We start from the raw sequence: 57,671 nt of genomic DNA on the forward strand, positions 1-57,671 counted from the left end.
AAGCTTATAGGCATCCTTCAGATACATCCCCCCCTGTAAAGTAACATGCCCATACAAAGAAGGACGGTTCCAGGATGCATATTCAAAACTAACCCCTTTAAATGAAATATAAGAAACGGTTCTTTCTAAAGAACCATCCACTTCCAACAGTGTTTCCAATACAGGTGCTACTACTTCTGCCGTTGAAAGATCCACATTTTCTTTCGGCCAATAATAGATTTTTCCGGAAAGATACTCCTGATACCACTCCCCCGGCCGGTCCAGCAAACGAATCGCATTACCCAACGTAAAGGAAGAATTTCCCTTCTCACCTCCGATAACCGGCTGTGGCCAAGGATGCTGAAACTCAAGGCGGCTTTCTGGCTGATGAAACGTGACACGGGTACGTTCCCCCTGCACCTCCCAATCTTTCACGCGCAAGATAGCAATCGCCCAGCGCTGATGCACCGTCATTTCCAACCGGGATTCATTTTCCAACCCTTTTATAGCCGGAGTAGGCACCCATATCTCTCTTTTTTCCGTATCGAAATCAAGTATCCGTTTCATCTCACCCGGCGCAAGCCAAGTCGTACGAATAGCTTTCTCTCCGTTTACCCATAATTGGCGGAACTCCAATATCCGGTTACCTATCTCGGGAGCATCCGCCACCCACACTTTTCCGCGTGCAACTTCCGGAAGCCCGGCAGGAAAATCTGTAACCGGTTTCCATCCGGTTACGCGGATTCCCCCACTAAGCACCGCCTTTCCCGGTTCCACAGCCTCTATGACTGTAGGCGAGTCCTCCGTTCCACTATCCTCCGGACGTAGAAACAGTATCTCGTCCTGCGGGTATATACCTCGTTCCAATCGAATATTAATTCCTCCTTCGACCGCCGGATCGGATAAGCGACGCCATTCCCTTGCCTGCTTCAGTGCTTGTGCTACTGTACGTAAAGGCATCTCCCGAGTCCCCGCATGCTTGTCATTTCCTGTTACGGAAACCCATATTTCACCTGCAAAAGCGAAATTTACAGTACACAATAAAGCTATAATAGAAATAGACAAACGATATTCCATATGCAATCGAATCTTTGAATAATTCAGACAATCTGCTACTTCTTAATAAACTTAATGGTTTCACTTAAGCCTTCCTGCTGAATCTTCAAGAAATAAATGCCCATCGGCAAAAACGAAACATCCAATTTACATGCTACATTCGGAGATACATTACAGGTTTCCGTCAACACGCTGTTTCCGTAAGCATTCATGACCTGAATCTTCGCATCACCGGTACTCTCGGTAGAGACGTATAAATAATCAGTCACAGGATTGGGATATGCATTAACCGCAAATTGCCTGGTATCGGATACCGGTTCAACGCCTACCGCCCGGTCTCCTACTTTCACCCCAATATTTCTTGTACAGGCAGAGCCTTCGGCATCCGTAACTGTAAAATCAACGTAAAAAATTCCGCCAAAGCTCTCTTCCGGAGTTATCTTCAGGATGTTGCCATCCACAGTCGCTGTCCCGTTATCTATCTTCGTTACTGTATAAACCGGATTCTTTTCAAATCCACGGGTATATTTCGTCAAATCGATTTCAACGGTTTCTCCGGTTTTTACTTCGTAATGCGGTGTAGCCATCCAATGCAAATATTCTTCCAGATTAGTATACCCATCCCTGTCATCATCATCATTTGAATCGGAGAAATCACCTTCCGGTGAATTCGGATTCAATCCGAACATCTCTTCCCACCAATTAGGCAATCCATCCCGATCCGTATCAAATTCATCCAGATCAATTGTTATTTCCGGATAATTCTCATAACCACCGGCATCCGCTTCATTATCTATCAAGCCTTTTTTCCCTGTTTCGCTTCCGACATATGTATAAGACCCTTCCAATGTTTCACGCACGATTCGTTGATCGTGTTCATCCAAAAGGGGAAGATTGCAACCAACATCAGACAAGACTGATTTATAAGCATCTTTGGCAGTATGTATAGTGGCATAAGAGGGGAAAAACGGTTCATCGGGAAATACCTCATAAGTCGGTTCGGAAGAACCGCTATCCAAAGTATATATACGTCCAAACTGATTGTCCGTACCGTCATTCAGCAGATCTCCATTTTTATCTTCAATGATATTTCCAGAATAATAAGCCTGCTCCGTTCCCGCTCCAAATCCTTTAATTTCCAGTTTCAAGATGTGGCCGACAGTCGTTGCCGCTCCTTTTTTATAATAGTTGTTCACAAAGTTCAATTTATGCACTTCACCATCGGTAGCACGACTTCCATAATTATAAACCACATTATTAAATACGTCGAGTTTGCTTACCCACGTTCCGCTTCCGTCAATCGCATCTCCCACACTCCAATTACGCCCATTGCAATGAGCCAATAAATTATGATGAAAAGATCCGGTTTGTCCGCTAATGGTTCCGGCATATCCGTGTTCCGTTCCCGCAGGATAATTCTGATGTCCTGCACAATTCAACGCTTCGGATATCAATGTTCTCTGCAATGTAAGATTTTTCGCTCCACGAGAGCTGAATGCTTCATCGATTGTCCAACTAACCGAACAATGGTCTACAATACTATGATTTGTACCGGCCATTCCCAGCCCGTCATAAGTAGTTCCTCCTCCCAAGCGGATCCTCAGAAAACGACATACTGATTCACTGTTAATCCCTATCGGAGCCGCCCGAAAACAAACTCCTTTGCCCGGAGCGGTTTGCCCGGCTATGGTTATTTGTTCATTCGACATTATTCTGGATTCCAAACGAACGATGCCGGAAACAGCAAACAATACGGTACGAGGCCCGCTCCCATTCGTTACCGCCTCACGAAAGCTACCGGGACCGGCATCATTCAGATTAGTAACATAGACCACCTTACCGCCACGGCCACCACGCGCATAACGGCCATACCCTTCTGCACCGGGGAAGGCCAATTGACACGGCATAAAACTCCATACTTCTCCTTTCGTCACAGTTCCGTCTTCTTCCACTTCATCCACACGCCAATAGTAAGTATTCATACTATAAAGATTCGTGCAGTCAAAAGTAGTATTCGTCTGAGAAGCTTTGTAGCAAGACGAAGTCTTATCCGCATTCGTAACCAGATTCAAATCCGTCCCCAAATACACATCATGTAACACCGCACTCTGAGCTGCTGTCCACTTCAATGTACAGTTACCATTTTCTACTTCAGCATGCAAATCCCGATCTGCGGGAAAAGGAGACTTTGCTTGTTTACCGGCATCGGGAACATCGAGACAGAAACCGTTTATCACTATATTCCATGATGCATCGCTCGGACTATCCTCGTTCGACCGGAAAGTAACCACAACCGGTTCATTCTCTTTCACATCGAATGTGACATAGGCAGTAGCAGCGTCATACGTACTCAACACCCGGTTCGACTGCATCAACCCTTCTACTTTCAACTCACCATTTACAAAGACATCAATCATACCGAACGTCTTGTCATCCGGACTATCCAGCGTATTGTGATAAGTCAATAAAGAGTGGGAGCCGGGCGCAAGACCTTCTATCGTCATATCTATTTCCGCATACATATCTCCTCCATTCACCGTCAATCCATCGCTAACCAACCGTGCATAATAAGGAGCCTGAATACCTACTTTATGCCAATGAGATTTTAAACTGGCCCCGTCAGATTCTTTTCCATTAGCCATTGTAATTTTTATGCCATTAATTACTTTAGTAGTATCTACACAGTTTGTGATAACCCAAGATTCATAACCCGGTTCGTGAACTTCATCCAAAGCCCGTTCGTCTTTATCAAAATCAACTTTAACAGGTGATTGTGCCAAAATACCAGTTGAGATCAGCAACATGGCAAAAAGAGTAAATCTGTTTTTCATAATAACCATTTATTGTAGTATATACACTTATAAACGAACAAAGCAATTCAGTGTACTCATTATTATTAGAAATAATTTGCCAATATGCTAATTGACTGTGCGTATACCGCATGGCATTGGCACATTAGCAAATTAACTCATTATTAATTATATCATGAAGCCCCTCACTACCGATTAACTGAAAAGTATGGAAGTAAATGGGCTTTTATAAACTTCAACATTGTATATGCAGCACGTACACACTTAGAAAAAAGCAATTAACAATTTAAATATATCACATAATTACGTTCTACTTATTTCTCTGAAAATCAAGGTATATAAAAATATATATTTTCACCTTGTAAAAGAGTATACTATTACCATATAAGAGTATATACCTTTATGTGGCAAAAGTATATACTCTCACAAAAGTCAAGATAACTACCGGATTTTTATTCTGTTTTCTTCTCTTTGGATGCTTTACGCTGATTCACATAGCTACTAAACAATTGACGCCAATTACGACCGTTATTGTTCAAATACTGTTCACATTGAGTTTTATAGATCTCAAAAATGGCAGAAATCTGCTTCATACTTTTGTAATCAATGGCTTGTTCCCGCGCCTGTTTCAATAAAGAGAGAATATGCATTTCTTCTTCACGGGTCAGATCGGAGACAATGGCATGGTAACCTTTCAAGGTAAAGGCAACTTTCCCGACGGTGTACCTATCGAGCACCGCTTCCACCTGTTCATCCGTCAATGCTTTGTGCAATCCTTTCATCAGACGGTCATGTACCTCTGCAGGCATGGCCGAATCGGCTATCATCTGACGATCCAGTTCAGATAACTTCTTTCCTGTTTGCGGATTAATACCCTCGGGAATAATGGTATAAGGATGAGTATCGTGCCAGTCACGCACCTGGCGAAGATGGTTGTAAATAAGGGTAGTCACGTATCCGGCCTTTTTCTCGTCTTCCAGATTCAAAGAAGCGACCCAATCGGCTGCTTTCTTCTCCAAAGCCAGATCGGAACGAAGACGTTCGAACAATGGCTTATCAAAATAGACTGCTACCTGGTCGAACGAACGGACAGCCGTCTCCGGCAACAATTCTCCTTTAGCGCCAAAGCTATACAGGGCTTGCTCCGGTTCAATGGTTATCTTACTTTCATCAAGCCGAGTTTTATCCAAATTGAATACCCTTGCAAAAAAATCATATACGGCATTCCGTTTATTCAGGCCGAAATCATGACGCTCTTTAGGGAGATGAACGTTTTCAATCTTCCCAACGGCATCATAAAAGCCATAGACACGTTGCAGATAGGGATATTCCAAACGAGGCACACTACTTGTCCAATCACCACCGTCCGAAACTATGAGTTGAGGCATCGGAGCAAACATAGCGGCCATTTCGGCATTACAAGTCCCACCACAAGCCAATTGAATGGGTGTTCCGCTCTCACAAGGACAACCACCATCAAAGTGAGATGCCAAACTGACAACAGGAGCAGCGGCCGTAAAACGCTCATCGAGGACGGTGAGAAGAACAGTCTGAGTTCCGCCACCCGAACCTCCGTTCACTCCGATACGGGATGTATCGATATCCTTGCGGACAGAAAGCAGATAATCTAAAATTGACAACCCGTTCATGGCCTGAATGACATGAGCGGCACTGGACCAATGGGCGGCTGCCCCTACCTGCAAAGTGGATTCTCCCCATCCGAATAAATCATAATCCACACATATCGCTCCCATACGGGCCAGCGTACCCATACGCTGCTGCTGGTCTTCACGGTAACGTCCCCCGCCGAAGTGCCCGTTCGGACAAATAATCAAGGCATGCTTTCCTTTCGTCCGAGGCGCATAGACAGATCCACAGACATACAATCCCGGTAAAGTTTCCAAAGCAAAATTCTGTACGGTATATCCTTCGAACTTACGAATCTTAGAGAAGATGGTTTTCGGGTCCCGTACTCTTTTGTTCAGAATAGAATCGATTCCCATTTTTTCCCGAATCTCTTTACGCAAGCAGGCTTTACGCTGTTCCCATGCAGTCCGGTCGGTATAGAGGGTATCGAGATACCCAAGTAATTTCTTCCCATCGGCTTCTGTACGACGGGGATACTCGTATTTTTTCAATTTGTACAAATTGCCGCCTTGCGCTACAAACTTAAAATCGAAAGGAGCCAGCACATTGGTCAACGACTCTTCCACCGAATAAGGCCGAATCCGGAAATCGGCATAGGACAATACCTTGCCCACCGTATCGATATCGTACTTCAGACGAACCTGAAAACGGCTTTGGATATCATTCAACACATCCCCCAATGGACGGGAGAATTGATTTTCATAAGTCTGCGCCTGCACCGATAAAGATAATCCAAGCATAGAAAATGCCATTAAACACGATCTTTTCATCTCTTTTTTACTCTTCAAGTCTTACTTCTTTTCCATTCACAATAACATCGGTCAAACGAATGCGTTCGCAATTCTCAAAGATGCACTTCTCACGGGCATTTTTCACGTTGATGTCGCGCAGAATAATGTCAGTGACAGGAGCCTCTTCCAAACCCACAATTTTGACCGGCGTCTTCACGCCGACAGCAGTCAAACCGGAAATGGAAATATCGCGGAACAAGGGAGTCCGTTCGCTCATAGGTTCAACAGGCATCTTACTATATTTCAAATTCAATACGACGGCTTCCCGTTTGATGTTACTCATTATAATATTACTGACACGGATGTCTTCTACCACTCCACCGCGTCCGCGAGTCGATTTGATACGTATCCCGCGATCAGTGCCATCGAACACACAATTGCTGATCGTCACCTTTCGAACACTACCGCTCATCTCACTACCAATGACCACGCCGCCATGACCGGAAAGCATGGTACAATTGGTTATGGTAATATTTTCACAAGGCACTCCCAGACGACGGGCTTGGGCATCGCGTCCCGATTTGAGGGTGATGCAATCGTCCCCCACCGAGATGTGACAGTCGCTGATATGCACGTTCCGGCAAGATTCCGGATTGATGCCGTCCGTATTGGGCGAAGGCACATTATGAATCGTCACTCCTGTAACCACCACATTATCACAAAACTCCGGATTGACTGTCCAGAAAGGAGAATTGATAATCTTCACTCCTTCAATACGTACTCTTCGGCAACGCACAGGCTGAATAAACGGGGGACGAAAAAAACGACGTTTCAAGGTGCCGTGCCAATCCTCATTCGTTTCGGCGTAAAGTGCTTCCACATCATTTTCCCTTTCCCAAAGTGGCTGATATTTATTCAACTCACGCATACCGTTTTTCTCCAGATCGACATAAATACGGAAAAATTCCGTCCACCATGCCTTTCCCTGACCGTCGAGTGTCCCTTCCCCTTTGATTGTGATGTTCTCGGCATCCATAGCGGATATCAACGGGGAAAAACTTTTCATCATCACACCCTCGTGCCGCACTTCCATAAAGGGTAGATAATCATCGAAGTTGTCGGAAAAGAGTAAAGTGGCTCCGGCTTCCAACTCTAAAGTGATATTACTTTTCAAGCGGATCGCTCCCGTCAGGTAAGTGCCTGCCGGAAAAAAAAGAGTACCACCGCCTGCTTGGCTCAAGCGGTCGACGGTATGATTGATTAACGTTGTATTCAAGGTCTTTCCGTCCGCTTTCGCACCGGACTTTAACATGTCGACACGTTCGGCTTTCAGCGTAATCGCCATACCGAAACAGAAAACAGAGAAAAGAATTGTACGTAGTGATTCCATAATCCGATGATGTATTGGTAGTTTTATACTGATAAATAGGATTCTATATTAATGTATGTATTTTATATTAATGGGATATATCCCCGTTTATACCGACAAAAGCTTCTTCGTCTACAATAAATCGATAACTACCGCTTTGTACTTCCTGCGGTGCTTTTCCATCCGGCAGATACACTTTCGCAACGGTATTGACCGGTACGGACAAATTTAGTATAAATTTACCGCCTTTTCGGGTCCAGTCTACCGTTATCTTGCCATACAAGGTTTCGTATGTCGCTTTCACAAAACTCAAATCGCCTACGGGCTTCGGAGCGATCACAAAATGCCGGTATCCGGGACGGGCGCCTGTCAGATAATCATGTCCGTCGAGCCCGGCAGCATCCGGACGAATACCTGCTAAAGAATGGAAAAACCATTCGTCAATCTGCCCCATCATAAAATGATTCCACGAGGAACCTTGCCGGGGATCCCATTGTTCGGTCAGCGTCGTAGCACCGAACTTAAGCTGAAATCCGTATCCCGGCGCCTCTTCGTGATTGAACATACGATATACTACTTCATCCCTGCCGGAACGTGCCAAAGCCTGGATAAGATAGCGGTTACCGACATCACCGGTAGTCAACCGATTGCCATGAGCGGCAATATCCTCTAATAAATGACCGAGCACACGCATCCTCGACGGTACACCGGTTTCAGACTCTCTATTCCCATCGTCCCCTCTCGCCATACCCAGAAAAAGCGGTAAAGCATTGCTGCATTGACTGCCGGAACCGTATTGTCCGGTTTCCGGATCGACAAAACGACGGTTAAAAGAACGTAGGATATCATCAGCCAAACGGGTATAATAACATTCGTCATATTGATTTCCCACCATTGAAGCGGCAAGAACCAGATAACGGACAGTCATATAATAATGAGCCGTCGCTACCAATGGTACCGGTGTGTTCCGGGAAAAACCGGCACGAAAATCCCCATAATCGTACCAATCGCCCAAACCGAAAGAAAGGATGTTTCCGTCGGCCCGGGTAGCCAGATAGTCGACATAACGTCTCATATTGGGATAATATTCTTTAATCAGAGTATCATCTCCATAGGTTTCGTAATACATAAACGGGAAAATGACCAATGCTCCCCCCCATTCGGGAGACTGGGCAAAGGGTTCAAGCCCCGGTCCTTCAAAAAATACGTATTCGGGGGCAGTAGTCGGCATAGCTCCGTCGGGATGCTGGGCATCCGCCATATTCTGCATTATCTGAGGACCATAAGCTGCCAAGTCGTAATTGTATAACAATCCCGGCCCGTTCAAATGAACCTGCTCCAGCCAACCTAACTTCTCGCGGTGCGGACAATCGGTAAACACGGATTGCATATTGCTGCGTACCGCTTTCTCTATCAATCGGTGAGCTGCATTGAAAATGGGATTGGAACATTCGAATGACGATATCCTAACTGCGGAATTGTAAACAAAACAAGATTGTATACTCTTGATCACCGGCAATTTCCGAGGATTCTTCTGCCCTTTCAATACAGCCCCCTCCACCTGGATATAACGGAAGCCATAGTACGAAAAACGAGGATGCCACCTCTCCTCACCTTCTCCTTTCAAGGTATACTCATAGTAATGTTGCCGCCCCGTCTGGCGTTGGTTGCAAGCCCCTTCTTCCGTCAATGCTTCGGCTACAACAAGAGTCACTTTCTGTCCTTTTTTCCCACGTACCACTATTTCCGGAAAACCGGCCAGATTCTGCCCCATATCCAATACAATGGCAGAAGGATCGACCGTCCTTTTGGTGGAAATACAGGCAGTGGCTACCTGTTCCGGAGTCAGCTTATTCACCGTCTTTACGTCATAACGTTCCATAATTTTGACCGGTGCTGCCTTTTGCGGACGAAGCACCCCTTTGGGTGCCTCCTGTATCACTACCGGCCGCCATTTGTCATCATTGAATCCCGGGCAGTTCCATCCTTGCTGTTCCAAACGGGCGTCATAGTCTTCCCCCCCATAAATACAATTGAATACAACAGGACTCAGATCATATTTCCATGTCGGATCGGAAGATATCGTTTGTTGCGAACCGTCAGTATAACGGATAAGCAGTTTAAACAAAAGGGTCGGCGCACCGAAACTAATCTGTAATTTACGATAGCGACCGCCCTGCACATTATAAAAACCATTACCCAACAAGACGCCTATTGCATTTTCACCGGAACGCATCCGGTGTGTCACATCGTAAGTATTGTAATAAACGCTTTTATCATAATCACTCCAAAGCGGGGCAAATTCGCTATCACCTACTTTCTCCCCATTCAAAGAGAACTCATAAAAACCGAGTCCGCATACATAGGCGATGGCTTCGGCCACTTCTTTATCGGACCGGTCCGTACGAAACGACTTTCGCAGGCAGATACTTCTCTTTGCCAAGGTATCTACTGCTTCCCAGGCGGATTTGACTTCCGGATTCTTCAATTCGCTCCCATGAAAGTTTCTGCCTTGGGGCAAACGGGCTTCCTGCCGGGTAATAGCACCGATCCATTGCCCGGCAGCCAAATCATCGGGAACGATGTGAAAAACTGCTTCCCAGCTCCATTGCGAAGGGGTATCCGTCTCGTCCCAAACACGAACACGCCACAGATAGGTATATGTAGGTTCGACAGAGAAACCGGTTTCGGGCACAGAAACTAACTGGCTTTGGGTGGAAATAATCTTTCCACTATTCCATACCGAATGCCCTGTACAAGAGTTTTTGATTTCGATTTCATAAGCCGTCTGCCTACTACCGTTATCGGAAGAGTTCAATTGCCAGCCCAAACGGGGAAGCCGCCCTACAGCAACAAATCCTTCCTGCATTTCACTGGTCAGCTTACCTACCGAAAGAGCGGCCGGTTTACTCGTCGCAAGGTTTTCGGCTGTTAACAGAAGCGGCCAGCAAAACAGCATAAGCCATAGATATCCTTTTAATTTTATCATCTGCCTGATTACTTATTTTATTCTAACACATCTTTACATACTATTCTTTCGAGCGTATCAGACTGTCCGACTATCTTTCCATCCACCAACACCAGCAACCCTTTACCGCGATGATACCGGTCACCATACTTGTCCCAAAGAATCGTCAGATAATGACCGTGATAGAGAAGATTATCCAAACAGAACCAATCCCACCGGCCATCGGGAAGCAACGGATTCACTTCAACCGTATGATCCGCACGGGGACGCAAACCTACCAGACCGGTAATTATCAAATCATTGAAAGTGGAATGATTGTAATAACGGCTCCGTTCCTGATCGCCTTTCAACCAATATCCGGTCACTTCATCCAAATACTCGCCGATGTAGGGACGCCCCCGGTGATATTGCGATTCTACATACCGTTCCATCTGATGAAAATAGATACTGTCGGTCAGGACAGACTGTGCAGAACGATTCATAAAATTGGCCATCGCCGTTAAAGTTTGTGCTGAAGCAAACGGCCAGATAGCCCCGTCCCACTCACATTTTCCCACTCCATGCGTACGGAACTCCGGATGGCGGCGCTCGGCGGTAGTAAGACCGTAAGGAGCAGAAAAGCCGCCTTCATCCATTACCTCTTTCCACGCCACATCGTATTTGCCGGTATCGGGCAGATTAAAATACCAGGGAATATACCCGATAGCCTCACGGACATTGGCAAAAGAATCCTTACGCAAGGTTTCGAAAAACGAGTGACGCTCATTCCAAAGTTTCTCCTGTACCAACTGCTTCAAGGTGTCGGCTTTAAGACGATAGCAAGTTGCACGGTCGTCATTACCGGCCAGCTTATTTAAAGCTGAAAGTGCTTTAGCATTGCCATACATATAGCTATTGATGGTGGGACGCGCATATTGTTTCCTACGCCCTCCACTGATGGATTCTTCCATTCCATCCTGCACATCACCCTGCCAGTAAAGGCCTCCGGGCAGACGGTGAGTACTCTCCCAACGCCAGTATTCCGCTTCCAGATCGGGTAACAGATCCATCGTAAACGCACGGTCGCCACTGACAAGATAGCGATTGAACACTGCATCTGCATTCCAGGAACTGAAGTTCATCATCTTCTTCATGGGATTCCCCCCGTTGCCACGATACCAGGTACGGATGATCTGGTCGAGATATTCCGGACGGCGCAACCAGCGACTTTCATAAATATGATGTCCCACGGCACAAGCTATCAGGTTATATTGGTCGGCATAAGAGCGGTTGACCAGAAATTCCGTCATACCATATCCCACCGGAGTATCCTTAATATGTTTTCTTAAATTCCACCAACGGAAATAATACATCTCTTCAAAATTCTTTTGGGGGCATTCGAACAAAGGAATGTTCTCTTCCATCCACTCCGAAGCTTTGGCATTCGGTATGGCCTGCACGATATTCTCGTCTTCCATTGCATTGAAAGCATCGGCATAATGACGGAAACCGGCGTACTTCAAAACCGCCGCAGTGGCATCGGCATCAGTCGAAGCTGTGGAAAAATTGGCAATCCGGAATTCGGACAATGCTTCCTGTTTTCCAGCGCCGGGCAAGTCATATTCCTGATCGGCAGGCGTTTCGGGAGTGGGAAACATACGGACATTTCCCGTACGAAACAAGATACGTTCGACAGAAGCTACCGGAGCATAGAACATACGTTGCCCCACCGGCCGGCCGTCTACCGATATCCGGATATTCCGGTCCTTGACAGAGAGTTCAGCCTGTATATGATAAGTCTTTCCGGGCTCATACTTCATCATATTAGAGAAACGTGAACCGCCTTTTGCCCGTAAGATTCCTTCCGAAGTGAGTTCGATACGCGAACAGGCAATACCATCGGCATCCAGAAATTCGATCTGCAATGTACCACGATCGTTCTGGCCTGCCATGAGATCAAAAGAGACAGTCAGTTGCCGGGAAGCCGGAATCTTGCGTTCCACTTTGGCGTAATCGAACGGATCTTTATCCCGCAGGGTCAACCAAGTATTTCCCGCTTCAGTCTCTAAAGAGACAGGTGCCCACAGGGGTGAATAGATGTTCCATTCCGTCAGATCGGCCAACCGGGCGTAGCGTGAAAAATCTTCTTTAGCATGGCTGCCTGCTTCTGTACGTACCGGAACGGGAATACGGGAAATCCATATATCTTCTTTATTCATGCTATACGTCACCCACAGGTTTCCGTCCTCCGGTTTTCCATTGCCTTCTTGAATGCCGCGTGCATATTGAGGACCATACGATTTATAATTGCCTCCATAACGCATGGGAGGAATTTCTCCGTTTACCAGATTCAAAGTGGTATACTCGAGCCCGTCCTTGCTCAAGGAGATGGCCAGTGGCCAACGAAATTCGGAAGGATTGTATACAGTGGCATACATGCCGTCGCTCAATCGCTGTCCCCAGATTTTGGCATTACTGTTCACAAAACCCTCGGCACGTAACACGGGTTCGGCCCAACTGTGGCCTCCGTCTTCACTGACGGATGTCAAAGCATGCTTCCACAGACAAGCCAGACGGCCGTCGGGCAGTGTATAGGCATTGAAAGCCTTATAGCGTTTTTTCAACGGAAGATTCGGATCTTCCCTGTCGGCTTCTTCCACCCACTGCATCCAATAGAGAGGGTTATCCAATATCTCCCGGCAAGCGGCTACAAATGCCTTATCCTTACTCTTCCGGAAGGGAGGATAAGCAGTGTTCTTTTCATTAAAACCATGATTGTAATAAATGAAGTATATCGGCCCGTAACTGCCGTCTTTTTTTATTTCACGCACGACGCGTCCTATGCCGTTTCCATCGTTCGGATCATCTTTTTTGTCGAAAGCAACTCCATAATTGGCCATCGCTATCAAGCGCCCCGACTTAGAGACATAAAAACCTACCCGTTGGTGCATAATGGCAAAAAGGTCTTTGGCAACCATGCCCGGACGGGATTCCTTCGTATATCCGTCCGGAACGCGGTATGGAGGAAAAAGTACATCCGGATCCGTCCAGTGATACCCGTCCTCGGAAGTCATCAGAAAGGTTTGTGAAGGAGGTACATGTTCATCGGAAGGATCGGAAAGATAGTGCATATAGAACCGCCCGTTCCAATAAGCTAACATCGGTTGGTGGTTGTATGTCCATCCGTTTCCGTTAGAAACGTCGGGGTGTTCACGATTGGCGCGCATCACTTGCAGGTTGTGCACACCTACCACCGGAGAGAGTTGCCCGTCATGAGCAGCCGGATTGGAAAGTTCCTTTCCCGTATAGTGTATCCTGTCCTGCCCGTCAATGGCAGTGACAGGGAGAAACAGGGCTAAAAGTAAAATCGACAGTTTGTTCATATTAAAAAAGCCTCTCCCCCGGCCCCTCCCCCAAAGGGAGGGTGGAAGGGGAATGTATTGTTAAATATTTATTAATTCGTAAGACAATCTATCTTCCTTTTCATTAAGGAGAGGATATATATATTGTCAATAATTTATTAATTTGCAAGACGTTCTCTTTTCCCTCCCTTCGGGGAGGAGCCGGAGAAGAGGCCCCTCACTACCGAAGCCGGGGCTCTGAAGATCGTTCCATGCTTGTGTCCCTCGGGCATAGATACATTTGCAGTCTCATCCGTAAAATGAATGAAATCTTTGGTTTTCACAGCGCCGAATATTTTCCGGTTGTAATCGTCGAAATAGATATAATACCAATCACCCACCCTGACCACCGTAGGCCCTTCACAAAACCCGGGGGTAATCGGCGCGGAAGTAGCTCCGAAAGGACCGGTGGGTGACGGCCCGAAAGCCACTTTTATATTCCGGTTATTCCGGGTGTTATCTTTGACAACCAGTACATAATCTTTCGAAGTACGTTTCACCAAAGTAGCGTCGATGGCACTGTATCCCGGATCGTAATAAAGCCGGGTGTCAGAAATCCGGTCGAAATCTTTCGTGGTAATGTAATACAGGCGATGGTTATTGAATTCATCCTCTATCCCTTTTTCAAATTTATAAGGAATGCAGGAGGCCCAGACCACCATAAATTCATCTTTCTCATCATCGTAAAACAATTCCGGCGCCCATACATTCACCGTAGTCGAATCATGGGCCATCACCGGGATGAATTTCTCTTCCGACCAATGGATCAAGTCTTTTGAATGTGCATATCCGAAACCGAGATCTCCCTTCCAACTCGAAGTCCATACCAAATGGAAAGTACCGTCGCCCGAACGTACAATAGAAGGATCGCGCATGATCTTTTGCTTGCCGACTTCCGGCTTGAGCCACACACCTGCTATGCTGTCCCAATGGATACCGTCTTCACTATAAATAAACCGAAGGCCCTCTGTGGCCGGCTCATGAAAAGAGGTAGAGAGATACACCTCTTTTTCTGTACGACAGGAGAGTAAAAGCACTACCATACAAACTCCCATCCATAGACTTTTCAACTTTATCATTTCTTTAATTCGACTGCCTGATATAATATATGTTTACCTATCAAATACTATAAAGATAGACGAAAAGAAAATCGTTTTGTACCCATCTTTACGCAAAAGAGTACCTCCTTATGCAAGGAAGTACTCTTCTATTTTGACCATTTGCAAAATGATATTCTTAATCCTACAGAATCACTTCATCAGGAGAAGGGAGAAACGTCACCTCCAAAAACTCTCTCCATTTCCCGGTTCGTTTATTCAGATAGTCCGTATAAAAATCAATTACGCAACAAATATCTGTCACTTTCTGATTTTACCATACGATCTGTTTCCTGAGTTCAAACTAACCGTTCTTTTTAACATTAAAGATCAATCCGTATATTATTATCAGTTAGCTTCAAAAATCATTCTTTAAAGAGGATTTTATTTTTCCCGTAGAGCTTCTTGGAGTTTCCCGTAGAGTTTCGGACCGTTTCTCGTAGAGAAACCAAACCTAACATACCGGGATAATCAAGTTTACATGCCGGGATAAATCACATATGCATCCATCTAAAGCAGGAATATACAGAGAAAAGTGCATATTATCCACTTTATTATGCAATTTATCTTTTAGTTGCCGTTATATTTTCAAAGCACATGTTACAGAAAACAACCATAATGAATCAAAAAGACAGACATTTATCGTTTTCACAAACATTTATCCAACTCTATTATTCCGCACGGAAATTGGCACATTGGCATATTGGCACATTAAATCATTATTAAAGCGTTCCTCCCCGTGCCTTTACACGTTTGGCCCACTCTTCCCGTTCTTTAGTCAGATTATAACCACGCTTCGAGAGATAATTATTGATACGGCCTTTGTACTTGCCAAAGGCCTCGTGCTTTTTCTTAGAACTTTCGGCATCCATAGCATATTCGCGGGCTTCGACCAACCAGGCATATATCTGTGCTTTCTCTTCTTCCTTCAATGTCGGAATCATATCCAGTTGTGCACTGTACGTGACGTGCAATACATTATAAGTCATCCCGTCTTTCACACCTTCAATCTGCCGGTCATTCAAAAACAATGACAAGGCAGCCGGAAAAGCAAAATGAGAACGATAAAGTGCTGCATCCGCTTTGTCACGGGCAGCCTGTATGGCAGCTTCCTTCGCTTCACCGGTCAGCTTGCTTTTAGCAGCATCGATGGCCGTATCTCTCGCGGTGTAAATATCATTCAGTTCAAAGTAACGATTGGCAATAATCCGGGTCACTTCACTACGGACATTCCGGTCGGACAGATTCAATCCGTCTACAATTTTTTCCGAACGCATCTTGATAGATGCCACATATTCAGGATCCCGATTCAACGAATCCAACTCCACCGCGGCAACGGAAGAGATGGACAGTATGAACAAAAATACTGTCCAAACCATCCGGTTTCTCTTTATTTTATCCATTGATTCCAATCTCTATCACATTAATTTGCCTTTCCCGGCCAATGTATCATAATTATTTTTCAAGTCTGTCCAGTCTACTTTATTTTTCGTACTGATTCCGTTGATATATTTTTCGATATTGGTATATCCGTCTCCGGTACAGTCTTCATTGGCATCGTTAGGGTCATTCGGATTCAAGCCGTTTGCTACCTCCCATTCGTCCGGCATACCGTCACCGTCAGTGTCCACATAAGGAGTTCCTTTATATTCGGGATAACCGCCCACCTGACGAATATCGGTAATAATGCCTTGCTTATAAGAGTCTTTTGGCAAGCGGCGGTATTTGAAAAAGCCTTCCGTATCCTGTGATTTCGGAGCCAGCCCCCAACGGTCGCCATAAGCGTCTTTAGGCAATTTCTTTTCATAATAAGGAATACCGGTCTTCACTTCCTCGATCACACGTTCGTCAACAATGTCCCGACGGGGAATATTGGCTCCTGCATTGGCCAATACATAGTCATATGCCTCGGTTGCAGACATGATATTGATATACGGCATCACAAAAGGCACATTGGTACGCATCTGCTCGGTATACCCTTTAGTGTCAGCCTGATCTTCTACCTGAATACCACCGTTCCAGTTATCCTTGGTTATTTCGGGATAGCCCTCCATGATATTACCGTCCGCATATACGCGGCCATATACTTTATAATCCAGTTTACTGCGACCTGCCTCAGGTTTCAGGATACGATGCCCCACCGGAGTATCCCGGGGAGTCAACGGTCCCGGCTTATAATAATTGTTCACCATGTTGAACATGGCACGATAATCGCCTCCGTCTACCGAACGGTGTACCCAGTTGTAAACCACATTGTTCACAAAATTAAAGATCCCGAACCATCCTACAGAAGGATTACGCCCAGCATTACTTGCCCAAAGATTACGCACGAAAGCACAGTTTTCTCCCCCTAATGTGCTACCGAAAGCATGGTTGTAAGTATCCAATGCCTGAGAAGAAATCGTATTCTGAATCGTCACATTTACCGTAGGCAGTTTCTCTTTATTATATCCCTCTCCCGGGTCATACATATGCCGGTAAAAAGAGATGTTCTCATCCAATCCCCAGCTACACGAACAATGGTCTATCATGATATTACCGATCGGGTTACCGCCAAATGAATCATCGCGATGATGTACCTTGGTTTCTCCCCTGCGAAAACGCATGTGACGTACTACAACATCATGCGTGTCCACCCAGAAAGATTCGCCTGCAATGCAAACTCCGTCTCCCGGTGCAGTCTGGCCCGCAATCGTCACATAAGGAGCACGCACGATAATCGGCGATTCCAAACGAATGATACCGGATACATTGAACACAATGATGCGGGCACCTCCCGTTTCACAAGCTTCGCGGAAAGATCCGGGACCACGGTCATTCAAATTCGTCACCGTAATCACCTTTCCGCCACGGCCGCCGAAACTATACATACCACCCCCTTCGGCACCTGGAAATGCCGGAATCTTTGCCTGTGGCAAATCATCGGGACGCGAAGCCCAAGGTATATACGGGCGACCTTGTTCGGCTTCTTTTTCAATAATAGGAAGGGCTTTTGCCCAAGCCTCGTCCGAACGGCGACGCGCTTCCGTTATCATCTTATCATACTTGGCCTTTGCCTCTTCTGTCAGTTGCGGGTATTGTGCCATCACCGCAACGGGTGTGGCCAATAAAGCAACATAAGCCACTAAAACAGCTTTCTTTTTCATATTTACAGTATTTTTCCGTTTGATCTTCTAACTATATCAGTAAGACGTGGAAGATGTGTTTTTGTAATCAACAGAAACAACATTCGTTTTGCAAAAAAAATAAAGAGCCTGCAACCGGAATTCATGTGAAGTATACGTGCTGGTATGCCAAATTCCGATTACAGGCTTCTTATTTCCTGACTCTAAAAAAACACCTATTGAATCATTACCTTCTGAGTCAGATCATTTGCTTTTACAATATAAAGACCTTGCGACATAGTGATTCCCTGAGCCGCTTCCATTGCATTCACGGTCTTTAATACACGTCCGGAGATATCAGTTACCGTAATATTATCCGTTGCATTTTTAACAACAATCTTATTATCATCGACACTAATGGCTACCGTATTTTCTTGCATTGACTGAACAGAAACAGCCTCAGCAAATGTAGCAATGATATCTTTCCAGATGCGGACTCCATTGTTAATTTCCAAACGATAAGAAGCTGTTGCTGCCCGACGGCTCGTTGCAAGCACCGTAACTTCAATATTATCATTTACGGATGTTCCGTCTGCACTTGCCGGTATCTTAACTTCATACGGAGTCGATCCGGTAGCCGGCGTAAAGGTATAATCTACAGGGATATCATATTTCTGAGTTGCTTCATTATAAGCCATAATACAGCATCTCTCGTCCTTTGGAGTCATCTTGAAAGAAGTCAGCATCTTGTTATCACCATCCGGAACAATGGTCAAGTCGGCCAGACGATTCTGGGTCTTAAGCACAAACTTAATCTCATTTTCCACACCACCCGATACACAATCGACATTCAGCGTATCTTTTACATCAGCGGCTACTGCCGGTTCGATCCATTTCACCTCGCTATATTCGGCAGACAGATTGTCGACACCCAAAAGCGGTTCGTACATGCCCGGCTGCACAGGAGTTTCGGAAGTAGTAGAATATAGAATGATTGTCAGTTTTTTACCGCGAAGTTCTTTTATAGTAGTACCTACGGTTTCAGCCACTTTCAATGTCTGTTTGTTAAGAGAACCGTCTTCTGAAGTCGTGTAAACATTATCTTTAGCAAACCAAGTATAATCTTCACCAAAATATTCATTTACGGCAGCTACATTGTTTTCATTAATAGAATCCAACAAAGCAACATCATTACCTTCCTTACCGCAAGCTTTTCCCAACTCACCCAAGTTGATACTGTTCTGTCCGGTAATGACGATCATCTTATAAGAAGACGTTTTACCGGTTGTCCCTTTATCCAAAGTCATCAAGTCTAATTCGATGTCTTTGCATAAGTTAGCTATTCCGTCACTTCCATTGAACGAAATCATCATCACGGTTCTTTTATTAATACCCGGCCAAACCGCCCATGCCTGGTCTTTTCCATTTGTTTCGGGAATATCCATCAAGATATTACCGCATTTCCAATAACGGTGATCAGTACTGACAAGTGTTTCGCCTACCGTATGGGCAGCAATGAGTGAAGCGACATCTTTATAACGTTTGAATTTAGCTCCCTGATTGGTACCTTTCATCCAATGGTAATTATCCAAATAGGCAGCTACATTATTAGTAAGACCTTCCGTCGTTAAAGCAGCACCGGCCAATCCTTTCAAACTATTACAATTAATCTTATTACTTCCTTCGGAACCATCCGTATATCCTTTAGTTGTATTGAATGTAAGAATCAGACGCTTGTTACCATTCTCTAAAGCTTCCGCCCCGTTAAATCCTACGACCGATTCACTTCTATTCGTCTGAAGTTGTGCATTGACTGTACCTAATGTAAAACTACACAAGGCTGCTGTAAGTAAAACTTGTTTTTTCATCTTTTAAATTTTAAATTTAACAAAAATCATTCTATACATATTTTCTTTTATGGCATTACCACTTTGCTGGCAGTTCCATTGAACATAAGCAAATAAAATCCCTGTTCTAAAGTTACCCCTTCCAATATCGTTTCCGGAGATACCGTCATTATTTTAATACCGGACAAAGAGTATATTTCTACCGGCGTCACTGCACCTTCGACTTTAAGAACTCCATTTTCTGTATAAACCGAAGACTGCTGTCTCTCCGTCTCCTGAATTCCTGTTACGGTTTCCACTGTTTTTGCCAGTACAGTCATGAAATACCGGATACCATTATCGATTTCAACTTTATCTACGCCAGGACGGGCAACCACCCGCTTAGGAGCATTGAAAAGCAAAGTCACTTCCAAGTCATCATCCACCAACTGACCGGCTTCCGGTTCCGGAACAGTCATTGTTACCTGACTGCCACTACCTTCCGAAGGTGAATAATTATATGCCACATCTACCGTATAGTTACCATTTCCGTCATTTGCCTTAATAGCACCTGTTTCCGGGAAATTCCATCTGATAGATTGCGCAGGAAGCTTATCGGCATTGCAACGAAAGATCAAAGTTCCCCCTCTATTCTGACTCTTGACACGGAATTTAAACTCTTTCGTGGTATTAATCTGTACCTCCACCGGTACGGAATCATTGTAGTTCACATTCTGATCGACGGCAGTTATCTCGGGAGAAAGCCAGGTAGGTTGCCCGTATGTAAACGATAAATTGTCGAAGCAGACAACCGGATCATATTTACCCTCCTCTACGGCAGCAGAAGATCCCGTAGTATAAAGAAACAGATAAACTGTTTTATAACTCAAATCCGTAACATTCTTACCGATCAGCTTTGTCAAGTCAATCGTTTTTCTATCCCCTTTTGCACCGGATGTATAAATATTGTCGATCACAAACCATTTATCAGTATTATCGGCAGATGAAGCCTTTTCCAACGCTTCATAATCATTCACACCCAGTCCGTTACTGGTATCGATTCCTACCAACAATTTATAATTATTTGTTCCACCGCTTGTTCCGGCATCCGCTGTCACTAAATCGAATGTCACATCACTTTCCATATTACATCCTCTCAATGAGAAGACAACTGCCAACTCCACATTCTTATTGGCACTACCGGGAAGCATACCGAATGCCCTGTCCGTTCCGTCTATTCCGATTAATCCTACTATGGGTCTTTCTGTTCCATAAGCAGTAGCAATAGCCGGAACATCATTCAGAATCAATGGATTGCCGAAGCCATTCAAACTCTCGCATTTTCCCCTGCTCAAATCGACAGAGACAGACTCGCCGGTTTCCGTATAGGCTCTTGCATACAATCCTTTCACTTGTATACTTTCACCGGCATTGGCATCAGAACCGAAATCCAGTAAAAAGCGTTTAGTAGTTTCCGATACATTTTCCACCTTTGCTCCCAACTTCGAATTGTTTTCAATGGCAAACTGGGCATTGGCAGTATTTAAGAGGGCTGCCAAGACAACCCCCGTTATAATCATTCTTTTCATCTTTTAAATCTTATTTTTTGATAAACTTAACGGCAGACTGTTCATCGGCAGTTTGTACTTTCAGGATATATATCCCTGCAGGCAGATCGGATACATTTACCCTGCAAGGTACATTCACCGAAGTGGCAACCGTTTCTGTGCTTAATACTTGTCCGTAGAGTGTTGTAATCTCCATCCGGACGCTTTCCTGAACATCACTCTGAACACTCACATAGATATAATCGACAGCCGGATTCGGATAAACCGAGATTTCCTGATCATTCTTTGCAGAATGAATACCGGTAGAAACGGCTTTTTCACCCACTCTGACAGCAAATGAACGTACCATAGAAGCACCATCCTGGTCTGTCACTTTTACATCTACATTCACAATACCCTCAAAATCTTTTTCCGGAGTAACTTTCAATATGCCTTCGTCAACCGTTGCCGTAGCATTCTGAATGGCAGCTACCGTATAAACCGGAGTGGTCTTGGAATATCCCACAAAATAGGGAGCCAAATCAAACTCTGCCTCTTTATTCACTTCGACTGCAGTATGAGGTACAGCCATGTAGTTCAAATACTCTTCCAAGTTTGTATATCCATCTTCGTCGTCATCCGCATTTGCATCAGAGAAATCACCTACTGCCGATTCCGGGTTTGTTCCGAACATAATTTCCCACCAGTTAGGCAAACCATCCATATCTGTATCAAATTCACTCAGATCTACAATTTCCTCGGGATAGTCTTCCCAACCACCGGCATCATCCTGATGATCGATCAATCCCGGCTCTCCGGTTTTACTACCTTTATAAGTAGCTGTTCCATCCAAAGTTTCTTTTACAATACGTACATCATGATCATCAAACATAGGCAATGTACATCCGACGTCCGAAAGTACCGCTTTGTAGGCATCTTTTGCTGTATGAACAGTGGCAAACGATTCAAAGAAAGGTTCTGTCACAAAAGGATCATATTTCTTATCACCATTTGGCCATGAACCATCCACACAACCATTCTGAGGATTACTCAAATCTTCATACCATCCCTCTACGATATTTCCATTTGTATAGTATTTCTGTGTACCCGGATAATCATCATGCTGCAAATTCAAGGCAGTTTTTTTACCCCCATTCAATGTAGCCGGTCCCGGCTTATAATAGTTATTCACAAAATTCACTTCATGCGCACCGCCATCAGTCGTACGGCCATCCCAGTTGTAAACCACATTATTGAAAATATCCATGCGACCGGCAAAATTACCGTCACCATCCAATCCACCACCTAAACTCCAGTTACGTCCTTCATTATGAGCTAACAAATTATGATGGAAACTACCAATATCCCCACTAATCGTCGCCGCATAACCATGACGGGTTCCGGAAGGATAATTCTGGTGATCCGCTGCGTTCAATGCTTCGGCCAGCATGGTTTTTTGCAATGTCAAGTTTTGTCCGCTACGTGAAGAGAATGCCTCATCAATAGACCAACTTACCGACAGATGATCGAAAATACAATGATTAGCACCGTTCAATCCGGTTCCGTCATAAGTTTGACCGGCTCCGATACGTATACGCATAAACCGCATCACAGCATCACTGGTACCACTAAAGCCAAACGGCGCTCCCTTCAAACAAATACCTTTATTCGGAGAAGTTTGTCCCGCAACTGTAACAAAAGAGTCCGACAAGGTCAAGCGTGTCTTTAATGTAATAATACCGGAAACTCCGAAGACAATCGTACGGGCTCCCTTCTCTACGGTAACAGCATAACGCAGACTTCCCGGAATCGGGGTTTCGCCGATGGTAGGATCATAATCCTGCAAATTAGTCACATATACCACTTTACCGCCACGACCGCCACGTGCAAAACGTCCATATCCCTCAGCACCGGGGAAAGCCAATAAACGCGGGGAGAACTTCCAGATATCCCCTTTGGTTATCTCACCATTCGCTTCGACTTCATCTATACGCCAATAATAATAAAAACGGGAAGTTAAATCATTTAATGCAAAAGTAGTATGTGCCTGTTCCCCTTTATAACAAGAAGATGTCTTATCTGCCTGAGCTACAGTCAGTGAATCTGTTCCTATATAAACCTGATGCGCAACAGCATCCGGTGCCGACGTCCAACTCAAAGTATAATTACCATCTTCTGCATTCACATGGATATCCAAGTTTTCCGGAGAAGGAGATTTTGCTTGTTTAGCCAGATTAGGAACATCCAAAGCCAATCCGTTTATAATAACATTTATTGAAGGTGCCGATGACGAATAATTCGGATAGAAACGGAATTTGACCGGTTCTCCCTCCACCGCCTCAAACTCGATATAGGCTGTCGCCGCATCATAATTACTAAGTACACGCTGTGTTGGCGGTAAATTTTTGACTACTTGCTTCCCATTTACATCAATGCAAATCTCACCGAACGTCTTGTCAGTAGGTGCATCTACTTGATTATGATATGTCAATAAAGTATGCTTGCCTGCTGAAAGCCCCTCTAATGTCAATTCTATTTCTCCACCATCAAAATCACCTCCGTTGACAATCACTCCATCACTTACCAAACGAGCAAAATAAGGAGTTTGAAGACCTGCTTTATACCAATGAGATTTTAAAGACGGGCCGCTTGAATTTTCTCCATTAGCAAGTGTAAAAGTAATTCCATTGATAACCCTTGTTGTATCCACACAATCCTGAATAACCCATGAGACATATCCTGGTTCATGTACCTCTTTTTCCTGACGATCGCTTTTATTAAAGTCGATCTTAATAGGAGCCTGTTGGGCAAATACCGACAACACTCCAAAAAACAAAGTGAATAACGTAATTTTCTTTTTCATAATAACAGATTTCAATCAATTGATAGTAAAAACATAAATCATATTTATCAGTTATATTGTCTATATTCAAGACACAAATAACTAACCTTATTATAGAGGCTGTGCCAACATTTTGACACAACCTCACTTAATACACTATTTTTTTATAAAGAAAATTTAGTGTTTTTGACTATTCCATCAGAATTAATAGCCTTCAAAATGTAAATTCCTTTATCCAAGTCGGAAACACCCATCTTTTTCCCTTGTACTCTACGAATCTGTTTTCCTTCAACTGTGTAAAGTTCCATCGAACATTCTTCCGATGCACAAAGTTCCAAACCTTCTTTTCTGACATAAAAACATTCATCAGTAGTTCCATGTACACCTGTTGCTTCTTGAATCTTCTGTGCCATTTCAGCCCCTGTAAAAGCCGAATAAACCTTAATCTGATGAATACGCACCGGTTGAAGAACACCAGGTCTTGCATAATAATATTCTGGAGATCTGTCTTTCGGATCGAGATTATATTCACTTGCCCATGTAAGAGTATCACAATCAAATACACGGAAACGAACAGAAACAGGTGTTTCCGCATCTTCACCATCTACCGCATTTATTAATTCTTCAAATTCATATCCCTGTTCAGAAAATGTTGCATAAGCATTTGTTTCACTTGGTATAATACGTTGCGGCAACCACTCGGCACCTTCTCCGCCAAGCCTGATTTCACAAATAACTCCGCGTTTCCAACTTGTAGAAGAATAAGACCATTGAATTCGCTCTACACCATATAAATTGTCGAGCTGTATGTATCCGCATTTGCTATTAGCAGGTTCACCCGCAGAAGCCGCTTGTCTACTTAGTTCTATAAATCCTTGTTTGCCATAAACATTACCAACCAAACAAGTGTTATCATTTATAGTACATGCATTAGTATTACCGGAAGGGAGCATACCATTATCGTCTTTTGTAAGAGCACTGGTATAATGATCTGGAGCAAACACACAACGAACAAACTTAATATCATAATTATATCCGGAAGGTACATATTGTCCCTGTTCTTCAGCAGGATTATATAAAGGAACAGTTATATTTCCATCTCCGGTAGGAGACTTTAAAATATTCTGCTCATAATCTACATTATCGTCTTGCCCGTCTATAGCCCCTGTCCGCGGATATTTAGCTGCATCCGTTAAAGTTGCTGCATCCAAATCAATCACCTTATAATACTCAGACGAATTCCATCCAATAGCTTGATTTATAGGATAGTAAGTAAAATTGGGACACTGAGCCTTCGTAATTGCAGAAAATCCAATAATAGCTATTGCACTGCAAACCATTGATTTTGTAATAATATTTTCCATCTTATTTTTTATTAAATACATATTCTAATAGATAGACGAAACACCCATCCCGTACGTACTCACCTTTAGAGAATTACAATAACAGGATAGGTATTTATTTTTATTTTTTTAAGAATTTAGCTATTTTCGCATCACCAGCCTTTGTATAAACAGCAATAATATAGTAACCAGATTCAAGACCAGAAACAGATAATGTCTTGCCACCCTCTATTTTAACCCCCATTATCCGGGTTCCATTTATTGTATATATATAAGCACCGTCCAAATCTTCGTCACAAAGAATTTCCAGTTCCTCCGTAACAATCGTACTCGCCAACTCAAGCCGCTGATCGGCATGTTCACTTTGGATACCTACTGTAGAAAAATCATGTTTTATATTCTCGCCGACTAAGCTATTCAAATAGACTTCAAGAGCTGTGTATCCCAACTCCGTCAAACTATTACCGTCAGCAGGATCAGCCGGACTCAATCCATTCGCCAATTCCCAAGCATCATCCATACCATCTCCATCACTATCCACCACTCTATCAAAAGTATCATAAGCAAGGGGACCTTCAGCCTGCGAGGGCAAATCAATGATCCCATGATTGCCATAAGGTGCCAAACCTTCACGTACACTTTTCACTATACGTGTATCAATGAGATCACGTGGCCATGCACCGACAGCAGCAAGAACAGATTCATAAGCCTCTGCAGCCGTCTCATAATTCTTATATGTATAAGTATCCCAATCATAATGATATTTTTGATGATCATGATCACCAGAAGTCTGTATGATCGTATCTACTTTGATATCATCTATAGAATAAGAAGTACTATTTTTAAAACCTTTCCAATTATCAGCTGTCACAGCATCGTCACCTTCCATAATGTTACCACTGAAATGCCATTTGGAAGGACCTAAAGAAGTAGCACCATCGCGTTGCAAAGATTGATTAAAGAAATAATGAGTACCAGAAGGAGTAGCCGGTCCCGGCTTATAATAATTGTTAATAAAGTTTCCTTCATGTCCAAAAAATTTCCTATTCTCCGAGGTGTTTTCTCCTCCATAACAAGCCCCGCTACTACCCCAATTGTAATTTACATTATTTATATATTCCAAATAGACACTTAAGTCCTGTCCGATTGTTCCACCTCTGGAACCATTAAAGCGAGGAGAGCGCGATTGATTATTAGCTAACAAATTATGATGATAAGTAGCGGAAGAGCCTCCCCATTGACATCCATACCCACGAACACCTTTCGGATGGCCGGCATTGTATAACCCTTCATGGACGATACACCACTGAACTGTATGAAAATGATCATCAAACGTATTTATATTCTCTTCTACCGACCACCCAAATGTACAATGATCAATTATAAAATTCTCGCAATTCTCAGCTCCAAGTGAATTTTCAGCCAAAATATTTCCATTCACATCTGTCTGTCCGATACGAAAACGTATATGCCGTAAAATGAAATTGGATGAACCACCTAAATTTACCTTATTACTTGTAATACATATTCCATCTCCAGGTGCTGTCTGCCCCGCCACCGTAAAGTTGCTCTTCTTTACTTTCAATGGGGCAACCAACTCTATACGTCCGGATACAGCAAAAACAATCGTAAAATCACTTTTATACTGATTGAATGCCCAACGGAGAGACCCTTCGATAGAACCTTCGGCATCGTCTTCAAGATTAGTTACCGTCACAACTTTACCTCCACGCCCCCCTGTAGCCAATTTACCAAATCCTTCAGCTGTGGGAAATGCTTTTAATATTTGCTTATCCGTATTTTCAACTCTTACTGCTTGACTCAAAGCACCATGTTCTGCAATACTCTTTATACTATAACGACCGGTCAGGTCATCCACAGAATAAGTTGTTGCAGTAGTAGCAGCCATAAACTTCCCATTTTTCAAAATAACATAACCTATCGCCCCTTTCACCGACATCCATGTCAATTGCTTCCCAGATTGCTCAGCATACTGGGGGGACTGAACTTTTTCACATAAGGCAACAGGATCATAAGGTACCCTACTATTTGCTTTGTCAAAAACATATGCAGGCGTAAACATCTCTGCGTCTTCCTGCGCTAACTGAAAGCTCCAATCGATCCGCCCACTTACATCCAGCATATTACCCGACAAATCGCAACTTCCATATTCTGCAAAACATGCACTTTTTTCATTACCGTTCCATTCTGTCCAACCTTGCGGTTTTATATGTTTCCCCATCTTACAATTAAGATAATATACACCGGAATATTCTTTCCAAGGACGTCCCAAATAATATGTATCGACAGCTACATCAGGATCAGCCGTAATATCACAATCACGGAATATATAAGTTACCCGTAAAACTCGTCCGGTAGCATTCTCCGTTTTTCTCAAAAAGAAAGCACACTCCGCAGGAGCTGTAACATAACCTCCTCCTTTCACACAGTTGACCGTACAATTATCGTAGTACATGAGACCATCACCAAAAATAAAATCAGTAGCCCCCTGTATGAAACAATCTTTAAAGTAAGCACGTGCCCCGCTATTCGTCCTTTGTGTATCTTGGTAACCCAGGAAACGGCAATTTTTATAAGTCTGACGATCAGAAGCGACATAATGTGCTTCGGCCTGCCCCACATTTCCCGAAGAATTTTCAATAGTAAGTCCTTCTACATACATATCTTCGCCATAAAACTGGCAAGTAGTAATATCCCTAAAATCCGTGAAATCGCTACCAGCCCCACGGTCACGGTCAAAAGTAATCAGAACACCTTCTGCACTCTCTCCAATCAAGCTGATTATTTTTCCTTTAGGAACGTTAACCATTTCTTTATAGGTACCGTTTTTAATAAAAATAATACTACGTTGTTCTCCCTCTTTACAAGCATCGACTGCCGCTTGAACAGTAGTAAAATCACCGGAATTGTCAGTTGCAACTACGTAAGTAAACGGTTGCTCCTGTGCAGCAAGATTAGTCCAACAAAAGACAAATGCTACCATAAATGATAAAAAGTAATTTTTTGTGTGCATCGTAACAAAGATTAATCTATTTTCTTTTTTTAATATATAAAGAAAGACGCTCGTTAAGGAAAGATGTACTCAATCATGTACCAAAAGAATTCTAAAAAGAAAAAGGAGAGTTATCCTTTATTGCCAGATACTCTCCTATTTCCTAATTAATCTATAAAAAAACTATGACATGCTCAAAGTATACTCATTCATTATCACCTATTTATTCAAACGGATTAAAACAACCTTTTTCCACATCATATGACCACCCCATTGTCTGTAGGACAGCCGGACTACGAGTTAAAATACCATCGGGAATATCAAAGAAATTATAGTTTCCAGTAGTCGTATTCTTCAACTCTTCTTCGGTGGATACACATTTATATTCTATGGGAGAGGCCATCGGTCCGGCTGATGTCTGCGAAGCCCTCATATTTTCACTTACTTCATCCATGGTCATACCATCACGCTTGCTGGCAAATACAGCAGCATTGACTCCAAGCTTAAGTTGATAATTAACTCCCCATGAACCTTTCTTTTCTCCATTCAATTTAGTGGTTACCATCCCCAAATCCTCCGTAAACATATTGCGGCGACGTAAATCATAAAAACGACGTCCTTCAAAAGCCTGCTCTATAAACCGTTCATTCATCACAAGCTCAATCAGACTCAAGCTGGAAGCAGTTTTCAAACCATAATAATTATCACCTTCCGGAATTCCTGCACGTTTACGAAGTGCTCCCAAACACTCATACATTTTATCATTATCGCCAACTTCCAATGCTGCCTCGGCTAAATTCAGCAAGACTTCTGCGTAACGGATTTCAATCCAGTTTGTAGAGGTTTTAGAAAGATATTTTGTGGAAGGATCTAACATTTTACGACAATAATATCCGGTATTAGTCGCTGCCGAAGTTCCGGATTGATCCCCATTTTTATAAGTCCATTGCCGGAAAGAAGTATTTCCTTGATAAGGAAAATAACAACCGTTATAAACAATCGTAGAATAAAAACGAGGATCGCGATCTTTCCAAAAATAAACATCACCGACTGCTTTTTCGTAAGGGGTACCATCAGAATTAGGAAATGCCATTACTAATTTTACGGAAGGCAAATTAGAAGGACGGGATTTAGTATTACCTGTCTGTGAACCCGGACGTATACTATTCTCATATCCGTGACTATTATTTTCGCTATCATATATACGTACAAATAAAGCCTCGGTATTTTTTATGCCTCTTTCCAAGAATATTTTGTTTATATCTGTCACAGCAGGCCATTGTTCAGTAACTTCCGTTTTGCAATCCATCAACCCATATCCATCTTCCGTACAAATATCAACAGCTCTCAGATTTACATCATAAGCCGTCTTCCAACGGGCTCTCGCTTCTGCACTTTCCTGATCGGGAGTAAATTGAGGACTTGCATAATAAACCATTATACGTCCCAACAAAGCAGCAGCCGTAGCTCGTGTTACACGTCCCCATTCTGCTTCACTCCAAGAAGAAGGAAGCATGTCAATAGCATGATTCAAATCTTCTTGTAAATACTTTATACAATCAGACGTTTTATCACGTTTCGCATTTTTAAGATCATCTTCGCTGGTATATCCCACTACTTTTTTCATATAAGGCACTCCACCATGCATCAGCATCATTTTCCAATGCTGCCAAGCACGAAAAAAATACAATTGACCTGCTACACGATTGAATTCAGCTTCCGACATAGTAGAACTTTCCAACTCTTCAAAAGCAATATTAATATAACGAACAGCTGCATAAGTACTGGCAGAAAAAGCTCCTACTTGTCCAAAATCCATTGACCCCTCCATTAAAGAATTGAGGTCACCGCCTATTTCATCAGAACAAGCAGACGGACTAATACTACCATATACGTTATCTCCACCAAAAGATGGAAGGCACATTGTATATATATTGTTTACGTATAACATTGCAGATTGTTCGCTATCCCAAATAGCTGAATTAATAGCTGACTCGTCTTTTACATCCAGAAAATCACTACAGCCACTTATTAATGACATCAAGCAAAGTACTCCGATTATTTTTTTATTCAATTTCATAGTTCTTCTCTTAATTAGATTCCAATATTTATACCAAAGTTAAATGTCCGTATTTGAGGATAATCACTCCAGAAACCTACATAAGCGTCTTTGTATGGGTATGGATTAATGATAGTCCACAAATTATTGGCTGTAAAGAAGATACGACATGAAGCAATCCCCATATGGGAAAGCCACTTTCCCGGAACTGAATAAGATGCATTTAAAGTACGCAAACGCAATACATGTCCATTTCGCATCCAAAAGTCTGAACGTTCTCCCCTTAATGAATTACTATCCAAACGAGGATATCTCGCATTAGGATTTACAAGCGATCCGTCTTCATTGGAAATCGCATAATTCCCATACCATTCAGATAACTGATTGGAACTTTCAGACAGAAAAGCACCTGTACGTTTACCCCCCGAAGCTGTTGTATAAAAACCTTTATCGAATATCACATCATTTCCAAATTGTCCGTTGAACAAGGCAGAAACCGTTAAATTCTTCCAACTAAATCCCAAATTTAAACTATAACTATAAGGAGGATTATCATATTTACTTATAATACAATTATCTCCAGCCGAATTGATTATTCCGTCAGGCACTTGGTTTCCTGCTGTAGTTCCACGATCTTCATACATTAACATACCTGGTCTCAGTTGTTCCCAAGTTAAACCTAACACCCTAATACTCTCTTTACTTCCATCAGCTGTATGCGATGCCAAATATGAAATATAATCTTCAATATCTTGCCAAGAACGAGCCATTCCGTCACCTTTACCATCATTACCACGCCATACTTTATAACCAACCTCGCCACCACGTACACGTCCTTCTTCATCCTGCCAAGTTCCTACAATACCCGGATTTTGGTATTTCTTAATCACTTTACTCATAGCATATGAAAAATTAGCTTTTCCATTTATCGACCAGTCACTATTTATTTTTTTATGATATCCTAAACCAAATTCAAATCCCCAAGCATTCTGAATTCCATAATTCAATTTTGGAGTTGACTCAGTTACGCCCGCCGATTGAGGAAAAGTACTTTTTGCATCATCTAAAATATCGAATGTGTGTTTATAAAAGCCATCAACGTCAAATGAAAGTCCATTAGTCAGATTTAGATCAATGCCGACGTTATAATTATCTGTCTTTTCCCACGAAGAATTTAAAGCGACTAATCCACTCAGATTAGGTTTCAGCGCAGTCATCTGAGTAGCGCTGCTACCCAATAAAAGTATATTTGAACTAAACGCATAAGACTGTCTCCATTGCCCAAGAACAGCTTTATCATTTCCTAAACGACCATAACTCGCACGAAGTTTCAAATTATCAACTCCGCGTACATTATCTCTGAACCATTTCTCTTCTGAAATCCTCCAGCTACCAGACAATGAATAAAACAGCCCCCAACGATAATCGGGTGCAAAATTATTGGAAGCTTCGTAACGGATAGTACCTTCAAACAAATAGCGATCTGCCCAAGAATAATTTAAACGAGCAATATGAGACATACGCCGACTGATATTACCTTTACCAGATGATCCTGTTATGGCATCTTTACTGAATCCTTGAATATTTTCTACATTATCCACCAACATCTGTTTCGCTGTTAGACTTAGTGCATTACTGCCGCTTTCTGCCACCTCATACACGTACATCGCCGAAATATCATGTTCATTCAATTTTATATGATAATTCAATTGAGGGTTAATTTGATAAGAATATCCGAAATCCGCCCCATCATAATAAGAATTCCCATTTAACAATTGCTGGCTTCCCGTTAATGTATTCGACATTAATCGTCCATCATAAGTCGTATCTCCATCCGAATAGCTCACAGGAGCAAAAGTGTATACAGTATAAGGCTTATACAAACTTTTTCCATTGGATGAAGTACGGCTATAATTCATAGCCAAACTGGCCGAAAGTCCTTTTATCCATTTGATATTATAATCCAACTTAGCACTCAATGCCATATCATCACTCCGGTTTTTACGGTAAGAGCCACTGTCAAATATGGCTAAAGGATGCGTATCACTTTCTGTCATTCCATAATCAACCGGCATTCCGTCAATATAAGCCGGAATCCAACGAGACGTACGGTTAAGATCGTTGAATGTACCATACATAAGAGCAGGTTCTGAGTCCTTATTATTCAACGGCATATTAGTTGACTTAGTTGCATAGCTCATATTAAATGAAGCTTTCAAATCCTTTGTAAAACTTACATCCAACCCCATGCGCGTACTAAAACGGTCCACATCCAAATTTGAAAAATTACCGTCGCTATACATATAAGCCCCACCAATAAAATAACGAACTTTCTCGGTTCCGCCACTGACATTCAAAACATGCCGAGTATTAATCGCTGTTTTCCAAGCCTCATCCAACCAATTATAATCTACATTCTTCATGTCATTTAACTCTTGCTCAGAGAAAAATGTATATGTACTTTCACTCCCGCTACGTTGTTCTTCACGCCACATATCATTCAAAGCCGTAGCCTGTTGGTAAGCTGTCATCATATCGGGCATATGAACTCCCTGTGAAAATCCAACCGAACCGGAATAATTAACCGATACTTTCCCTTCTTTTCCTTTTTTCGTTGTAACCAATATAACACCACCAGCACCACGCACTCCATATACAGCAGCAGCCGCGTCCTTTAACACAGAAATATTATCAATTTCTGATGGATCAAGCATATTAAAATAGGTATCATCACGAATAAATCCATCAATTACATATAAAGGAGGTTCGGAATTCCATGAACCACTGGTACGAATCTTAATAGAAGCATTTGCCAACGGATTACCAGTAGACTCACTTACCGATACACCGGGCATTGTACCCATTAATACGGCTGATAAATTAGTGGCAGGAATATCTTTCAAATCATCCATCTTCACACTCGACACCGCTCCCGTCAAATTAGCACGTTTCACAGTTCCATAACCTACAACTACAACTTCATCCAACAACTCGGCATCCTCTTTCAACACAACCTTCAATGGAGTACCGGGTTTTACTGTTATAACCTGCGTCTGATATCCCACAAAAGAGATTACAAGTTTTGCACCGGCAGGCACCAATAATGAAAAATTTCCGTCTAAATCAGTTATGGTACCAGTTGTTCCTCCATCTACTTTCACACTGGCACCAATTACCGGTTCTCCATTTATATCTACAACTGTACCTTTTACAGTACTCTGCTGATCCACTGCTTGAGTTATCGCAACATCATCCGCAGCCTTAGCAGTTGTCGGAGACAGGATTAACCACGAGCACAAAATCATAGCAGCACAAAGTGGTTTACACAAACCAATATCCTGCATAAACCTGTTTTTGCTTCTTTTCTGACTCATAGAATAAAAATTTAAAGCATATTTATTTTTGAAATATTTTTTTTAGATACTCTATATTCTCACTAAAGTTCTTTTTCACATTGCGGATATCCTCTTTATTGCGGGAACGTTCTACTACCAACCAACCGCTCCATCCCATCTTATCCAATACCTTTCTGACCTTTTGCATATCCAAACGATCATTATACGGTAAGGTCACACCATCTGTGTCGGTACAATGAATCTGGCAAATTCTCTCTTTTCCCAGAATACGTAACTCTTTACAGAGATCTCTTCCATTCTCAAGAGAGTTCTGAAATTTAAAATAGATTTTTATTCCCGGTGAGTCTATCTCATTCAATAATCGAACCTCTTCTCTGGCATTCAAAGAGGTTTCTATTCCGATAACTTTTCCCATTTCTACTGCCATATCACCCACAACCTTTAATCTTTGAACCAATTCCGGACGAATTTCCGGATTTTTCTGTAAATCACATCCTGTGCCCAAGGGTAAAAAAGCAATCGGAACATTCATCACTTTCATTGTATTCAAACAATCTTGCACCAATGCTTTATAATCGGAGCGTAAAAGAAAAGACTGCCCGTAAAATCCTGACATAGCAATAGAAGATATTTGAATATCAAATTCTCTGGCTTTCGCTTTAAACAGTTTCTGAAAATACTCCTCACGCAATTTATTGTCAAAAGAATCCCGTTTTCCTAAACTTCCCATATCCAGCTCCAATCCGTCACTACCCAGCTCTTTCGCCAACTGAAATGCCCCGATTTTCTGCCGTTTCAGAATCATCCAATCGCAAACCGCTATTCTATAACGTTGATCGATATCACCTACTTGCATCCGTACACTACTGGTTGCCGATGCACTTATTACCATATATAGTAACCAAATACAGAGTATCCATTTACGATTGTTTTTCATTTTTATCAAGTTAGAAAATTTAAGTATTAGACTCTGTTTTTATCGTTTCATTGATTTTCCTCTTTATTTCGTCAACCTCCAAAACCGAAAGTTGCGGTTCAATATCCGAAGAAGGTAATAATATGCCCTTTACCTTATCCGAAACATCTTGTAAAGTCATGTCTTCACATCCCGATACATCGCTTCCGATCAGCACATCCGTAACTACCTCTACGAAATAACCTACAAATTCTTCGTCTTTGAAATAATCTTCCGCCTTGTCCAGCATCCTAACATTTTATTGATTATATACACAAGACGAAATCCACTCTTCTATGTACTCAGTTTTATAAAAAAATAGAATCTCTATTTTTAAAACTTACAAACCGCCTATATAAGAAAGTATCTGCTTAACCTGCAATTGTTTTTAATTTGGATAACCCACGATGCATCAAATTACGAACAGACTGATAATTCATATTCATGATTTGACATATATCCTCGTATTTTCTTTCTTCAATATAATACAAAATAAGAGCTTCACGCTGACGGGGAGATAACTGAGCCAACAAATGCTTTACTAATTTATTATTCACATGTTCACGTTCACGTTCCAAATAGTTGTTTTCTACATCTTCACAAGACACTGGATTCAATTCTTCTACCTTTGCATCAGAAACATACAAACGTTTACGCACTTCATCACATAGTCTATTCCGTAAAGAAATAAACAGGTAAGACTTGAAATTCTCCACATGCTTCAACTCCTCCTTCTTAGTGTACATCTTGACAAATACATCATGAATACAATCTTTCAGTAATTCTCTGTCTGTGGTTAGTTTACAACCATAACTAAAAAGAAGATTAACGTTAAGATCATACAACTTAGAGAAAGCAGTTGCATCCCCTTCCTCAAAAGCCAACAACAAAGTAATCATTTCCTGATCATCTCTCTTTTGCATTACTGTAATATTATCATTCTGTCTCATCATAGTATTACTATTTTGTTTTTGATTCATTCTTCAGACTCCGCAAAACTACCGTATAGGGAACAAATCGACTGGGAATATTTGATTATTGAACTGAAAATGCAGATACCATGCCCTACAACATATTTACCGATTAATACCTGTATAAAAAAAATCCTGCTACTCATAAAAGCAGCAGGAATATCAATTATTTCAATTTATGAATCCAGTAAACACCCTCTTTCCCTTCAGGTATCTTCAAAACATACAACCCACTGATTTTAAAAGATTTATTCAAAACTTCCACCGTACCAGAAGAGGGATCTATGTATTTCAAACTGTATTTTCCATCATCAACAAAGACAGAAATCTCTCCTGGAGATTGAGAATAAACGATAGCACCCGTATCAGATTTTACCAGTTTTTTATAAGTATCCGTATCAGTTTTTTCCACTTTCATCTTAGCAACATCGGATAAAAAGGTCTCATCATGTACAAAAATTGACGGACATGACCCTCCGGCCATCAACACAGCCCAAGCCATAGCCGGATAATTCTGAGCATAATAAGTAACAGCTTTATCAGGATATTTGGTACGGTATTCCTCTACTGCTTTATAAGCTTCGGAAAAAGTTATTTTTCCTGCTTTCATCTTACGCATATGCTGACGGGGAGCCATGTTTTTGCCACCGCCCGGAGCATAAATACCATCAGTTTTATAATGCCAGTAACGTATATCGATAATATCGACTACAGAGGCTCGTTTTGCATCAGTTAATATAGCATCCTGCACGTCTTTAGTAGTACTTAATGCAACTAAGGCATGCTTTCCCGTTTCCTTTTCCCATGCTGCTATTTCATCCAACCAAAACTGAACAAAATGAAGAGGTCCGGTAAACTCCGCACTAATCAATTGTACCACATTGCTGCAATCTGCAAAATTATCCAAACATTTACGTATATACTGCCGATGCAATTCCCTTCTCACCGGATGATTTATATCATAAAACATCTCTGCCATAAAAATACGTTTGTCACCGGCAAAAGGTACGGGTTCCGGAAAATCAGTACGGTTAATATTGTTCGCAGTGCGCCATGGACAATCCACCCAATGTGCACCTGCCTCTAAAATATTGTGTTGGAAATAGTTTTCATGAAACAACAGCAGGCCTTCTTGTTCCGCTTTACCTGCAAACTCTTTCAAGCGCGCCCAATACCAAGCATTAGGTTGAGTTAAATCGTACTTACTCAATCCTTCCCAAGCTGTTCCCTGTCCACTGCGTTTGAACGGTTGCTCATAAAAGGGTCCCCAAACATCGCCGTTCAAGCGTCGAACACGTTCATGGTCGTCCCGACGCCGGTCATACCACAAACCATAATTATGATCAATCACCAGATAATTATTCACTTTCATATAGTTGATGACCGAATCAATACGATCAGTCACCCCTAAACCTTCACGTCCGGGAACAAAGCGAGTTATGTGTGGAAGAGATTTTGCTAAATAGCTGGTTCTGAGTTTTCCACTCCACCAAGGAACATCCAGTTTTTTGCCCACAAGTAATTCCCCCCCCATAACTAAACGGCCGTCAATAATCGATACCCGCTTTAATTCACGATTCAAGATATTATTTTTCTCCTCCGGATCAGTTATTTTTAATTCATCTATATTTTTTACCTGTACCACAGATATTAACTGTTCATCTACAGAAGCTTGTTCGATCCAATGCCTTAATGTCAATTTAGGAATGAAAGCCTTTTGTGCCAACTCCATAGCCAATTCTACAGTCGGGCTACTGGTCGCCTCCAATTCTTTAGGAAGGATTCTGGCACGAAGGGAACAATCTTTATTTAAACGTTCGTTTAACTGTGCATAAAAAAGGCTTCGGGGTTCTATATGATTGTTTGATTCAGCCCATTCACCGTCACCGGAAAATTGTGCCCAGCACCCATATGCTCTGTTTTTTGCATCTTCAGCAGGAGAAAAACATTCTATCCCGGCAGCTGTACATTGCCAGAACGTACTATTGGCCGTATTCCAACCGGCACCATTTTTATCCTGTCCCAGATTTTTGTACGACAAGTTATGACCGTCAATATTCACTATATCGAATAACAGTCCACATGCCCACGAATCGATAGAACCGCTAAAACCGAAAGACTCATAAGACTCGCATTGCACAAAGGCATTAGGTCCGGCTGCACAATATCCTGCCGAGAAATCATGTATTCCATGCTCAGAATAGCAACGCTGAAATAAGTTCAACTGACCCATTGTTAAAAATGTACATCTACGCATACCTCCTATTTCCGATACAGGTTGAGTAGAAATACAATCTTCCACTGTTATTTTAGATGAAGTAGGTTGCAAGATAACCGCACTCCCGGAAAAATGTCTGAAAAAGAGCTTTCTAATCCAACAGTTTTCTGCATTTTCTACAGAAATACCTGTCCAACAATGATCTTCATCCTTCGGATATCTTTTATCATAATCTGAAATTAAGGTCATATTCTCAACTCCAACGTTCTCTATACGGCCTTTCCAAGTATAAGAAACCAACTTTGAATGAGCATATCGACTATCTAATGCCATACTAAGTGGAGAATCTATTTCTATTTTTCCATCAATCACTCCAGTAACCGTTCTATCCCACCAGATGTCGATATCACCCGGTTTCCAACCGAGTGCACTGATCCCACCACCATACTCGGTACAAGCTACCGAAGCGATCCACTCTTTGGTAGAAGGGCGTACAATCAGTACTCTATCATCTTTTTTCAAAAGAGAACACCCGGAATTTACTTCCAACCATCGGTTATTCACTGGTACATAAGCGGACGAAATGTCAATTGTATCTACAAATGTCCGGTCATCGATCCCTTCTATATAAAGTAATGCTCCTCTATCTACCCCTTTTTTCAGTAAAACGGTTTCACGGGAATCCATTCCACGCAAAACGACTCCAGAAGTATGTAAATACAAATCATTCTCTAAAACAAACGTTCCCTTATCCAGTAATACAGCTCCTCTAAAACCTTCGACATCCGGCTTCAATGAAGATGCATAATCAATGGCCTTTTGGATTCGCAAAGAATTATCTCCCTCTTTCCAAGGAACAAAAACAACATTTTTCACTACAGGAATGTCTTGCCCGGAACTTTTATATCCGCAATAAGAGTAATCCAAAACTCTGTTCCCTCGCTCATCTATCAAATAATTAACTTTTCCATCTTTGATTTGCAAAGATGGATGTTGCGCAACTAACGATCCAAAGCAAATAAAGCCCAGCATCGTCAGGAATATTCTCTTGAAATTCTTCATTGGTTATAATTTGGTTTATACCCAAAAGACGATTAACAAAAGGGTTTGTACTTAACCGGTTGCACTTTTACGCACTTCATTTATATATTCACGAGGAGTCTGGTTGTATTTCTTACGGAAACATTTACTGTAATAACCCGAGTCCTTAAATCCTACCGCAAATGCGATCTCCGAAATGCTCATATTCGTATTCTTTATCAATTCAACCGATTTATTCAGACGAATCTCCTTTACCAAATCTACAGGTGCCAGTCCGATCAAACTTTTCAATTTCTTAAAGAATGCAGAACGACTTAAACCGATGGTTGTAGCAATCGCATCAATATTAAAATCACTATTATCCAGATTCTCTTCAATTATCTGATGAATCTTCTCCAAAAATTGCACATCCTTCTTTACCAGATATTGTTCATACCCACTTTCTTCCGTCTCAGTTGCGGTGTCATTCATCTGTTTCCAAAGACGTTCTTGAAACATTTGGCGATCATTCAGCAACTGTTCAATACGAGCAATCAGATACTCTTTGCTAAACGGTTTCGTTATATAAGCATTTGCCCCCAAGCTGATTGCTTTGGTTTTAGCTTCATCAGAACTTTTGGCAGTCAACATAATAACTGGGATATGACTAATCTGAAAATCCTTTCGTATACATGTCAACATTTCCATTCCGTCCATTTCCGGCATCATCTGATCAGTCACTACAATATCAGGGTGATATAAATGTACTTTTTTAAGTCCTTCTACTCCATTATGAGCTAAATAGACATTGTATTTATCTTCCAGTTGTAGTTTTATCAGATTTCCCAAATCCTTATTATCTTCCACCAATAATAAGCTGGGCAAAGAATTATCAACCGGTTCTTTCTCTATATTTTCTTCACTAATTGATGGAATATCAGCCCCTTCTACCTCGTCTCCACTATCGGTTCCTCCCAAATAAAAATCAACTTCCAGCTCTTTATAATGTTTCTTCCCTAACAAAAGCTGGATGATAAATGCCGCTCCGGAAGGTTGAAGGTTTTCTGCTTTAATTGTTCCATGATGTAGAGCTATTATTTCTTTTGATAGAGCTAAACCAATACCTGTACCTTGATAATAAGAGGTATGGGCATTTCCTCCTTGTGAGAAACGCTCGAATATCTCGGTCAACTTATTCTGTGGAATACCAATACCGGTATCTTCTACACGGATAAAACAAGAATGCTCACCCTCAGATACACCTGCTGAAATGAATATACTTCCACCAGACGGTGTAAACTTAAAAGCATTGGATATCACATTCCTTAAAACAATTTCCAATTTCTCTTTATCGCCCCATACCAAAATAGGTTCATCGGAAACAGAAAAAGAATAAGCGATCTCATTTTCCTCCGACAAGATCCGAAACTCTTTTTGAAAAGACTCCAGCATCTCATTCAGATTGATTTGAGAAACATGCAAACGCATTTTTCCATTCTGTATCTTTCTAAAGTCCAATATCTGATTTACCAAATTCAGCATTCGATTCGTATTCTTCTCCATTAGATCCACATATTGTATCCCCTTCGGAGTCAGATTTTCTTTCTCCTTCAATTCCTGAATAGGCCCTTTGATAAGAGTTAACGGTGTCCGAAGTTCATGCGAAATATTCGTAAAGAATTTTATCTTTAATTCCGATAATTTCTGTTCAATATAAACGTCATTCTTCATTCGAATCATCAAATAGGAAACCCGTATCACCACGATAAGAAGTGTAATACCTAAAACTGCGTAAATGCAATAAGCCCACCAACTTAACCACCAAGGAGGCAATATGCGTATAGCCAAAGTTGTCTCGTAGATTTGTTCCGGATTAGCTTCATCAACCGTTCTCACACGAAATACATATTTTCCCGGACGTACATTAGTATAGGAAGCGATCCGATTCCTACCATTATAGTGCCACTCCTTTTCATAACCTTCGAGCATGTACTTATAAGATATACGATTCTGATTAATGAAATTGAGAGCAGCAAATTCGATCGTAAACATAGATTGATCATAATTTAAGGTAATAGAATCAGCATATTTGACCGACTTCATCAAAGGGTTGTTTTTGAGATCCCTGATATCCTCATTAGAAACCTTAAAGTCTACTATATAAGTCCGGTTATTACAACTAAAAGTTTCCATTTTATTGGGCGAAAAGATCAAAATACCCTCTTTACATCCCACCCAAAGTTCACCGTTTTCAATTTTCAAAGCACTTCCTTCCTCCATTTGTACACTCAAAAAACCATCATATTTATCAAAGTTTCTAAAGTGTTCTGTCTGACGGTCAAAGCGCGAAAGTCCACTTTCAGTCGCAAACCACAAATTTTGGTCATTGTCTTCTACAATAGACATCACCACGTCATTGTTTAATCCATCCCGAATACCATAAGATTTAAATATAGGAGAGTGTGTTTCTTTATCATATTTCACCAACCGATTTACGCCTCCACCAAATACACCCACCCAAATTTGATCGGTAGCATCTTTAAATAGAACATAAATATCATTATCAGCTACATTTGAACTGGCACTGTCCTTCCTATAAGTTTCAAATTCAATTTGTTCGGGATTGTCAAAATTTGAATCGAATGACATCAAGCCATCCATTGTACCTACCCATATGCGTCCCTCATTATCTTCAAGCATATTGCGGACTTCCATATACAAACCATAAGGAGGATACTTTCTCAATCCATTATGTTTATGGATAAATGTCACCCCATCCGCCTCTTCGCGAAGAAGATTCAATCCACCTCCTAACAATCCCACCCATATTCGCCCTTTACTATCCTGAAATGTGCAATACACATCGTTACTACTAATAGAAGACGGATTATTCGTATCACTTTTATAAGATATAAACCGTACTCCGTGAGGAGAATTTATATCAAATTCTGCTTTTATCAACCCGTTACCTTTCGTAGACAACCATAAATTGCCCTTATTATCTTCCATTATATGGTACACGTTTCCTAAAGAAAAAACTTGTTTGAGATGTCCATTACTATCAAGACGATACAGTTCTTGCCAACGGGTACCGACCCATATATCACCGTTACTGGCCTGAAATAGAGCTCTAATCCCCATCAGATCATCAGAAATTGCACGAGATGCTGAAAAAGTACGCAGGTCGAGTAAACGAAACTGTTTTTTCGGAAAATTCATTCGGTATACCCCCAATGTAGTAGAAGCGAGCCAAAGTACCCCATCCTCATCCAATAACTGATTTAAAAACAATTGATTTGGAAAATCATTCGAAAAAGGTTTCATCTGATTCAAACGATGCATTTCGAAAGAATCTCTATCAAAAACCAAAATTTCACCGGAAGGAGTCAAAAAGAAAACACCCTGTTCACCAGCATCCTGTACATTAAAATCGCAAATATTTCCTTCACGGGGAAACGAATAGTTCCGCTTGGACTTATTTAACGGATCATAATAAATCAAAGATTTTTCTCCTATGACAAACCAAACCTTATCATACCTATCGACAAAAGAATGAGTAATTCCCCCTTTCTCTATTCCCAAAGAAAGTTTATTTAATGATTTGTATCCAAGATTGTATTCATAAATTCCTTGTCCGTCAGTGCTTAGATAAACATTCCCTGCTTTTGTGACCAATATGTTTCGTATAGGAGAAGTTATACCAGGTAAAACATACTTATTAACCATCCCCGTCTGAGGATTGATGCAATATATTTCTCCATATTTATTACCTAACCACAACAAATGATCAGCATTGAAAGCACATGTAAAAGCATCTTTATCGGCAGTTAATATCTTTTTAGTGATAAAATCGGCAGGCTTCTCTTTCAATTCCTTTCCTTTATCATAAAATAAAATCTTATAATCCATCCCGATCCAGCTCAGATGCTGTTGGGTTTCACAAAAAAGATCATGCTTCAATCGCATATCATAAACATTGACATCCTGCCGTGAATCATGTAACAATTGAATCCCTATTTTACCATGAATATCGGTACAAGCAAGTAACAAACTTTTATCCTTCGTCAACAATAAGATTCTGCCATCTTCTGTTTTTTGAACTTTAATTACTTGGATGTTTTCCAAATAGTCTTTCATATCATCATACACGGCATGAAATGTTTCTCTCACCTTATCAAACACATACAACTTACGATCTACTGTCTTTATCCATAAATAACCGTTCTTATCTTCAACAATCCGTTGTATCTTTTTAGGAGGAATATCCGAATTTGACTCACCTTTATTGTTGTATGTTTTCACCTTCACCCCGTCAAAGCTGCAAAGGCCATACCAAGTACCGAACCAGATAAAACCATCTTTTCCTTTTACTGTACAATTCACAATATTATTCGGTAACCCCTGGTCCACTGTATAATGTTCTACTATCGCGTTAGGAACAGACCATACAGAGACGCAAATATTCAACCATATGAAGGTAAATAACAATATTTTTTTCATTCTTTGCATAGATTAACGAGGAAAATGGAATTCAAAGATAAAAATCTTTTTTATTAAATCAATCCATATTTCCACATCATTTTTCAGAATTAACACCAAATTCGGTCTGTTGTTTCTCTACTTCCATTAGTAAATGCCGTTTTTCTTCTTCCGTCAAAACTGTTTTCCGGGTATTATTCACAGGATTCACGTTACTCTTAGGAACCATACGTTGCTCTATATAACACGAAGGAAGTTCCGGATCTACACTCTCAAATTCTATTTCAGCAGGAGTTGGTGCATGTGTTCCTTCAAACTGTACATGTGCTTTGATTCGAATCTTACCTGCTTTACTTGTTGAGCGTACCAACACAGGAGCTGTTCCGAATTCAACAGTTCGCGGGTTGGCATTTATAGACCTATCTCCTATGATTTCTCCTTCACCTTCTATCGTAAACACGATATTTTCTTTTGCCAAACGCCTCACATTTCCGTTATCATCCGTTACTTCGGCAATAACGACTACAAAATCAGACCCATCGGCCACTAAAGGTACCCCTTGAGAATCAATTCTTAAACGAAGTTTGGTTGAACGCCGGGAAGGCATTTTCTTTTGCGCACAAACTACTTTCCCGTTTATAATGCCTTCGGCCAATATATTTACTTTCTGCCACTTCTTTTGCACATAACTATAATCCCGTGCTTCCCAAAAGTTCCACACATTCTTAAACACAACCGGAGCATTCGGCATATGCCCTTTTGCATGAATTACCGGCAGAGTCCAACTTTTAGTTCCATCATAAACAGAAAGACGAACAGAATCGCAGTTGCTAAATACTACCACATCGGCATCTGAAAACTGCGACATTTCATGTGCTATATATACTACCGGACCACACTCCGCCAAAGGATGATTTAAATCGGGAGCCGTTTGACTACGATACATATGATAAGCATATTTAGGCTGACGGAAAGCATCGAATATACCTCCCCAATAAGGATCAGGGTGATAACCGCGTTGATGATCGAAAGGATGCCACTGTGCTCCACCTATAAACTTTCCGGTGGTACGATACATCTCGTCATAACTCTTGGCCAACGAGAGTGCCTGCACCAACAAGGGGCGTTCTCCCCAACTACGGCTGGCACGATTGTTGTTATTATGGGCATACCAGTCGTCTACATTCTCTCCGTATTCACGAGTAAATATGCATTGCTCAGGAGAATCCGTTTTCTCATCATCGCCAGGCCATCCATATACCACGTCATAATTTTCCTCTACACCGGCGGAATGTACATCTGCTGCAGCTACCGGACGTCCCGGATAAGGATATTCCTCTTTGGTTATTCGTAAAGCTTCCAACGCAAAATCCAACGGATAACGAGTCTCATTCAGAATAGGCTCCCACATTAATACACAAGCATGATTCCGGTCACGCCGGATCATCTGCCGGGTATTCTCATGTACCAAACGGGCAAACTCCGGTTCCTTATTCCAATATTGCCAACCCGGTGTCGCAACGATAACAAACATTCCCAATTCATCGCATGCATCCATAAATGAAGGGTCTTGCGGATAATGTGCGACACGGATAATCCGGCAACCGGCATCACGCAATTTTTTGGCATCCCGCCATTGACCGGAGTTCGGCAGAGCATTTCCGACATAAGCAAAATCCTGATGCCTATTGGCACCGATCAATTGCCCGAAAGGTTTTCCATTCAGCCAAAAACCTTCTTTCCCTTTAAATTCCGCTTTCCGAATACCGGCACGGGTAATTCCACCGTCCAACGTATTTTTGCCCTCCTTCACTCTCGATTCCACGCGATACAGATAAGGAGAATCGGGTGACCATAAATGCGGCTGACGGACTTCTATCTTTTGGTTGACAGTCTTCGACTGCCCGGCATCAAGATGTACCATAGCAACTACACGCTTTATCAATGTACCCGTTGCATCGACCAACGATGATTCTACCTCCACTTTTCTCTGCCGTTTACCGTTGTTTCGAACTTCGGTATCAATAAGAATATCAGCCTTTTTCTCACTAATGCGACCATAGTGAATAAACACTCCACCACCAGCCACTTTTCCGGCGTCCACTGCATCAGTTATAGATACATCAGATTTAGCAATCATCCACACATCCCGATAAATACCTCCATGATATGAAAAATCCAACGTATACTGACGTTTGCCCGGCGGGTAACTTTTATCATCGCTATTATCCGCCATCACTGCTATTAAGCAAGAATCGCCTGCCTGTATCCCATTCGCAGTCAAATCGATATTGAAAGGAAGATAACCTCCCAAATGTTCTTTTACCAAATGGCCGTTTAAATAGACTTTTTGTTTACCCATCACCGCTTCAAAATGGATAAAAACCTGTTTCCCACGAGTAGCAGCAGGAATTACAAACCATTTCCGATACCAAACAGGACCTTGATAATTGCGACAACCGCTGGCTTCGGCAGGCATTAGCTCTACTGAGTGTGGAGTAGCAACCACTTCCCAATCCGAATCATCCAATTCTACCGTTTCCGCTCTTTCCATATCTCCTTTATAATAACGCCATCCGGGATTAAAATTATAAATATCTCTTCCGCTGCCGGACAATGGGATAAAGCCAGCTACGGAAACTTGGGGACGATAAGCAGTATTCCCCCAGAAACAAGAAGGAATAAGTAATAAAAAAATAGATAGTAAGAAATTCTTTATCATGGCGTTTTAAATTTTATGGGTCATCTAATAATCGTTAAACTTATAGATCATCCAATTGTTAATCTTAGGAACTATTTAATTGTTAATCTTATATAGATCATCTAACCTAACCCTAACTGTTAAACTTATAAATCGTCTAATTATCGACCTTATGGGATGTAAATTCCGGTAATTCAATATCTTTCCGCCGTTCTTCGGGAATTACTGTCAAACCCACTAATTCCCCATCTTTCAGTTCGGCCTCCACGGTTGTATTTCCGGGAGCATGCAGTTTGAAATGTACATTCCATTCTATAGGCCAAGCAGGAAAAAGATGTATTTTCTCTCCAACCGCCTGCAACAGCATTTCCTGTAAGCCGATCATTCCACTTCCTCCCCAGTTATGATCGGGAGCCCAGTCGTATCCGGGGCCCCAGAAAGCGGGAAAGCGAAAAGGACCATCGGCCAGTTTAAGAGCGGATAAACGGACGGCCTCATCGGTTAAACCTAAACAAGCTGCCCAAATATTGTCTTGCTTCCACCCTACATGAGAACGGAAACGAAGTGCATCCGGATCATAGAGATATGTATTACGGGCAATCTCCAAATCCTTCCGTGCCACTCCGTAAATACGCCAAGGAAATACCGGATAGAGTTGGGGAGTTTCCACATTATTGATACGTTCCCAAGTTTTGGCGGGCGAAATCATCTGCTTTCCCTCCAAGGTACGAAAAGGCAATGGAGGAATGATGGAGAGCATTTCAGGCTTCTTACCATACGCCTCAAGTACGGTACGAAGAGCGGCAATCGTGCTTGAGGCGTTGTTTGTCATTTTATAAGTCTCACAGGCCGAACCGGGAAAAAGAATCAAATGTCCCTCTCCATCCAATGCTTTGGCCCCTCTACGAGTGGCCAGATAACGATAATGTTCTTCGAAGAAAGTAAGAGTACTCTCTATCAATGGCAGATAAGCTGTTATATCAACTTTCCGGTAATTCCTTGTTTCCAGAATCATTTGACAGAATTCGAGTACTGTATCCCATTCGTATTCCAGCCAAGCATTATACTCTACCCCCTTATCAAAATAATCAGGACGTTTTGTTCCATACTCCGCCGGATTAGGCAAACCGTAGTTCTCGATCTGTTCGGCAAAACAGGCACCTGCATGTTGCCAATAGATCAAACTCCGAAGTTCTGCATTACGGAGCATCCGGTTATAAAAGTCAAATTGAGAGGTCATCATATCCAGATCTCCGCTCTTTAACATCGGCCAATAAACCAGACGCTGGTTCTGTGCTGTCATCGTTCCGCCTCCCCATTTACGGAAATCGGGAGTAAAAGCCAGAGTGGAATCTACCAGACAAGGGTCGAATGTAAATAACCCGCCATTGAATTTGGTAGGATAATCACCATAGGCATTGCATCCTAACATGTAACGGAAAAGGGTATAGTTACGCGCCCATACGCTTGCCTGTACTTCATCTGAACGGATAAAGCTACGCTGCCAGAACTCCTGCCACCAAAGACGTGTCCGCTTCTTATCCTTCGTAATGTCTACGGCAGCAAGCGTCCGCTTTGCATTTTGCAACCATTTTTCCAAATCAGTAGTTTGCTCCGTATGCAAAGCAATGTGTACCTTTTGATGTTTCATCGGCTTTATTGTCTGAAAAAGCCAGGCACGATAATCCGTCCCGGCATACACCCCATCGATAGTTCCGGCATAAGTATAACCTTCGGCTCGGAGGACACCACCGGAAACAAGATTACTCAAAGGGTTCATCAGCAAAGTCTTCACGCCATCCAAACCTTGCTGCGACACGGTATAGTCAAAGACGGTCTTTGATGGATTCTGATGAAAAAAGACAAGGTGATTACTGGTTACAGAGATGGAATCGGCTGTCGTTACCTGACCTTTCGGAGTGGTCCATTTATAGGAGTTCTGTTGCCCTTCTCCTTTACGGATCACCCGGTCACGATGACGCCAATTCTCATAATACAGTTCAGCTTGGCAGGCTATGCTACTATTTATTTCCAGATGAATTACCGGATGATATACATCTGCCCAGAGTTGTATCACAGTCTTGCCGGCGGCGATCTCTACATAACCGTCTTCCAGTTTGAGCTCTTGCCGGAAATTTTCTACGTTTAAGAAAGGATTGGGTGATAAGCGCAGGCGGATACGCCCTTGTTTCAACAAGCAATTATGCTCGTCGAAAGTACCACTCCGACTGATATAAAACAAGACATCTCCATCCTCTACCCACACATTCATACCAATGTCCCCACCTCCACAAGGCATGGAAGCGGATGAGTCGGTACTGGGTGTTCTCCAAATGAGACCGGCATGCCCACTCACCTGAACGGACATGCCAATCATCCAACCAAACACAATCAAAAAAAATCTCTTCATAGGTTACCAGTTATCCGACCGAAAAGAAGATAAAGGTAATCCTCCGCAAAACAGGTCTCCTTCTACATAATTATCGAAGGCATAACGTACAGCCACAGGATGAGGAACCTTCTCACTTCTCACATACATTTTACTGCGGACGATCCATGCTTTTGCCGGATGGAAAATCCGGTCTTCACCGGCTACGGAAAACAGTTTCGATTCGAAGCACTCCTTTCCGGATATCCACATATCCGCCCGTTCAAAACTAACAATCACCGTATCTCCCTGTATCTCCATTGATTTATAATAAGGGCTTTCGCCATTGACACCTTCGATGCCGTAGGTCTTAGTTAATGCTAATAAGCCCAAACGTTCGCCGGCCAGTCTTTTTTTGGCAGGATGAATACCTTTCTCCATGCCAGCATCGAGCAAAACGGCCATACCGGTATGAGGAACGCGATGCTCTACCTGCGACTGCGCTTCGCGAATGAGTGCCGACTGTACCGGTTCCTGTCCGGGTGCGGTGATCAAGGCATAATCGTAAGGAGCAATCTGACAATAATAAAAAGGAAAATCTCCCTGTTGCCACGCAGCACGCCAGCCATTGATCAGAGTGGTAAACATATCGGCATAGGAATGGGGACGATTCGTATTGTCTTCTCCCTGATACCAGATGACACCACGCATAGTGATACCGATGAGCGGATGCAACATACCATTGTAAAGGGTGGTAGGTGTACGGTTTGGAGAGGTAATATCGGCATCAGTACGGGGAATCCTAACTTCGGGGAAGGCACGCAACATCTCCTCCGTCATCCATGCTTCGGCAGCCGATCCTCCCCACGCAGTAACGATAAGCCCCACAGGGACATCCAAAAGTTCATTCAACAGCCGCCCGAAATAATAGGCAGTCGCGCTAAATTCACGCACAGTAGTAGGCATAGCTTCGTTCCACGTACCGGTAACATCATACTGCGGAAGCAGGGTAGAGTGCCGTTTCACTGTAAATAATCTCAAAGAAGGGTTGGTACTACGCAAAATATCCATATCAGCCCCTTCGATGGGTTGATTTTTATATCCCTTCATCGGCATTTCCATATTGCTCTGTCCGCTACATATCCATAGTTCTCCTATCAAAATATTATTCAGCACGGTTAATTCTCCATCAGAGAATGTCAAAGAATAAGGTCCACCTGCCGGCGGGGTAGTCACTGACATATTCCACTTTCCCTGAGTATCAGCAGTGGCACGGTATGTCTTTCCGTCCCAACCGGTAGTCAATGTAACAGTTTTTCTTGGGGTAGCTGTTCCCCAGAGATTGGCGGTGGCTTGTTGTTGCATGACCATACCATCGGAGAAAAAAGCCGGTAATTGCACTTTTGCTTGTGTAAAGGCTCCGCAAAGGCCCATAAGGGCAAGACTAATTGTTGTTATTCTTCTTTTCATGTCTAAAAGCCTCTCCCCAGCCCTCTCCGGAGGAGAGGGAGAAGAGAGATACTATGGTTATTAATCAATTACAAAATAAACTTTGCCCCCTCTCCCACGGAGAGGGCTGGGGAGAGGCCGGTTAGGGAGAGACTGAAAGCCTCATTTCCAAAGGTCCGAATAAGCCGGCCGGTACAAGTTCTGTTCCGTCCAGACGATACCGTGCATTGGTCCATATACCGTTAAAAGGGGGTTCTCCACGATCCATACCTCTAATGGCATTGGCCCAAGTGTTGATGATTTCTATCTCCAGCGTATTTTTGCCTTTCCGCAAAGCGGCAGTCACCTCTACCTGATAAGGAGCAGTCCATGCAGTACCACATTCCACTCCATTGACTTTTATTACAGCTATGTTCTCAACCCGTCCTAAACGAAGATACGCCACCGGCATCTTTCTGTCATCTGTCCAATTGAAGGTATTCGTATAAACAGCCCTACCCGAATAATAACGGATGGAGTGATCCTGCTCATCGGTCCAATCAAAAAGCGTATCCCGACGGATCGTTTTATTCAAACCGGCAAAATAGACAGACCAAGGCTTTTTAAAGCGAAGCGGCAGGATATCTGTCTCTTCCGATAACTCAGATGATAACTCCGATGACAGTTCGGTTGATGCCTCTTTCGATAAGTCTGTTGGCAATTCCGGTACAATAGTTTCGTTCTTCTGATCCGCCTTGAAATAACAGACTATAAATACAGACTCACCGGCTGCCAAAGTAAGTTCAACGGATGTACGCCCGTCCTTACATTTCCAAGAGCGTGCTTTATACATCTCACCCGACACCGGATTCCAACATTCAGGTTGCACTTCTTTTATTCCTCTCAAAGATGCTGTAAAATGACGTTCTTCCCCCCGTTGGTTAGACAGGAAATAAATCTCGGCTTCGGGGCCTTTGCGATGCGTCCAAGCTATATCTTCGGGTACGATGACATCGCGTTCCAGCCCATAAGCGGCAAAATCCTCGAAGCGGTAAGGCAATTCGGGAATTATTATACCGGCCTTCCGCCACTCGTCGACTTTGGCCTGAACCTCTGTAGATAAAGGCAACCCGTCCGGATCCATCGGACGCGGCAACGGCAGGACTAATACTTTATAAGAAGCGCCACCGGGCAGGCAAATCCGACCCTTATCAACCGAAGCCAAACACAGCAGAGCATCTTTATTGAAAGAATCATAGGCATAGCCACGCAATGGATTGACCCAATTTTCGGGATCGGCCATATTGGCGGAATGGGTAACGCCGACGATAGTACGAAGCGGTTGACCGATATTAGCGAGCCTGTTTTTTTCGCTCTCTACCCGCCGACTTCCGAAAAGCCCCGGCAGAGAAGGTACCAGACGTTCGGGTAGAACGGCACGACGCGGTATCTCTTCACCCGTAAACACAGCGATGTCTACCACCGGATGCCCATATTGCAACAGGGCCTGGCAACGCCGGGTATAATCGACAAAGGCTTTCGCCCCCTTTTCCCACCAAGTCTGATCGCGCTGGAAGAAAAATCCGATACCATCCAAAGTCATTCCGGGACGACGATCGAGCCACGGATTGTGCACATATACGTGAAAAAACAGGCGGTTGATACCTAATGCATAATTACGGTCGAGCAAGGGTTTCAGAAGGGCCGGATGCTCGTTCCATGTGCCCCTCACTTGTGTAAATCCTTCAGCCTGGATAATGTTCTTGCCATAGACATGCGCTCCACTGATGGCATCGAGCATGTCATTCGGTTTGTCGTGGGTAGGGCTATTGAACCAAAACTCCCCCATCGGGTAATCGACTTTCTGATAGTGTAGCATCCCGTCACTAACCATTGTGGGAGCCACACACTCGGCAGAAAAGCGACAATCATATTCCCGGGCACAAGTAGCCAATGTTTCATAGAAAACATCTTTTACCAGTTCGGCTATGGTTATACGTACGTCACGCAGAACGCGTTCACTCTCTTCCGCACTTTCCAACGGTATACCGGCAAACAGAGGAAGCCAATCAGACAGGCGATATCCGCGACGCTTCTGAAATTCATCGGGAAAGGAGACGCTCCAGTTCTGGCTTCCGCATTCCCAACTATCGACATGCATGTATTTTAATACCTTACGGGCCAATTCATCTCCAACTTCGGTGAAAGTACGCCCAAACCAATGGTCGAATTGCTTCTTCACTGCCTGCGGATTGAATTTATCGCATTCCAACCCACGGGCGGCTCCACCGGTAGCATTGGTATGCCCGGTGGAAGTGTGTCCCATCCGAAGCAGCTTCCACCGTCCGGCAGGCAAAGTAGCGGCGGTGAGGACTCCAGAGTTCATGTATCCAGTCAAGTCGATGATATCCTGCCGGTGCAGACAATCCTTTTGGGGCAGTTCGGTTTCAGTGGTAGCGGATGCAACCCGCCATACCAAGCCCGCCTTTCCTTCCCACTGGTTAAGACGCGGCCCGTCGTGCAGGCGTAATTCTTTGATTTTGAGATTCGGTTTCCATTTGGCGGCATCCATGTCTTCGCTGCCCGGTTCGGTCCCCTCCGGACTCCAAGTAAAGCGAAAATATCGTGCCGTCACAGGAGGAAGGGCATGAGTCGAGTTTTCATCAGTGTTCTGCCATCCCTGGCGGGCGGGCGTGAATTGCTTTACGAACCGGAAATCAGTCCCGTTGTCACTGACAAACAGCTTTAACCGGTGGGCTTGATAATTATTGCCGGTAAGCACCACTTCTATATTGCGACAAGTAAACGGCCGTGAATATTCATATTGTATCCATGCCGTATCGGGATGAAGCGGCATCCATGCGGCAACGTCCGAAGCATTGGCACGGAAAAAACCGTCCGCCGTGTTTATCAGAGGGCTGGTAGTGATATTTGGAATATCAGGTTCCGATCTTCCAACCGGTAAGGCCAGTAAGGCAATGTCCTGATAATAATCCTGGTAAGCCTCAGGACGAGGTAATTGTAAACTCCTAATCTGCCCTCCGGAAACAATGGTGTCGCTCCATACCACCTTCTGCATCGACTCTTGCGGAGTGATCCAAGGGCCTCCGGCAAGTGCAAAACCATCGCAAATATGCATACCGAGTTTTAATCCTAACCGATCGGCTTCCTGCATACTGAAACGCAGCATTTCCCACCACTGTGGGGAGAGTTGCCGTACAGTCCCATTAAATTCTTTTCCCTGTTCCGTATCCTTGATCGGCATGAGATAGGCGCCTCCCAATCCGACCTGCTTCATTGCTTCCAGATCGGCCGTGATGCCTTCTCGAGACACGGCACCATACATCCAGTACCAGAAACACCAGGAATCAGCATCTTCCGGCGGAGAGAGAAAGCGGTTACGTAAGGTAGCATCCGACTGTGCTACCGTCCATTGAGGAAACTGCAAAAACAAGAAAAGCAGTAATAAAAAGCTTTTACTATAATATTTCATAGGGTAATGAGTCTGTTCTTTGAAAGAAAGACGCACGGATCTGCTTTTTGTACTCAGTCTTCCAAAATACTCATCTTTCCCACATATGATCCCTTATTCCCATCAAATTTATCCCCTTCCACTATCTTCACCTTTTTGCTCAAATGCCCTGTTCATCAGCGATACGAGGAGAAGGGCCTTACCGGTTCCTTAAGCACGGTGCTTATCGTCCGTAAGCAGGGTGCTCATCCACCGTGAGCACGGTGCTGACAAGTGGTATGCACGGTACCCGGAAACCGTATGTACGGTGCATAAAGAACAGGAAAGCACCTTTTCGCAAAGAGGGTAAATGTATCAAAACTCTCATAAACTAAAAATCACTCTCGCTACAGGCAGTTGTAACGAGGGTGATTTCGATAAAAGGGGAGTTTTGACATCCCCTTTGAAATTAGCATAGCAAACTTGTAAAACTCCAATAAGATTATTCAAAGCAGAGAATGATACTTCCTTTCTGCTCCCCATCCACCCATTTCGGTTGTGATGACGGACCGACAAGATCAGTCGTATTCACCTTATTGCGTACGGGAGGAATCACTTTCATCACACTGATACCGGTGCCCGGCAACGTATAGAGTAAGGCATCGCGTCCGTCACGAGGTTGATAAACCCCGATATAACTATCAGGCGTACGATTCCAGATACGTATTACCCCTTCCTGCGTATGCAAACTCATCCATTGCACATGAGCGAAATACCCCTTGAATTCCGGATAAACAAAACTCTCTCCGGGGACAGGATCGTTGTACTCATTCTCCCAAACACCCAATTGCGGGCCATGCAAGCGGTTCTGCCACACACGATACGGACCGTCGCCCACCCAACGTTTACTTAAAACCAGCTCTTCGGGATAATCGAACATGACTCCCATCAAATCGACCACACCACTGAAATTGTAATGGAAATCAAGAGAAACCCTGCCGTCCGGTGTTATTACCCAGACTGCTTTATCGAAATTTCCCAACCGATAGCCGGCAGTTACCGTAATCTTTCCGTCCGCTTCCTCGACATCAAATCCGCAGAACCGGCCGGTATCCTCGAAAGTGGAATAAGTTGTCTTTTTCTTTTCTGCATCCGGATCGTCATGGTTATAGAACTGATCCAATGAACGGTCGGCACGCCGGGCAGCTATGAAACGCGGCCCATTCCCCAAATGAATCGTACGTTCACCTATCCGGACATACTTCAACCGTCCGTCACGCTTACTGAAAACAAATACCTTGCCGCCTGCATGGATCATCAAATCGTCCACCGTTTCTTCTCTTGATGGAACTGCCCCCATTGCCGGCACCGGGCAAGGAACCTCTTCCAATCGATAACTATAAGTAAACAGTTCACGCCCAAAAGTATCCGTAATCGTAAGCATCAATGCATTTGCTCCACGTACGGCAGCAGGAATACGGACCTCACCCGTTTCATGAGCAGGAATATCACCACCACGGACTTCTCCTTGTTCAAGAACCTTCATCTCCATTCCTGTATCTTCGGCAGTGGGCAACTGGACGTAACGGTAAGCAAACCGGCAACTGTTCAGATTCAGAAAATCATAGCGGTTTTCTACTTGCAGCTTGCCATCAAAAGTAGCATCGATGTGTCGATTCATCACCTGTACAGGACACCACACTTGCCGGACGGTGTAATAACTCCCCTCCTTCTCGTGATGCGGGCCTACGATGCCATCAGCACCAAAGTTTCCCACGTTGTCGATAAAACCGTTCTTATCCGTCCGTTTCACTCCTTCATCGGCTAAAACCCAGATAAAACCACCTACACAACGCGGATGTTTCCGCATCATCTCCCAATAATCATACAGTCCGGCGCCTGCACCACCGTCATACAAGCCGTGAAGGAACTCGGTAGGCATAAAAAGTTCGGGCAGGCGCATATAATTCTGGCTCTCACCGTAAGAACGGTAATGCATCGTTTCGTATCCTCCGAAATTACCTTGCGGATGCAATACCGGCCGCCGTTGCGGGTCATATTTATGAAACTCTCCGTCCAACTCCGTATTCCATCCTTTTTCATTGCCGTTGCTCCACCAGATAACAGAAGGATGATTCACATCGCGAATCACCATTTCACGCACCAACTTCTGCCCTACCACCGTTTCGTGCTTGCCGTGCCAACCGGATAACTCATTCATCACATACAGCCCCAAACTGTCACACGCCTCCAAGAATTCCGGATCGGCCGGATAATGACTCAACCGCACGGCATTCATATTCATGCTTTTTATTAACAGTACATCTTCTATGTTTTTTACCTTGCTCAAGGTACGTCCGCTTTCGGGACGAAAACTATGGCGGTTGACACCACGGATATTTACCCGCACTCCATTAATATACAACCCGTCACTTTCACGGGTTTCGATAGTGCGGAAACCAAACTTTTGCACCTCTTCATGAAGCACTTCACCCCCTCTGCCCGACAAGATGAAACGGGCAGTATACAGATTAGGGGTCTCGGCAGTCCAGAGATCGGGAGAGTCGGCATGCAGGCGGACAATTGCATAATCGCTTCCTGTACGTACGGAAGAAGTGGCTTCTGCTATTTTCTTCCCATGGCGATCGGTGATCACCGTCTTTATCCGGGCACCTTCCAATGTCTTGTTCAGATAACATCCGGCTGTAAAACTGCCATCAGCCTGTGCATCAATGGCTACCCTACTGATATTCTGTGCGGGCTTGGCCACGATGAAAACCGGACGGTACAGACCACCGAAATTCCAGTAGTCGGCACGACGTTCCGCTAAATTCACTCCGGCGTTACTACTCTCTTTACTTACTGTCACCTCCAGAAGATTTTTCGTATCACCGAAGAAAATCCGGTCGCTCACATCATAAGTAAAACGATAGAAACCTCCCTGATGTATCTCGCCTGCTTTGCGACCGTTAATTTTGACTTCCGTATCCGTCATAGAAGCCTCAAACACCAGTTCGATTTGTTTCCCATTCCAAGCAGCAGGCAGATAAAACTCGTACTTATACATCCCTTTTTCATCGGCAATCCCTTCCGGAAATGCCTTGCCATAAAAGCGCATCCCATATTGGTAAGTACCGAAACCCTGCAACTCCCAGCAAGAAGGCACACCTATCTTCGTCCATCGACCGGAATTATTACCTCCGGTACAATAGAAATCCCATTCTACCATATCATCACACCCTTTTCCCGACAAATACCGGCGTTCCGTATTCACTGAGGACTGGGCATGTGCGCCTATCGAGATCAGTGTAAATGCACAAATGAATGTCGACAGGCCTCTCCCCAGACGGCCTCTCCCCAACCCTCTCCGTGGGAGAGGGGGCAAAGTTAGTTTTGAATCTGTTTTAGACAGAAGAACAAAAGAGCATATTTCTTGCATAACCTTTATTGGCATGGGCAGCTTATTGGCTCTTTTGTCCTTTTGTTCTTCTGTTCTTCTGCCCTTTTGTCTGAAAAATAATAATTTATTCATGTCTTATCAATTTAAAAGCCTTTCTCCGGTCCCCTCCGTAGGAGAAGGAGAAGAAAGATACTATGTTTTATCAATCAGTTGCAAAACTAACTTTGCCCCCTCTCCCATGGAGAGGGTTGGGGAGAGGCCGTCTGGGGAGAGGCCTGTTGTGGAGAGGCCTGTTGAGTCTTTTTAAGAATCACTTTCAACCGATGTTCTTTTTTCTCGATAGCATATCGCTTAAGTACTCCCGGCCCGCAACTGCTATTCCCTAAGCCCAACACAGCAGCATCCAGACTGAGAATAACATCCGGACGTTCCTGTAACTGATAATCATGTGTAGCCCGATAGATATCATTTACCGTATAGTGTAAGGCAGATGCGGAAAAAGTCTTCCCTACCGCCTCTACCCGGATTCCTTTTCCATAATCGTCCGTCAGTT

The 57,671-nt window shown here is 43.0% G+C and carries 27 protein-coding genes (2 of these 27 running past the window's edge); all 27 read right to left on the reverse strand.

The window, feature by feature from the left end:
• Positions 1–1,056, reverse strand: partial view of a right-handed parallel beta-helix repeat-containing protein gene (locus HMPREF1532_RS04695; protein WP_005925548.1) — the 5' portion only. 828 nt of this gene lie to the left of the window's left edge; 1,056 of the gene's 1,884 nt are visible here — the first part of the coding sequence; its start codon is at positions 1,054–1,056; its stop codon lies beyond the left edge, outside the window.
• A 35-nt stretch (positions 1,057–1,091) separates the two neighbouring features.
• Positions 1,092–3,866 (reverse strand): T9SS type A sorting domain-containing protein, encoded by a 2,775-nt coding sequence (locus tag HMPREF1532_RS04700; protein ID WP_005925550.1) that lies wholly within the window; start codon positions 3,864–3,866, stop codon positions 1,092–1,094.
• Between the two features lie 431 nt (positions 3,867–4,297).
• Positions 4,298–6,262, reverse strand: coding sequence for a 6-O-methylesterase (locus HMPREF1532_RS04705; RefSeq protein ID WP_044097444.1), 1,965 nt, complete (start codon positions 6,260–6,262; stop codon positions 4,298–4,300).
• Between the two features lie 7 nt (positions 6,263–6,269).
• Positions 6,270–7,613 carry a glycoside hydrolase family 28 protein gene (locus tag HMPREF1532_RS04710; RefSeq protein ID WP_005925554.1) on the reverse strand — a complete coding sequence of 448 codons (1,344 nt, stop codon included), beginning with the start codon at positions 7,611–7,613 and terminating at the stop codon, positions 6,270–6,272.
• A 67-nt stretch (positions 7,614–7,680) separates the two neighbouring features.
• Positions 7,681–10,578 carry a glycoside hydrolase family 78 protein gene (locus HMPREF1532_RS04715; RefSeq protein WP_392387718.1) on the reverse strand — a complete coding sequence of 966 codons (2,898 nt, stop codon included), beginning with the start codon at positions 10,576–10,578 and terminating at the stop codon, positions 7,681–7,683.
• A 20-nt stretch (positions 10,579–10,598) separates the two neighbouring features.
• Complete coding sequence (locus HMPREF1532_RS04720; RefSeq protein WP_005925558.1) at positions 10,599–13,922, reverse strand: MGH1-like glycoside hydrolase domain-containing protein; 3,324 nt, start codon at positions 13,920–13,922, stop codon at positions 10,599–10,601.
• Positions 13,923–14,059: 137 nt separating this feature from the next.
• Complete coding sequence (locus HMPREF1532_RS04725; RefSeq protein ID WP_005925560.1) at positions 14,060–15,019, reverse strand: glycoside hydrolase family 43 protein; 960 nt, start codon at positions 15,017–15,019, stop codon at positions 14,060–14,062.
• 740 nt (positions 15,020–15,759) lie between these two features.
• Positions 15,760–16,416 (reverse strand): DUF3826 domain-containing protein, encoded by a 657-nt coding sequence (locus HMPREF1532_RS04730; RefSeq protein WP_005925562.1) that lies wholly within the window; start codon positions 16,414–16,416, stop codon positions 15,760–15,762.
• A 39-nt stretch (positions 16,417–16,455) separates the two neighbouring features.
• A complete protein-coding gene (locus HMPREF1532_RS04735) occupies positions 16,456–18,183 on the reverse strand; it encodes a thrombospondin type 3 repeat-containing protein (protein ID WP_005925565.1) in 1,728 nt (575 codons plus the stop codon).
• 194 nt (positions 18,184–18,377) lie between these two features.
• Positions 18,378–20,009 (reverse strand): hypothetical protein, encoded by a 1,632-nt coding sequence (locus HMPREF1532_RS04740; RefSeq protein WP_005925568.1) that lies wholly within the window; start codon positions 20,007–20,009, stop codon positions 18,378–18,380.
• A 47-nt stretch (positions 20,010–20,056) separates the two neighbouring features.
• Complete coding sequence (locus HMPREF1532_RS04745) at positions 20,057–21,556, reverse strand: hypothetical protein (RefSeq protein WP_224203843.1); 1,500 nt, start codon at positions 21,554–21,556, stop codon at positions 20,057–20,059.
• A 10-nt stretch (positions 21,557–21,566) separates the two neighbouring features.
• The gene (locus tag HMPREF1532_RS04750) at positions 21,567–24,377 is read right to left on the reverse strand and encodes a T9SS type A sorting domain-containing protein (protein ID WP_005925574.1); all 2,811 of its coding nucleotides are present in this window, start codon (positions 24,375–24,377) and stop codon (positions 21,567–21,569) included.
• Positions 24,378–24,520: 143 nt separating this feature from the next.
• Positions 24,521–25,720: a T9SS type A sorting domain-containing protein gene (locus HMPREF1532_RS04755; RefSeq protein WP_005925577.1), complete on the reverse strand. Its 1,200-nt coding sequence runs from the start codon at positions 25,718–25,720 to the stop codon at positions 24,521–24,523.
• Between the two features lie 100 nt (positions 25,721–25,820).
• Positions 25,821–28,703, reverse strand: a complete 2,883-nt coding sequence (locus tag HMPREF1532_RS04760; protein WP_227096858.1) for a pectinesterase family protein — start codon at positions 28,701–28,703, stop codon at positions 25,821–25,823.
• A 232-nt stretch (positions 28,704–28,935) separates the two neighbouring features.
• Entirely contained in the window at positions 28,936–30,792 is a 1,857-nt protein-coding gene (locus HMPREF1532_RS04765) for a RagB/SusD family nutrient uptake outer membrane protein (RefSeq protein WP_005925583.1), read from the reverse strand.
• 14 nt (positions 30,793–30,806) lie between these two features.
• Positions 30,807–34,145: a SusC/RagA family TonB-linked outer membrane protein gene (locus tag HMPREF1532_RS04770; protein WP_005925586.1), complete on the reverse strand. Its 3,339-nt coding sequence runs from the start codon at positions 34,143–34,145 to the stop codon at positions 30,807–30,809.
• A 22-nt stretch (positions 34,146–34,167) separates the two neighbouring features.
• Entirely contained in the window at positions 34,168–35,019 is an 852-nt protein-coding gene (locus HMPREF1532_RS04775) for a sugar phosphate isomerase/epimerase family protein (RefSeq protein ID WP_224204013.1), read from the reverse strand.
• 64 nt (positions 35,020–35,083) lie between these two features.
• Positions 35,084–35,332, reverse strand: a complete 249-nt coding sequence (locus HMPREF1532_RS04780; RefSeq protein ID WP_005925592.1) for a hypothetical protein — start codon at positions 35,330–35,332, stop codon at positions 35,084–35,086.
• A gap of 121 nt (positions 35,333–35,453) precedes the next feature.
• On the reverse strand, positions 35,454–36,005 hold the full coding sequence (locus HMPREF1532_RS04785) for an RNA polymerase sigma factor (protein WP_025818949.1): 552 nt from the start codon (positions 36,003–36,005) through the stop codon (positions 35,454–35,456).
• Between the two features lie 214 nt (positions 36,006–36,219).
• Positions 36,220–39,333 (reverse strand): DUF6298 domain-containing protein, encoded by a 3,114-nt coding sequence (locus HMPREF1532_RS04790; protein ID WP_005925597.1) that lies wholly within the window; start codon positions 39,331–39,333, stop codon positions 36,220–36,222.
• A gap of 51 nt (positions 39,334–39,384) precedes the next feature.
• Entirely contained in the window at positions 39,385–43,791 is a 4,407-nt protein-coding gene (locus HMPREF1532_RS04795) for a hybrid sensor histidine kinase/response regulator transcription factor (RefSeq protein WP_005925600.1), read from the reverse strand.
• Positions 43,792–43,867: 76 nt separating this feature from the next.
• Positions 43,868–46,492 (reverse strand): glycoside hydrolase family 2 protein, encoded by a 2,625-nt coding sequence (locus tag HMPREF1532_RS04800; RefSeq protein ID WP_005925603.1) that lies wholly within the window; start codon positions 46,490–46,492, stop codon positions 43,868–43,870.
• A 136-nt stretch (positions 46,493–46,628) separates the two neighbouring features.
• Positions 46,629–48,881, reverse strand: coding sequence for a DUF5703 domain-containing protein (locus HMPREF1532_RS04805; RefSeq protein ID WP_005925606.1), 2,253 nt, complete (start codon positions 48,879–48,881; stop codon positions 46,629–46,631).
• A gap of 3 nt (positions 48,882–48,884) precedes the next feature.
• Positions 48,885–50,273 (reverse strand): sialate O-acetylesterase, encoded by a 1,389-nt coding sequence (locus HMPREF1532_RS04810; protein ID WP_005925609.1) that lies wholly within the window; start codon positions 50,271–50,273, stop codon positions 48,885–48,887.
• A 157-nt stretch (positions 50,274–50,430) separates the two neighbouring features.
• Complete coding sequence (locus HMPREF1532_RS04815; RefSeq protein WP_053253371.1) at positions 50,431–53,760, reverse strand: glycosyl hydrolase; 3,330 nt, start codon at positions 53,758–53,760, stop codon at positions 50,431–50,433.
• A 460-nt stretch (positions 53,761–54,220) separates the two neighbouring features.
• On the reverse strand, positions 54,221–57,157 hold the full coding sequence (locus HMPREF1532_RS04820; protein WP_005925615.1) for a glycoside hydrolase family 2 protein: 2,937 nt from the start codon (positions 57,155–57,157) through the stop codon (positions 54,221–54,223).
• Between the two features lie 179 nt (positions 57,158–57,336).
• A protein-coding gene (locus HMPREF1532_RS04825; RefSeq protein ID WP_005925618.1) for a glycoside hydrolase family 2 TIM barrel-domain containing protein crosses the window boundary here: on the reverse strand, positions 57,337–57,671 show its 3' portion. It continues 3,013 nt past the right edge of the window; the window shows 335 of its 3,348 coding nt (coding positions 3,014–3,348); the start codon falls outside the window, past its right edge; its stop codon occupies positions 57,337–57,339.

The organism is Bacteroides salyersiae WAL 10018 = DSM 18765 = JCM 12988 (assembly GCF_000381365.1).
Classification (GTDB): domain Bacteria; phylum Bacteroidota; class Bacteroidia; order Bacteroidales; family Bacteroidaceae; genus Bacteroides; species Bacteroides salyersiae.

Excerpts from the sequence above, each read along its gene's own strand:
- HMPREF1532_RS04700 (WP_005925550.1), bottom strand. The coding sequence starts at position 3,866 with ATGAAAAACAGATTTACTCTTTTTGCCATGTTGCTGATCTCAACTGGT.
- HMPREF1532_RS04705 (WP_044097444.1), bottom strand. The coding sequence starts at position 6,262 with ATGAAAAGATCGTGTTTAATGGCATTTTCTATGCTTGGATTATCTTTA.
- HMPREF1532_RS04710 (WP_005925554.1), bottom strand. The coding sequence starts at position 7,613 with ATGGAATCACTACGTACAATTCTTTTCTCTGTTTTCTGTTTCGGTATG.
- HMPREF1532_RS04720 (WP_005925558.1), bottom strand. The coding sequence starts at position 13,922 with ATGAACAAACTGTCGATTTTACTTTTAGCCCTGTTTCTCCCTGTCACT.
- HMPREF1532_RS04725 (WP_005925560.1), bottom strand. The coding sequence starts at position 15,019 with ATGATAAAGTTGAAAAGTCTATGGATGGGAGTTTGTATGGTAGTGCTT.
- HMPREF1532_RS04730 (WP_005925562.1), bottom strand. The coding sequence starts at position 16,416 with ATGGTTTGGACAGTATTTTTGTTCATACTGTCCATCTCTTCCGTTGCC.
- HMPREF1532_RS04735 (WP_005925565.1), bottom strand. The coding sequence starts at position 18,183 with ATGAAAAAGAAAGCTGTTTTAGTGGCTTATGTTGCTTTATTGGCCACA.
- HMPREF1532_RS04740 (WP_005925568.1), bottom strand. The coding sequence starts at position 20,009 with ATGAAAAAACAAGTTTTACTTACAGCAGCCTTGTGTAGTTTTACATTA.
- HMPREF1532_RS04745 (WP_224203843.1), bottom strand. The coding sequence starts at position 21,556 with ATGAAAAGAATGATTATAACGGGGGTTGTCTTGGCAGCCCTCTTAAAT.
- HMPREF1532_RS04750 (WP_005925574.1), bottom strand. The coding sequence starts at position 24,377 with ATGAAAAAGAAAATTACGTTATTCACTTTGTTTTTTGGAGTGTTGTCG.
- HMPREF1532_RS04755 (WP_005925577.1), bottom strand. The coding sequence starts at position 25,720 with ATGGAAAATATTATTACAAAATCAATGGTTTGCAGTGCAATAGCTATT.
- HMPREF1532_RS04760 (WP_227096858.1), bottom strand. The coding sequence starts at position 28,703 with ATGGTAGCATTTGTCTTTTGTTGGACTAATCTTGCTGCACAGGAGCAA.
- HMPREF1532_RS04765 (WP_005925583.1), bottom strand. The coding sequence starts at position 30,792 with ATGAAATTGAATAAAAAAATAATCGGAGTACTTTGCTTGATGTCATTA.
- HMPREF1532_RS04770 (WP_005925586.1), bottom strand. The coding sequence starts at position 34,145 with ATGAGTCAGAAAAGAAGCAAAAACAGGTTTATGCAGGATATTGGTTTG.
- HMPREF1532_RS04775 (WP_224204013.1), bottom strand. The coding sequence starts at position 35,019 with ATGGTAATAAGTGCATCGGCAACCAGTAGTGTACGGATGCAAGTAGGT.
- HMPREF1532_RS04780 (WP_005925592.1), bottom strand. The coding sequence starts at position 35,332 with ATGCTGGACAAGGCGGAAGATTATTTCAAAGACGAAGAATTTGTAGGT.
- HMPREF1532_RS04785 (WP_025818949.1), bottom strand. The coding sequence starts at position 36,005 with ATGCAAAAGAGAGATGATCAGGAAATGATTACTTTGTTGTTGGCTTTT.
- HMPREF1532_RS04790 (WP_005925597.1), bottom strand. The coding sequence starts at position 39,333 with ATGAAGAATTTCAAGAGAATATTCCTGACGATGCTGGGCTTTATTTGC.
- HMPREF1532_RS04795 (WP_005925600.1), bottom strand. The coding sequence starts at position 43,791 with ATGAAAAAAATATTGTTATTTACCTTCATATGGTTGAATATTTGCGTC.
- HMPREF1532_RS04800 (WP_005925603.1), bottom strand. The coding sequence starts at position 46,492 with ATGATAAAGAATTTCTTACTATCTATTTTTTTATTACTTATTCCTTCT.
- HMPREF1532_RS04805 (WP_005925606.1), bottom strand. The coding sequence starts at position 48,881 with ATGAAGAGATTTTTTTTGATTGTGTTTGGTTGGATGATTGGCATGTCC.
- HMPREF1532_RS04810 (WP_005925609.1), bottom strand. The coding sequence starts at position 50,273 with ATGGGCCTTTGCGGAGCCTTTACACAAGCAAAAGTGCAATTACCGGCT.
- HMPREF1532_RS04815 (WP_053253371.1), bottom strand. The coding sequence starts at position 53,760 with ATGAAATATTATAGTAAAAGCTTTTTATTACTGCTTTTCTTGTTTTTG.
- HMPREF1532_RS04820 (WP_005925615.1), bottom strand. The coding sequence starts at position 57,157 with ATGCAAGAAATATGCTCTTTTGTTCTTCTGTCTAAAACAGATTCAAAA.